This is a genomic window from Rothia sp. 110740021-2, assembly GCF_054263775.1.
In genome coordinates, this window is the sequence record NZ_JBSZFE010000001.1 from 1,153,432 (window position 1) to 1,211,102 (window position 57,671).

General features: G+C 60.1%; 39 protein-coding genes (2 of these 39 only partly in view). 13 read left to right on the forward strand and 26 right to left on the reverse strand.

Annotation, left to right across the window (positions count from 1 at the left end; genetic code table 11):
* The 3 genes in view from zwf to ACUXHH_RS04780 are tightly spaced (each overlapping or abutting the next) and all read left to right on the forward strand, a layout consistent with a single transcriptional unit that may run on beyond the window.
* Positions 1-914 carry the 3' portion of a glucose-6-phosphate dehydrogenase gene (gene zwf, locus ACUXHH_RS04770; RefSeq protein WP_279754898.1) on the forward strand. The gene continues 634 nt to the left of window position 1, outside the view, so only the last 914 of its 1,548 coding nucleotides appear in the window; its start codon lies beyond the left edge, outside the window; the stop codon is at positions 912-914.
* The gene (locus ACUXHH_RS04775; protein WP_279739799.1) at positions 911-1,897 is read left to right on the forward strand and encodes a glucose-6-phosphate dehydrogenase assembly protein OpcA; all 987 of its coding nucleotides are present in this window, start codon (positions 911-913) and stop codon (positions 1,895-1,897) included. Before zwf ends, ACUXHH_RS04775 begins: the two co-directional genes overlap by 4 nt.
* Entirely contained in the window at positions 1,890-2,981 is a 1,092-nt protein-coding gene (locus ACUXHH_RS04780; RefSeq protein ID WP_279754897.1) for a 6-phosphogluconolactonase, read from the forward strand. Before ACUXHH_RS04775 ends, ACUXHH_RS04780 begins: the two co-directional genes overlap by 8 nt.
* 108 nt (positions 2,982-3,089) lie before the next feature.
* Here ACUXHH_RS04780 and ACUXHH_RS04785 read toward each other — a convergent pair whose 3' ends face one another.
* The 10 genes from ACUXHH_RS04785 to leuS all read right to left on the reverse strand — a co-directional run bounded on the left by ACUXHH_RS04785 (position 3,090) and on the right by leuS (position 16,319).
* Positions 3,090-5,735 (reverse strand): hypothetical protein, encoded by a 2,646-nt coding sequence (locus ACUXHH_RS04785; RefSeq protein ID WP_458390923.1) that lies wholly within the window; start codon positions 5,733-5,735, stop codon positions 3,090-3,092.
* A 460-nt stretch (positions 5,736-6,195) separates the two neighbouring features.
* Complete coding sequence (locus tag ACUXHH_RS04790; RefSeq protein ID WP_314078706.1) at positions 6,196-6,633, reverse strand: hypothetical protein; 438 nt, start codon at positions 6,631-6,633, stop codon at positions 6,196-6,198.
* A gap of 186 nt (positions 6,634-6,819) precedes the next feature.
* Positions 6,820-7,077: a preprotein translocase subunit SecG gene (secG, locus tag ACUXHH_RS04795; protein ID WP_279740740.1), complete on the reverse strand. Its 258-nt coding sequence runs from the start codon at positions 7,075-7,077 to the stop codon at positions 6,820-6,822.
* A gap of 108 nt (positions 7,078-7,185) precedes the next feature.
* Complete coding sequence (locus ACUXHH_RS04800; protein WP_458390924.1) at positions 7,186-7,671, reverse strand: hypothetical protein; 486 nt, start codon at positions 7,669-7,671, stop codon at positions 7,186-7,188.
* Between the two features lie 205 nt (positions 7,672-7,876).
* Positions 7,877-8,653 (reverse strand): triose-phosphate isomerase, encoded by a 777-nt coding sequence (tpiA, locus tag ACUXHH_RS04805; RefSeq protein WP_458390925.1) that lies wholly within the window; start codon positions 8,651-8,653, stop codon positions 7,877-7,879.
* Between the two features lie 243 nt (positions 8,654-8,896).
* Positions 8,897-9,247 carry a hypothetical protein gene (locus tag ACUXHH_RS04810; protein ID WP_458390926.1) on the reverse strand — a complete coding sequence of 117 codons (351 nt, stop codon included), beginning with the start codon at positions 9,245-9,247 and terminating at the stop codon, positions 8,897-8,899.
* Between the two features lie 87 nt (positions 9,248-9,334).
* Positions 9,335-10,558, reverse strand: coding sequence for a phosphoglycerate kinase (locus ACUXHH_RS04815; protein ID WP_458390927.1), 1,224 nt, complete (start codon positions 10,556-10,558; stop codon positions 9,335-9,337).
* Positions 10,559-10,903: 345 nt separating this feature from the next.
* On the reverse strand, positions 10,904-11,908 hold the full coding sequence (gap, locus tag ACUXHH_RS04820) for a type I glyceraldehyde-3-phosphate dehydrogenase (RefSeq protein ID WP_279740731.1): 1,005 nt from the start codon (positions 11,906-11,908) through the stop codon (positions 10,904-10,906).
* A gap of 630 nt (positions 11,909-12,538) precedes the next feature.
* The gene (locus ACUXHH_RS04825; RefSeq protein ID WP_458390928.1) at positions 12,539-13,666 is read right to left on the reverse strand and encodes a DegV family protein; all 1,128 of its coding nucleotides are present in this window, start codon (positions 13,664-13,666) and stop codon (positions 12,539-12,541) included.
* Between the two features lie 211 nt (positions 13,667-13,877).
* Complete coding sequence (gene leuS, locus ACUXHH_RS04830) at positions 13,878-16,319, reverse strand: leucine--tRNA ligase (RefSeq protein ID WP_458391030.1); 2,442 nt, start codon at positions 16,317-16,319, stop codon at positions 13,878-13,880.
* A gap of 288 nt (positions 16,320-16,607) precedes the next feature.
* Between leuS and ACUXHH_RS04835 the strand changes: the two genes are divergently transcribed.
* On the forward strand, positions 16,608-17,663 hold the full coding sequence (locus tag ACUXHH_RS04835) for an alpha/beta fold hydrolase (protein ID WP_458390929.1): 1,056 nt from the start codon (positions 16,608-16,610) through the stop codon (positions 17,661-17,663).
* 23 nt (positions 17,664-17,686) lie between these two features.
* Positions 17,687-18,814, forward strand: coding sequence for a glycosyltransferase family 4 protein (locus ACUXHH_RS04840; RefSeq protein WP_279788563.1), 1,128 nt, complete (start codon positions 17,687-17,689; stop codon positions 18,812-18,814).
* Between the two features lie 762 nt (positions 18,815-19,576).
* Here the strand turns inward: ACUXHH_RS04840 and ACUXHH_RS04845 are convergent.
* The 5 genes from ACUXHH_RS04845 to ACUXHH_RS04865 all read right to left on the reverse strand — a co-directional run bounded on the left by ACUXHH_RS04845 (position 19,577) and on the right by ACUXHH_RS04865 (position 28,933).
* On the reverse strand, positions 19,577-22,099 hold the full coding sequence (locus tag ACUXHH_RS04845; RefSeq protein WP_458390930.1) for an aconitase: 2,523 nt from the start codon (positions 22,097-22,099) through the stop codon (positions 19,577-19,579).
* Positions 22,100-22,243: 144 nt separating this feature from the next.
* Positions 22,244-24,715, reverse strand: a complete 2,472-nt coding sequence (locus ACUXHH_RS04850; protein WP_458390931.1) for a primosomal protein N' family DNA-binding protein — start codon at positions 24,713-24,715, stop codon at positions 22,244-22,246.
* 33 nt (positions 24,716-24,748) lie between these two features.
* On the reverse strand, positions 24,749-25,954 hold the full coding sequence (metK, locus tag ACUXHH_RS04855) for a methionine adenosyltransferase (RefSeq protein WP_279740721.1): 1,206 nt from the start codon (positions 25,952-25,954) through the stop codon (positions 24,749-24,751).
* A 147-nt stretch (positions 25,955-26,101) separates the two neighbouring features.
* The gene (uvrC, locus tag ACUXHH_RS04860; protein ID WP_458390932.1) at positions 26,102-28,042 is read right to left on the reverse strand and encodes an excinuclease ABC subunit UvrC; all 1,941 of its coding nucleotides are present in this window, start codon (positions 28,040-28,042) and stop codon (positions 26,102-26,104) included.
* 210 nt (positions 28,043-28,252) lie between these two features.
* Complete coding sequence (locus ACUXHH_RS04865) at positions 28,253-28,933, reverse strand: lysophospholipid acyltransferase family protein (RefSeq protein ID WP_279740719.1); 681 nt, start codon at positions 28,931-28,933, stop codon at positions 28,253-28,255.
* Positions 28,934-29,417: 484 nt separating this feature from the next.
* Here ACUXHH_RS04865 and ACUXHH_RS04870 point away from each other — a divergent pair, with 484 nt between their 5' ends.
* The 4 genes from ACUXHH_RS04870 to ACUXHH_RS04885 all read left to right on the forward strand — a co-directional run bounded on the left by ACUXHH_RS04870 (position 29,418) and on the right by ACUXHH_RS04885 (position 34,702).
* Positions 29,418-31,835: a nitric-oxide reductase large subunit gene (locus ACUXHH_RS04870; RefSeq protein WP_279788571.1), complete on the forward strand. Its 2,418-nt coding sequence runs from the start codon at positions 29,418-29,420 to the stop codon at positions 31,833-31,835.
* Between the two features lie 2 nt (positions 31,836-31,837).
* Positions 31,838-32,680, forward strand: a complete 843-nt coding sequence (locus tag ACUXHH_RS04875; RefSeq protein WP_314078684.1) for a transposase — start codon at positions 31,838-31,840, stop codon at positions 32,678-32,680.
* Between the two features lie 284 nt (positions 32,681-32,964).
* Entirely contained in the window at positions 32,965-33,738 is a 774-nt protein-coding gene (locus tag ACUXHH_RS04880) for a slipin family protein (protein ID WP_303981856.1), read from the forward strand.
* 190 nt (positions 33,739-33,928) lie between these two features.
* Positions 33,929-34,702 (forward strand): YoaK family protein, encoded by a 774-nt coding sequence (locus ACUXHH_RS04885; RefSeq protein WP_458390933.1) that lies wholly within the window; start codon positions 33,929-33,931, stop codon positions 34,700-34,702.
* Positions 34,703-35,113: 411 nt separating this feature from the next.
* Here the strand turns inward: ACUXHH_RS04885 and ACUXHH_RS04890 are convergent, their stop codons facing one another.
* The 3 genes from ACUXHH_RS04890 to ACUXHH_RS04900 all read right to left on the reverse strand — a co-directional run bounded on the left by ACUXHH_RS04890 (position 35,114) and on the right by ACUXHH_RS04900 (position 40,861).
* Complete coding sequence (locus tag ACUXHH_RS04890; RefSeq protein WP_458390934.1) at positions 35,114-36,856, reverse strand: bifunctional hydroxymethylpyrimidine kinase/phosphomethylpyrimidine kinase; 1,743 nt, start codon at positions 36,854-36,856, stop codon at positions 35,114-35,116.
* A gap of 389 nt (positions 36,857-37,245) precedes the next feature.
* Entirely contained in the window at positions 37,246-38,994 is a 1,749-nt protein-coding gene (locus tag ACUXHH_RS04895) for an ABC transporter ATP-binding protein (RefSeq protein ID WP_458390935.1), read from the reverse strand.
* Between the two features lies 1 nt (position 38,995).
* Positions 38,996-40,861, reverse strand: a complete 1,866-nt coding sequence (locus ACUXHH_RS04900) for an ABC transporter transmembrane domain-containing protein (RefSeq protein ID WP_458390936.1) — start codon at positions 40,859-40,861, stop codon at positions 38,996-38,998.
* Between the two features lie 434 nt (positions 40,862-41,295).
* Here ACUXHH_RS04900 and ACUXHH_RS04905 point away from each other — a divergent pair, with 434 nt between their 5' ends.
* Positions 41,296-43,896 carry a DEAD/DEAH box helicase gene (locus ACUXHH_RS04905; RefSeq protein WP_458390937.1) on the forward strand — a complete coding sequence of 867 codons (2,601 nt, stop codon included), beginning with the start codon at positions 41,296-41,298 and terminating at the stop codon, positions 43,894-43,896.
* 81 nt (positions 43,897-43,977) lie between these two features.
* A complete protein-coding gene (locus ACUXHH_RS04910; RefSeq protein ID WP_399536945.1) occupies positions 43,978-45,429 on the forward strand; it encodes an alpha/beta fold hydrolase in 1,452 nt (483 codons plus the stop codon).
* Between the two features lie 95 nt (positions 45,430-45,524).
* Here ACUXHH_RS04910 and ACUXHH_RS04915 read toward each other — a convergent pair whose 3' ends face one another.
* A complete protein-coding gene (locus ACUXHH_RS04915) occupies positions 45,525-46,727 on the reverse strand; it encodes a TerC family protein (protein WP_279788580.1) in 1,203 nt (400 codons plus the stop codon).
* A 324-nt stretch (positions 46,728-47,051) separates the two neighbouring features.
* A complete protein-coding gene (locus ACUXHH_RS04920) occupies positions 47,052-47,654 on the reverse strand; it encodes an NAD(P)-dependent oxidoreductase (protein ID WP_458390938.1) in 603 nt (200 codons plus the stop codon).
* A gap of 190 nt (positions 47,655-47,844) precedes the next feature.
* Between ACUXHH_RS04920 and ACUXHH_RS04925 the strand changes: the two genes are divergently transcribed.
* Positions 47,845-48,288, forward strand: coding sequence for a winged helix-turn-helix transcriptional regulator (locus tag ACUXHH_RS04925; RefSeq protein ID WP_458390939.1), 444 nt, complete (start codon positions 47,845-47,847; stop codon positions 48,286-48,288).
* Between the two features lie 154 nt (positions 48,289-48,442).
* Here the strand turns inward: ACUXHH_RS04925 and ACUXHH_RS04930 are convergent, their stop codons facing one another.
* From ACUXHH_RS04930 to ACUXHH_RS04945, 4 genes are all read right to left on the reverse strand, one after another.
* Positions 48,443-48,973: a hypothetical protein gene (locus ACUXHH_RS04930; protein WP_279740702.1), complete on the reverse strand. Its 531-nt coding sequence runs from the start codon at positions 48,971-48,973 to the stop codon at positions 48,443-48,445.
* Positions 48,974-49,094: 121 nt separating this feature from the next.
* Entirely contained in the window at positions 49,095-51,263 is a 2,169-nt protein-coding gene (uvrB, locus tag ACUXHH_RS04935) for an excinuclease ABC subunit UvrB (protein ID WP_458390940.1), read from the reverse strand.
* Between the two features lie 290 nt (positions 51,264-51,553).
* Entirely contained in the window at positions 51,554-52,870 is a 1,317-nt protein-coding gene (locus tag ACUXHH_RS04940; protein ID WP_458390941.1) for a 2-oxoglutarate dehydrogenase, read from the reverse strand.
* Positions 52,871-53,065: 195 nt separating this feature from the next.
* The gene (locus ACUXHH_RS04945) at positions 53,066-53,752 is read right to left on the reverse strand and encodes an IMPACT family protein (protein ID WP_279755039.1); all 687 of its coding nucleotides are present in this window, start codon (positions 53,750-53,752) and stop codon (positions 53,066-53,068) included.
* 59 nt (positions 53,753-53,811) lie between these two features.
* Between ACUXHH_RS04945 and coaE the strand changes: the two genes are divergently transcribed.
* Entirely contained in the window at positions 53,812-54,447 is a 636-nt protein-coding gene (coaE, locus tag ACUXHH_RS04950) for a dephospho-CoA kinase (RefSeq protein WP_458390942.1), read from the forward strand.
* Between the two features lie 199 nt (positions 54,448-54,646).
* On the opposite strand, the gene rpsA is transcribed toward coaE, so the two are convergent.
* Together rpsA and polA are read right to left on the reverse strand one after the other, a co-directional pair.
* Entirely contained in the window at positions 54,647-56,101 is a 1,455-nt protein-coding gene (gene rpsA, locus ACUXHH_RS04955; protein ID WP_012903633.1) for a 30S ribosomal protein S1, read from the reverse strand.
* A gap of 548 nt (positions 56,102-56,649) precedes the next feature.
* Positions 56,650-57,671, reverse strand: the 3' end of a protein-coding gene (polA, locus tag ACUXHH_RS04960; protein WP_458390943.1) for a DNA polymerase I. Its footprint extends 1,978 nt past the window's final position; the window shows 1,022 of its 3,000 coding nt (coding positions 1,979-3,000); its start codon lies off the right edge, out of view; its stop codon occupies positions 56,650-56,652.

Consider the following 57,671-nt stretch of genomic DNA (forward strand, 5'->3'; position numbering starts at 1 on the left):
AAACCGTGCAGAACATCCTGGCAATGCGTTTCTCCAACCAGATGTTTGAACCGCTCTGGAACTCTAACTACGTTGACCACGTCCAGATCACCATGGCCGAAGACATCGGCATCGGCTCCCGCGCAGGCTACTACGACGGCGTGGGTGCAGCCCGCGACGTCATCCAGAACCATCTGTTGCAGCTGCTCGCCCTCACCGCTATGGAAGAGCCCCTCAGCCTCGATGCCAAGCACCTGCGCGCCGAAAAAGCTAAGGTCCTCGAAGCACTCCGCATTGACGATCTGCCGAACTCCTTCGCGCTCGGCCAGTATGCTGCAGGCTACCAGGGCGGAGAACACGTCAACGGCTTCTTCGATGAAAATGACATCCCTGCAGACTCCCGCACCGAAACTTTTGCGGCGCTGAAGGTCTCCATCGCAAACCGCCGTTGGGAAGGCACCCCCTTCTACCTGCGCGCCGGTAAGCGCCTGGGCCGCCGCGTCACCGAAATCGCGGTGGTCTTCAAGAAGTCCTCCGACCGTCTCTTCGGCGAAAGCGAAAACCTGCAGGCAGGCCAGAACGCCGTCGTTATTCGTGTGCAGCCCGATGAGGGTATGACCATCCGCTTCGCTGCGAAGGTCCCTGGCACCCAGATGGAAATCCGCGACGTCAACATGGACTTCGGCTACGGCCACTCCTTCACCGAAGAGTCCCCCGAAGCCTACGAACGCCTCATCCTGGACGTTCTACTCGGCGAACCACCGCTGTTCCCCCGCCACGAAGAAGTTGAACTCTCCTGGAAGATTCTCGACCCCTTCGAAGAGTATTGGGAAGAAAACCGCATTAAGCCTGAACCCTACGAGTCCGGTTCGTGGGGTCCGCGTTCAGCGCACGAAATGCTCGAACGCGACAACCGCGCTTGGAGGCGCCCGTGATCTCGCACCTGCACAACACCACCGTTTCTGCCATCAACAAGGAACTGAGCCAGTTGCGCGCCAACAACGGTAGCCTCAGCAGCGGACGAGTACTCACCCTCGTTGTCCTCGCGGAAAAGGGCCATTCCCGCGAAGCAATGCGCGCCGCAATTCGTGCCTCCCACGAACACCCGAGCCGCATTATCGTACACATCTCCCACGACCCGCTCGACCCCGACCAGTTGGATGCAGAAATCCACCTTGGCGGCGACACTGGCGCATCCGAGATGATTGTTCTGCGCGGTTGGGGTAGCGCATCCCGCCCGACTGAAGCACTGATTTCCGGTCTGCTACTGCCTGACTCCCCGATTGTGGTCTGGTGGCCGCACTCAGTTCCGGAGAACCCAGCACAGCACTCCATCGGTCGTATCGCTCAGCGTCGTATCACCGACTCTGCGCGCGCTGAGGATCCGAAGGAAGCTCTCAAGCACCTCGCCGAGGTGTACCGCGCCGGGGATACCGACCTGGCGTGGACCCGCCTCACCCTGTGGCGTACCCAGCTGGCTGCGCTCCTGGAGCAGATGCCTTCCTCCCCCGTACACCGCGTGGTTGTGTGGGGTTCGGACAAGTCCCCCTCCGTGGTTCTGCTCGGTACTTGGCTCGGTTGGAAGCTTGAAGCGCCCGTACACCTCGCGACCATCGGTGCGGCAAACCGCGGCCTGTACCGCGTCAGCATTGAGCGTGAAGACGGTTCCGTGACAATGTTCCGCCCCGGTATTTCCGTGGCGACTATTTCCACCCCGTACGCACCCGATCAGCAGATTGCGTTGCCGGTGCGTACCCTCGCCGAGTGCATCTCTGAGGAGCTGCGCCGCCTCGACCCGGACGACACCTACAGTGACGTGCTGAAGCAGGCGCTGCGCACCGTAACCCTCGTGGACGATACCTGCCAGCCTGAAGACATGCTGGATCTCGAAGAATACCCGGAGGTTTTCGATGCCTAAGATTCAGAACATGGGCGCATCCACCCCTACCCTGGTGACGCACCCGACCCGCGAGGCTCTCGCAGCAGACGCGGTGACCCGGATCCTCGACATCATTGAGCACGTGCTCTCTGAGCGCACCATCGCCCACATTTCGCTGACCGGCGGCACGATGGGTATCGCTACCTTGAAGGCGTGGGCTGAGAACGAGCGTGTGAAGAATATCGACTGGTCCCGCGTGCACTTCTGGTTCTCCGACGAGCGTTACGTGCCCGAGCGCAGCCCCGAACGTAATGACGGTCAGGCTATTGAGGTGCTGCTCGCTCCCCTGCTTTCGCACGGCCTGGTCGTAGACAATGTGCACCGCATGGGTCCGTCCGATATTTTCACCGGCCTTGAGGCTGCCGCCGAGCACTACGCCTTTGAGATGCGCGACTACGCCGGTTCCGCACCGGCTATGAGCGTGCAGATGCCTGAGGGCGCAACCGAACTGCCGCTGGCTGGCGGTCACGGTGGCGGTGCAGGTCACGAGCACGGCGGCTCTGGCAGCTGTGGTTGTGGTGGCGGCGGTTGTGGTTCTTCCGCACCCGAGCAGTCCATCGAAGAGACCACCTTGGAAGACTTCGACGCTGCCGCTGAGGCTTCTGAGCCCGCAGGTGGTTGCGGATGCGGCGGCGGAGGCTGCGGTGGTGGCCAGTGGCCCGCACCGGTCTTTGACATCACCCTGCTGGGCATGGGCCCGGATGGTCATATTGCTTCCCTGTTCCCGGGCCGTAAGCAGGTTCTGCTGGGTACCGGTCTGCCGGAGGATCCGGTTGAGGGCGGTAAGGCTGTGACCGTGATGGTTTCTGATTCGCCGAAGCCGCCGGCTGAGCGTGTGTCGGTGACCCTGCCGATTATCAATAATTCGCGTCACGTGTTCTTCCTCATCACCGGTGAGGATAAGCAGGATGCGACCAGCCGCCTTCTGGCTGGCGCGAAGCTGGACGCTGAGGATCTGAACGCGCAGCTACTGCTGGAAACCCCGGCGATGGGTGCGCGCGGTAAGAAGCAGACCCTGATTTTTGCGACCGAGGAGTCGTTGGCTCCTGAGAACCGCCCGTAAGGTTCTGGTTCTGAATTAGTTCTGGTTCGGTTCTGAACTGCACCAAACATAGAAAAGTGGAGCCCCGGATAGACACCTATCCGGGGCTCCACTTTTCGCTACGCCCGCCTACTTTTCAGTAGCGGCAGGATTCTGCGGCTGCTGTTCATGGGGCTGCTCCGCTTCGTTTTCGAAGCTCACGTACAGTGCCGCCAGTGACGGAACCGTCGCCTCCAGCACCTTCTGCGCCTCCTCAGCGGTCGGTGCGAGCTTCGCGCCGGTAAGTTGCAGATACTCGCGCACCGTCATGGGCTGCGCCCAGTCAAAGTGCTCACGCACGGCGGTGATATTTGCGCCTGACTGCAGCACGTTAATGCCATGGGCCAGACCGATATCCGTCACCTTCACGATAGCGTCGGTCTCCCCCGGGATATCGTACGGGTCGCAGTTCTGCAGATCTACAATGAACGGCAGCACGCCGCGGCTCTCAGCGCGCAGAGTGAACTTGGTGTGCACCTGACTCACCTCGTGCACCTCACCCACACCCACGGCGGGAACCACCATGAAGCCTGCCTGCAGGTCGTTCACCGCGTCTAGAGTGCGTACCTCCCCGAAGCCTGAGTATAGCTGCACCACCGGCACGAGGTAGCGCACCTCCGCCTTGAGCGCCTTACGAGCCTCAATATCGATGTACTCCCATGCGCCACCAGTACCGTCTGTAATGTCACCAGAGTGGTGCGCGTAAATGGCGTCCTGGCTGTTCTTCACGGTCTGCGACCAGTAGCTGATCTTGTCCATGTAGTTGCCTTCAGCATCAAACATCATCAGCGATAGATCAATGTCCACACCCTCATTCCAGAAGCAGAAGAGGCGAATCACGCCGGTAGACGGCAGGTGCACCGTCGAGGTGTTGTAGCGGCCCATACCGTCCAGGGAGGGGCGAGCGCTGCGGGTGTTCAGCGGCATGATCGTATCGCCCACCTCGTCAGGCAGGTAGATGCTGGTCTCGGCAAGGCGACCGGACAGGCCAATTTCGACCAGGCGCTCCAGCAGGTCCAGCACCACCGGGCTGTACTCGCGCGCCGGAATCATGGTAGCGATACCGGTCTTGGACAGGTTCATGCGCTGCGGGGCGGCAGGCTTAGCCTTCTGGTCAGAAGCCTCACGGCGCTCTCCGCGCTGGCTTGCGGCAGGTTCGGAGCCGACCGGAATGGAAAGCAGCGGGTTCTCCGGGCCGGAATGAGCGCCAAAGAACGAGCCCAATGGGTTCGGGATACCCGCATTCTGCATGAGGTTCTGAACCATCGCGATGCCCTCTGAGTTGCGGCGCGAGTAGTCAGCAAGCTCCCGGTCCTCCTGCCCCGCCACCGGGTTGACGGGGCGCTCCTTCGGCGGGTTTGCGAGCGCGTTACGTTGCAGGGTCACCAGGTTGCGGATCTGCACCAGGATAGGCGCAGATACGCGCGGCGCCACAGCGGCAAACGCGTCAAAGATGACCTGCTGGCCGGGGCTCGGCGCGGTATCAATGCCGTAGCGGGGTGTTTCAAAAGCGTCCAGGGCGCGCACCAGCTGGCGTGCAAACACACCGGGGCGGGTGGAGAGCAGACGTGCCACGTTCTGCGCATCCCGAGTTGCGTAGGCGCGGTCTACCAGCGACTCGAAGCTGTGCACCTCACCGCGGTACAGGTCGTCAGCCCAGTGGCTCAGCGCGGCCAGCGACGGGTAGTCGCCGGGGTGAACCGCCTTGACGAGGCGCTTGTACATTTCGGCGTTGGGTGCGCTGTCGTAGCGAGCGCCGACCGGGTCGGCATCAATAATGCGGTTGAGCAGGTGGGCGATGCGGGTGCGTTCGCTACGGCGCAGCTTCAGGCGCGGCGCGGTGCTCAGGCTCAAATCCCCCACCGTGCCGTTGAAACGCAGACGCGAGTATGCGGCGGCGAGGGCGAGCGCCTCCTTCATGGTGCGCAAATGCTCGGCATCTTCGGGATGCAGGCAGGCGGCGATGAACACGCGGTTTTCGCGGCTGGTGTTCTCCGGTCGGGTAGCCGGCAGCGCGTCATGCTGGGCGAGGAAACGGCGCAACGCCACAAGGTCGCGCTGGTCGGTCTGGTTGTACGCCTGCTGCTGACCGAGCAGCTGCTGGTAAAGGGCATCCGCCATGATCAGGGCATTTTGCACGCCGCTGACCATCTGCAGGGGTCGGCGGTTGCGTTCCATACTGGTGAAGTTGGAGCGACTCATCGGCTGCTGCCACTCGTAAGGCACGTAGTTCTCGGGCAGACCACCAAGGATGCGCTCGGTGCCGTCCGGGTTGTAGTACGGGTTGGAGAGGTAGTGCATGATCTGCTCGGTGTAGCGCTGCTCGTCGGTGAGCGTCAGGGCGCGCAGATCAAAGTCGCGGCGGAATACGCGGCCGGGGCGGTACCCGTATTCGTAGGACCAGATGGTCGCGAACAGGGCAAATTCGTTGGTGCTGGCGTTTAGCGCCTGGGCGAGGGACTCGTTGCTGAGGGTCAGACCGCAATTGCTCAGGAGGGATACTCGCCCCAGGTCGGTGTCGAATGCGCCGGAGTGGTGTAGCTCGTTAATGCTCGAGTAGTTCGAGCGGTAGTAGGGGCCATACAGGTCGGTGAAGACGTACACGCCGTAGCGGCGCATCAGGATGAGGCGCACGAGGGGGCTGAGGCCCTCGGGTGCTTCGCCGTGAAGGTATGCAGATTCGTTAAGGTAGGGTGATTCTTGCAGGTAGGGGGATGCGTCATAGGGATTGGTCACGGGTCGTCCTTTCCGTTGGTCTCACCCGACTGTCACCGTCGGTGGTGTATCTATGTTCTTATCGTAGCGGCGTGGGCACGAGTTGTCGCTGGGTTTGGTCATCGGGACCTGCGGTGTACATCTTCGCGGGGTGCAACGGACCGTTACGTATCGCGGAGTTTGGGCGGCGCTTATCCGGTGTTTGTGTATCGGTCGCTTGCTGATCTGTTGGCTGCTCACCTTTTGGCCGCGTGGGAACGGGGTTAAAAGAAAAATGGCGGGAAGCGAAGAATCCGATAAATATAAGAAAAGATATTTCAGAAAGTAGGACTCTTCATGATCCGCCATTACCTATAGAGTACTCCCGCCCCGCGACGGTGGTCAAGCCTTTTCGTCACCGAAGCATGCCCTGGGGTTTTTACCCGCCGGTGAGGCTTTAGCTAAGGGGCAAGTAGCCTCACCGGCAGGTCGGTTTTTCGGGCTAGGACTTGCCCAGTAGCGCGAGCACGGCGCGCAGGGGCGGGTTGACGTCTACGTTGGTGACGCCTACGGCGCTGTGACTGGCGTCAAGTGCGCTGGAGTCAACGTCAAGGCGCACGTACACTCCGCAGCAGGCGCTGAAGGATTCGAAGCGCAGGCCTTCGGCGGTGCTGGTGACGACCGGGTCTGCGGCGCGTAGGGCTCCGGTGAGGGAGCTGGGCGGCACGTAGAAGCGGGTGCGGGCGACCCTGGCGACGACCAGTAGTGCGGTGGCGTAGACGTCTGCTCGTTCGAGGAACCCGGAGAAGAAGTACGGGTGAGAGGCGGCACCTTCGAGGGTACTGCCGCCGCTGGTGGCGAGGCTGAGCGCGCGGGAGTCGGCGCCGTCGATGAGGGCTGACGGGGCGATGTACGTGTAATCGAGGGTGTAGGCGCTCATGGCTTCTTTGCCTTTCGTATGTGGTGTATACGTCCTATGATGCCGTAAAGACTCGCGCCCCGCTACCGCTTTCATGATTGCCGTTTGGTGCATAAAAAATCCCCGGCATTCTCGGTTGAGAAGTGCCGGGGAAAAGCTCTATTGGCTCACCCTCGATGGGGTGGGCGTGGGCTCTGACGAGGGCGACTAGACGACGATCTGGCCGTTGAAGCGCATTGCCAGGCCGTACAGGACCACTGCGATAACCCAGATGACGATCACGGTGACGGTCAGGCGGATCAGGTTCTTGGACGCCATACCGGAGGAGTTCAGGGAGTTGGTCATACCGCCGCCGAACATGTCGGAGAGGCCGCCGCCCTGACCGCGGTTGAGCAGCACAAGCATCACCGCGATCACGCTGGTGATGGCGATGATGACCATGAGTACGTTCATGATGACGACCATGGGTACCTTCCTTCGTTGTCTTCTGGTGGGGTGCCTGGACTGCGCGGGCGCAGACAGACGGGTTTAACTATACGCTACGGCCGCCATTCGGTCACGTTAAGCGGCTTTTTACGCGTCGCGGTTGCTACGGCGCTGGTATTCGCTGGGGGTCAGCTGCAGGGCTGCGGGGCGGTCGGTGAGCACACGCTGGGCAGTGAGTTCGTCGCCTTCAGTGTCGTAGGCGCGCACGTATCCGCTGTCGATGAGGTAGTAGGTGAACTGCTGTGCGGCTGCCCAGTAGGCGCCTCCTTCAGCGTAGAAGCCCTGGTCTACCCAGTCGCGCAGGGTGAGGGTCACGGGGATTTCCGGTGAGGAGGTGCGACTGTAGAGCTGGTCAAGGAATTGGTCGCGACGGCTCTCGAAGTACCGGTATTCGGGCGAGGGGTCCTGGTACTCTGCACCGCCTGCGTAGCCGATGTTGCCGCCGACATTGCCGGGTAGGCGCGGGGCGCTCACTTTGCGGTTGCGCAGATAGCTGTAGAGGATCATGCCGACGAGGGCTGCGACGACCAGGGAAAAACCAAAGCTGAACATGCCGTTAAGTGTACGGGGCAAACCGCAGGGTTGGCGTATTCTGGGTGGGTTTTGTGGTTAGGGGCGAACGCGCCCGGCTCTTACGCCTGAGTCATACACCAGCCTCCTACGCCCGCCCTTTGCCCCCCCGCCGCTAACTCGGTGGCGGGTAAATGGTTCAGCGCCCGGTCGGGTGGGTACCCGCCGGGCGCTGTAACGCTATGAGACGCTATGCTGCGTCGAAGTTTTATGCGTCGAAGCGTGCGATTGCTGCGAATTCGTCAGCCTGCAGGGATGCGCCGCCGACGAGTACGCCGTCCACGTCTTCCTTGCCCATGATGGAGGGTGCGGAGGAGGACTTGACGGAGCCGCCGTAGAGAACGCGTACCTTCTCTGCAACGTCTGCGGAGTAGAGCTTGGCGATTTCTGCGCGGATTGCTGCGGACATTTCCTGTGCGTCGTCTGCGGTTGCAACCTTGCCGGTGCCAATTGCCCAGACGGGCTCGTATGCGATGACGAGGGTTTCTGCCTGCTCTGCGGTCAGACCTGCGATGGAGCCGCGCAGCTGCTCGAGGGTGTACTCGACGTGGGTGCCTGCTTCGCGGATTTCAAGGGGCTCACCGACGCAGAGAACGGGGGTCAGGCCGTGCTTGTATGCTGTCTGGACCTTTGCTGCGCAGAGCTCGTCGCTTTCGTGGTGGTAGGTGCGGCGCTCGGAGTGGCCGACGAGTACGAAGGTTGCGCCGAGCTTGGAGAGGAATGCGCCGGAGATTTCGCCGGTGTATGCGCCGGAGTCGTGGACGGAGAGGTCCTGACCGCCGTAGAGGATGTCCAGCTTGTCGCCTTCGACGAGGGTCTGCACGGAGCGGATGTCGGTGAAGGGCGGGAAGACGGCTACTTCGGTTGCGGAGAAGTTGAAGTTTGCGTCGTCGAGGGTCCATGCGAGCTTCTGGACGAGGGTGACTGCCTCTGCGTGGTTGAGGTTCATCTTCCAGTTGCCTGCGATGAGGGGCTTACGCGACATAGTTCGCTCCTTAGCTCTCCCGCGCGGTATACCGTACGGGGTTGTTGTTCGGGATTTTCCTTTTCTATTTTAGAGGTTTGAGGGCATATTTTCACGGTTTTTGGCGCTTTTTATGCTCTCTGATGAGCATCCTCACCCTACGTTCACTGATTGTGTTGAACCCGGGTACGAAGTACCGGCAGGGTGGAGCTTAGGGGAATATACCCTGCCGATATTCTGCCGGTGGTGTTTGTCTACGGTGTGCTAGTAGCCGCCTCGGAGGCCGCCGCGGAAGAGATACGCCTCAATGCAGAAGAAGGCAATCGTCAGAACAATCACAAGAAGTCTTATGGCGAAGGAACGGCTCCAGGGCAGTTTTCGGGTAGCAATCTTCTCAACGATGAGCGCCGCAAGAGCACAGTAGGTGAAGCAGACGCACAGCAAAACAATAAACGAAATGATGAGAGTAGCCGTTGCTACCGAGGAAGATTCCCAATAGGCGTAGTACATCCAGCGGTAGGGAGCGTTTGTGATGAAGTAAGCAGTGAATCCACCGGTGGGGAGACAGATGAGCGAGTAGAGGCCCATACGCTTGGGCTCTGCGGGGGCAGACATCTAGAAACCCCCGCGGGAACGGTACCGAAGTACCGCCCGGCGGGGGTTCCTTACACTAAAACCGTGTACTAAATCTGTGCATCCAGATTAGGCGCCCAGTGCCTCCAGGCCGGGCAGGGTCTTACCCTCAATGTACTCGAGGGAAGCACCACCACCGGTGGAGATGTGGCCGAACTGCTCATCCTTGAAGCCCAGGTTACGGACTGCAGATGCGGAGTCGCCACCACCAATGATGGAGAATGCGTCAGACTCGACGATTGCCTTTGCTACAGCGCGGGTACCCTCAGCGAAGGGAGCAATCTCGAACACGCCAACGGGGCCGTTCCAGAAGATGGTCTTTGCCCCCTTAATCTTCTCAGCGAAAATCTCAGCGGTCTTGGGACCAATGTCCAGACCCTCAGCCTCTGCACCGAGCTTGCCGCCGGTCAGGTCCTCAACGGGACGGACCTCGGTGTTAGCGTCAGCGGAGAATGCGTCAGCCCAAACAACGTCCAGTGCGGTAATAATCTCGGTGCCCTTCTCGGGAGCTTCCTTCAGGTAACGCAGAACGTTCTCGACCTGGTCCTTCTCCAGCAACGACTGGCCGACCTCGTAGCCCTTTGCGTATGCGAAGGTGTAGCCCATGCCGCCACCAATGAGGATGGTGTCAGCCTTGCCGATCAGGTTGTCAATCACGGCGAGCTTATCAGAAACCTTAGCGCCACCCATGACCACAACGAAGGGACGCTCGGGGTCGTTCAGGGTCTTAGCCAGAACATCAACTTCCTTCTTCACCAGGTCACCCAGGTATGCGGGCAGACGCTTAGCAACGTCGTAGACGGAAGCGTGCTTGCGGTGAACTGCGCCGAATGCGTCGTTCACGTATGCGCCGTTCTCGCCGGTCAGCGCGACCAGTTCGTCAGCGAATTCGCCGCGCTCTGCGTCATCCTTGGAGGTTTCGCGAGCGTCGTAGCGGACGTTCTCAACGACCAGAACTTCGCCGTCAGCCAGGGCTGCTGCCTTAGCCTTTGCGTCCTCGCCTACCAGGTCGGTTGCAACCTTCACGGGCACGGATGCCAGCTCAGCCAGACGTGCAGCTGCCGGTGCGATGGAGTACTGGGGGTCGACCTTGCCCTTGGGACGGCCCAGGTGTGCGGTCACGATAACGCGTGCGCCAGCCTTGGCAAGCTTCTCAATGACGGGCAGGGATGCGCGGACACGGCCATCATCGGTGACAACGCCGTCCTTCAGGGGTACGTTCAGGTCGGAACGGACCAGAACGTGGCGGCCTGCGACGCCTTCTTCGAGCAGTTCGGACAGTGCCTTAGCCATAGGAATTCCTCCTGGATAGGTGGGTTTATATACCGTTTCCATCATACCGAATACTAGGGTGTTTAACAGCCTAAAAAATAGCTTTTATATGGTATTTTTCCGCAGAATATCGCGGATATTGACACTCTCTAAAACCTATTTTCTTACGGTATTTTTGACCCAAAAAGGGTGACAGAAAATAGCATGTTTATACGTTATTGAGGGTTTTATTCAAGACCTTTGCCAAAGAGCCTTGGTACAGCAAACCCCGACTCCCCCGCTTAATGCGGTGGTGCCGGGGTTCACTATGCGTTAGTCACGCGGGGTGACGCTTAGACTCGGTGAGCGTCGTAAGCCTATTGGGGCTTAGAGGGATGCCACAACCTTGTTGGTGAACATCACGAGGCGCGAAACGTAGCCGTACTCGTTGTCGTACCAAGCGATAACCTTCACCTGGTCGCCGATGACCTTGGTCAGCGGTGCGTCGAAGACGGTGGAGATGGACTCACCCTCGATGTCCTTGGAGACGATGGGGTCCTCGTTGTACTTGATGATGCCCTTCATGGGGCCCTCAGCTGCTGCCTTGATTGCTGCGTTGACTTCCTCAACGGTGACCTCACGGGAAGCGGTGAAGGTCAGGTCGGTGATGGAGCCGGTGATGGTGGGAACGCGGACTGCGAAGCCGTCCAGCTTACCCTTCAGCTCGGGCAGAACCAGGCCAACAGCTGCTGCTGCACCGGTGGAGGTGGGGACCATGTTCACGGCTGCTGCGCGTGCACGGCGCAGGTCGCTGTGGGGAGCGTCCTGCAAACGCTGGTCAGCGGTGTATGCGTGGATGGTGGTCATCAGACCCTGCTTGATGCCGAATGCATCATTCAGAACCTTAGCCATCGGAGCGAGGCAGTTGGTGGTGCAGGATGCGTTGGAGACGATGTGGTGGTTAGCTGCATCGTACTGGTCGTCGTTCACGCCCATGACGAAGGTGCCGTCGATGTTCTTACCGGGAGCGGAGAGGATAACCTTCTTAGCTCCAGCCTCGATGTGTGCCTTTGCCTTGGTGCCGTCGGTGAAGAAACCGGTGGACTCGAGGACTACGTCAACACCCAGGTCCTTCCAGGGGAGGTTCTGGGGGTCACGCTCAGCGAGGATCTTGATTTCCTTGCCGTCAACAACCAGTGCGCCTTCCTTGACCTCAACCTCTGCGTTGAAGCGACCCATGATGGAGTCGTACTTGAGCAGGTGTGCCAGGGTCTTAACATCGGTGAGGTCGTTGATTGCGACGATCTCGAAGCCGACGCCCTCGGTCTGAGCTGCGCGGAAGAAAGTTCGGCCGATGCGGCCGAAGCCGTTGATTGCTACGCGTACGGTCACTGGAGTATCTCCTTGTCAGTGCGTTGATGGCGGTGTACAAATCCGATGCCTTGTAGACTCTGGTTTAGTCGGATTCGTCCGTGCTCTATGTTGCCCGGTTCGTTCCGCCGTTGTTGGTAACAATCCTACCCTAGTTTGTGTGTGTTTTGGTGTGTTCTATCAATAAATTTTTGTGAGTTACACCATGAAAACCGGTAAAAACCCGTTGTTTTCTGTTGTTTTGCGTTGTGTTCACCCTTAGAAAATGTTGCGATACGGTCACGGCAACATAAACACACGCGAAACACACATTTGCTAAAAACCGCACCATATCAAGGCAAAATCTGAGGGTAAAAAATACCCTTTCACCTGCGAATGGGTTCCAATGACACCCGATACGCTCGCACACGGTGCAAATTATCACCCAAAAACAGACGACCCCAAAGTAAGACACACCACAGCCTTAAAAAGGGCTAAATACGCTCCCGATGTACAAATTGAGCATATTTCGTGTCGCATTTCGTGTCACCCTCGGCGCATCATACGAAAACACCGCACAAGAACACCGCACGAGCACACCGCACGAGCACACCCGTAGACACACAACACGGGGCCAGCATGGACACACCGAAAGGCGGCTAGCACACAATCCTAATAAACGACCAGCGCCACAGCACCCAAACCGGAATGAGCCGACAGCACCGGCGGTAGTGCGCTCACCAAAAACTCCGGCGCCGAAGAGTCAGCAGTATCATGAACGAGGGAGCTCTCCCCCAGCATCTGCTGAACCTGCTCGTACAGCTGTACCGCCTGCGCCGCATTACCCACATGATGCACCGCAACCACCTCACCGCGCGGGGTTGCTTTGAGAGAAAAACAGGCGGGAGAAGGATTCATCTCAGGTGCAGCCGCAGAGGTGAGCGCCGCCGCATGCCGTTGATCACGGCAGGTCTGCACGGTAACCTCCACCAGACGCTCCAGGGCGCGCGCCGCAGTACGAGGGCGCTCCACATACGTCAGCTTGGCCTCGGTAATCGTGCCAATGGGTTTGATTTGGAGCATCTGACCCACCATCGCCAATGCCGGGGAGACACGGCCGCCGCGGCGCAGAGCATCCAGGGTCGGGATATAGAAGTAGAGCGTGGACTGCTCGCAGATGGACTGAATATAGTCCACCAGCTGCGCCGCAGTCGGATAGTCGGGGTTCGGATAGTTAGGGGTCGAATAGCCAGGGCTCGGACACTCAACACTCGAGCCGGCAGATGCAGAGTTCAGCACCTCTAGGGCGCGCACCACCGCATGACCGTAGGCGCCTGCGACCGTGCGGGTATCCACCACGCTAACACCCTCGGAACCCAGGCGGCTCAGGCGGGCACCGGTGCGTGCCGCCTCCACCGTACCCGAGAGTTCACCGGACAGATGCACAGACACCACATGCGTAAAACCTCGCGACGCCAAATCATCATACACATCAGCAAACATGCCCGGCGCGGGCCCGGAGGTGCTCACCGTCTGACCCATCACGTGCGCAAGCATAATCGCCTCGTCCACCTCGGCGGCAGTCAAATCCTGCAGTTGACGATCCGGCTCACCGGGCGTACGAATAGTCACCGGCATCGGAACCAGCACAAAATTACCGCGAGCGCTCAGGCGCTGCACGAGCTTCGGGTCGAGGGAGGCGGCGCTATCGGTTACCACGGCAATGCGGGGGGCGTTATCCTGCTCGTGTACAGGATTTGCCCGCTCAGCATGTTCCTGCTGAGTATCCTTCTGGCTCATTGGTCTCTCTTCCCTGCTGGTTATATTCACGACACAACTATTGTGTCTGGCGTCTCATTGCAGACTTCTACCACCATAGCCCCGGTAGAGCAGAACGTCCAAGTGCAACGCACTAAAGGCCGCGTTAACGGCGCAAGCCCCGCCACGCCTCCGGGTTCATTCCATAGAACGAACTGAAGCCACAGCGGGGCTTGTACTTTATCTAAGAAGCTTAGATTACGATGTTCACAAGCTTAGGCGCACGCACAATCACCTTGCGGATCTCGGCGTCACCAATCGAACGCTGAACAGTAGCATCCGCCAGAGCCCGCTCCTGAAGCTCCTGCTCAGAAATATCCTTCGCAACCTCCAGGCGAGCCTTGACCTTGCCCTTAATCTGCACAATAGCGGTGACGGTGTCATCCACCAGCAGAGCCGGGTCAACCTCGGGGAAGCCCGCGGTCAGAACCGGGGTGTCGTAGCCGAGCACGTGCCACATGTCTTCAGAGGTGTAGGGTGCGTACAGAGACAGCAGAATAGCGATGGTCTCAGCAGCCTTACGGACCGCCGGGTCAGCCGCACCGGCCCCGGAGTCAATAGCCTTACGGGTTGCGTTCACAAGCTCCATGGTCTTTGCAACAACCACGTTGAACTTACCGTTCTCCAGCAGGCCCTGAACCTCGTGCACGGTGCGAGCAATCAGCTTCTGCAGCTCCAGGTCACCGGTGGTTGCGTCAACACCGGGTTCGCTGGTGACGTCCTGAGCCACACGCCATGCGCGGGCCAGGAACTTCTGCGAACCAGCCGGGGAAACATCCGCCCAGTCCACGTCATCCTCGGGCGGGGACGCGAAAATCATGGTGGTGCGGATAGCGTCCACACCGAACTTGTCGAGCTGCTCACCCAGGTTAACGCCGTTACCCAGCGACTTGGACATAGCCTTACCGCCGTTAAGCACCTGACCCTGGTTCATGAGCGCCTTAAACGGCTCATCGTGCTTGATCAGCCCCAGGTCGCGAACAACCTTGGTGAAGAAGCGTGCGTACAGCAGGTGCAGAATAGCGTGCTCTACACCGCCAACGTACATGTCGACGGCACCCCACTCGCTCATAGCCTGCGGGTCGAAGGGGCCCTCATCAAAGTTCGGGGAAACGTAACGTAGGAAGTACCAGGAGGAATCCACGAAGGTGTCCATGGTGTCTGAGTCACGGCGAGCTTTCTTGCCACACTCGGGGCAAGGCACAATCGCCCAGTCATCGGCAGCAGCAAGAGGGGACTGGCCCTTAGGAGCCAGCTGCTCACCGCGCAGGTTATCGGGCAGCAGCACCGGCAGCTGATCCTCAGGAACCAGAACCTCGCCACAATCCTCACAGTGGATTACGGGGATGGGGGTACCCCAGAAACGCTGGCGGGATAGCAGCCAGTCACGCAGACGGTAAATGACCTTACCCTCGCCGGTGCCGGCAGTCTCAACCAGCTCAATAGCCTTAGCGATCGCCTCACCCTTCGGCAGGCCGGTCAGCTCACCAGAGTTGATGAGCACGCCGTCACCAGCTGCGGCAACACCGCTGGTAGCCGGGTCCTCAGCACCCTCAACGTCCAGAACCTTCACGATGGGCAGGTCGAACTTCAGGGCGAACTCAAGGTCGCGCTGGTCGTGCGCGGGCACAGCCATAATCGCGCCGGTACCGTAGTCAGCGAGCACGTAGTCAGAAGCCCAGACGGGCAGCTTTGCGCCGGTCAGAGGGTTAATCGCGTAGCGGCCGGTGAACACGCCGGTCTTCTCGCGGTCAGAGGACTGGCGATCAATATCGCTCAGTGCCTTAATGTCTTCGCGGTACTGCTCCAAGGCAGCCTTCTGCTCGGGTGCCACAACCTGCTCGGCGAACGCCGCATCCGCAGCAACTACGATGAAGGTTGCGCCATACAGGGTGTCCGGGCGGGTAGTGAACACGGTGAAGGATTCAGCGGGCTGGTCCTCGGTCGCCTCAATCTCGAAGCGCACCTCAGCGCCCTCGGAGCGGCCAATCCAGTTGCGCTGCATGAGCAACACGCGGTCAGGCCACTTGCCCTCCAGCTGCTCCATATCGTCCAGCAACTGCTGTGCGTAATCAGTAATCTTGAAGTACCACTGGTTCAGCGACTTCTTCGTCACGGTAGTACCGCAACGCTCACACGCACCGTTCACAACCTGCTCGTTAGCGAGCACGGTCTGGTCCTTGGGGCACCAGTTGACCATGGAGTCCTTGCGGTACGCCAGGCCCTTCTTGTAGAACTGCTCGAACAGCCACTGAGTCCACTTGTAGTACTCGGGGTCCGAGGTGTGCAGGCGGCGGCTCCAGTCAGCGGCAATAGCGTAACGCTTAAAGGACTCAGCCTGAGTCTCAATGTTCTTGTACGTCCACTCCTTGGGGTGAGTGTCGTTCTTAATGGCTGCGTTCTCAGCGGGTAGGCCGAAGGAGTCCCAACCAATCGGGTGCAGAACATCGTAGCCGCACTGCTTGAAGTAGCGGGCGTTCATGTCACCAATAGCGAATGCCTCCGCGTGACCCATGTGAAGGTCACCGGAGGGGTACGGGAACATATCCAGCACATACTTGCGGCCCTTAGGGGCGTCACCGGTGGGCTGGAAAACCTTCGTTTCGTCCCAGTAGGGGCGCCACTTGGCTTCCATAGCGCGGAAGTCGTACGCATTTTCGTTGCGTTCGGTCTCTACCTGAGCAGACACAGCGATTCCTTAAATAAAGACAGATTGATAAAAACTTAACCCTCCAAGTGTAACGCGAAACCCGGACCGAGCCAGAGTTGAGACTGTCTCAACTACCAAATGGACGGCACCGCCCGCCCGAGAACCCGCGCAATCACCGATGCGGCAGGCGGGTTTCAGAGCCCTTTCAGGCTTCTCCCCTAGAATTAAGAACGGGACTTTGCCATCCCAGTACCCAACCCGCGAAAGGTACCCATGACCTCCACCGTTACCTCGGACTCACCCAACGCCTCAGTTCTTGAGGGCGTGCCCGGCCCGCTCATTCCAGGCACCCGCCACGACACCCTCATCGGTGACGGCGCTCAGGCGGTCATGACCCGCTACTGGCAGTACGGCAAGGGCATGAACGACGGCACCTTCCCCGGAGGTTCCTACCCTGTGCTGCTCGTACACGGCTTCCGCGGCGATCACCACGGCCTGGAAATCATCGCGAACTACCTGCTGAAGCTCATCCCGAACGTCAGCATCATCAGCCCCGATCTGCCCGGCTTTGGCCGCTCCGCAGATCTGACCGAAAGCACCCCGAACAAAAACAGCCAGAGCGCAGACACACAGGGCGAAGACAACATCAACGCGTACGTGGCGTGGCTAAACGACTTTGTGGAGCACACTAACCCCGCCCGCAAGGATGCACAGCCCCTGCCGCTGCACGTGGTCGGCCACTCCTTCGGCTCCATCGTCACCAGCGCCTTCGCCGCCGCACACCCGAACTCGCTCGCGCTACTCTCGCTCATCAACCCGATTAGCGAACCCGCCCTCGAAGGCAGCCAGCGCGTCGCCTCCCGCCTCGCCTCCCTCTACTACCGTGCCGGCGCGGCACTACCCGAAAAAATCGGCTACCCGCTACTGCGCTCGCAGCTGATTACCCGCGCCTCCAGTGAAGTTATGATGCGCACCAAAGACAAGGCAATGCGCCGCTTCATCAACGGCCAGCACGCCGCCTACTTCGGTTCCTTCGGTTCCCGCCGCGGAGTGCTCAGCGCCTACGAAGCGTCCATTACGCACACCGCAGCCGAATACGCCGCCGCAATCCGGGTACCGGTTCAGATGCTTGTCGCCGAAGACGACGACCTGGGTACCCCCGAAACAGCTCGCGCCATGTACGCGACGCTGACCTCCCGCGACCTGCCCGCCTCTTCGTCCGGCGCCCGCGAGCGCCTGGACATGATTCCCGAAGTCGGGCACCTCATCCACTACGAAACTCCTCGCCGCGCCGCGGAACTCATCGCCGATTTCGCCGCCGAACGCTAAGGGAACGAACAGAAGGAACCATCATGAAACTCATGGTTGACGCCCGATACACCCGTATCGGCTTCCACGACGGCATCAGCCGCTACACCGCCTCCCTGTTGGGCGCGCTCAAAACCCTCATCGACACCGGTGACGAAGCCGCCGCCGACCTCGACCTGACCATGATTATTAGCGACGAGCGTCAGCTGGAGATGCTACCGGATTTGCCGCACGTGAAAATCTGCTCGCCCACCGGCCCGCTCGAACCGACCGCCTCACTACAGTTGAACAAGTACGCCCCGGACGTGGTGTTCTCCCCCATGCAGACCATCGGCTCCGCCGGACGCAAATTCAAGCTGATCCTCACCCTGCACGATTTGATCTACTACTCGCACCCGACCCCGCCCGGGTTCCTGCCCGCACCGGTGCGCGTGGGCTGGAGACTCTTCCACAAGACCTACACCCCGCAGCGCTTCCTGCTCAACCACGGCGACGCGGTCGTGACGGTTTCTGAGTCGACCGCCGCGCTGATTCGTGAGCACGAGCTGACCACTAAGCCGCTATTCGTGGTGCCCAACGCCCCGCAGCCCGGCAGCGTGGTCTCCCGCCAGACCGCGCTGGAACGTGTCATCACCCGTGAAGAGCAGCCCGTCAAGCACCTGGTGTACATGGGTTCGTTCATGCCGTACAAGAACGTAGAAACTCTACTGTTGGCGATGCGCTCGCTACCGGATTACCGCCTGCACCTGCTGTCAAAGATGCCGCCGCAGCGTCTGGTGCAGCTCACCGACGAACGCCTCATCGGTGAGAACGTGGAGGTGCACAATGGCGTGAGCGATGAGGAGTACCAGCAGTTACTCCGCCAGGCGCACGCGCTGGTGACTGCCTCCCGCGAGGAAGGTTACGGCCTGCCCGTGGTTGAGGCGCAGGCTGCCGGCTGTCCCGCGGTGATTAGTGACATCCCGATTTTCCGTGAGATTGCGCCACACACCGTGTTCGCGCCGGTTGACGGTGCCCCGGAGGCACACGCCGCCGACTGGGTGAAGGCTATCCGCTCCCTGGAGGACCCCGCCGTTCGCGAGCGCGTCATCATTGACGGCCTGTCGGATGTACGCCGCTACTCCTGGCGCGACTCAGCACTCAAACTGCTGGAGGTCGTGCGCGGGCTCTAGGGCTTGCAAGGCTTACAGAACGCGGCGCTAGATTACGGCGCTAGACACAGTAATGCCGCCGCGCTCCCCCGAAACTCGGGAGGGTGCGGCGGCATTCTACATATTCAATTCCTGGGCACCGGGTAGCGTATGCGACGTACAGCGGCGGCGTGCAAGGGCGGCTCACAGCAACGATGTACAGTGGCGGTTCGCTACACACTTCCTCCGCGCCGACGCAGGGAACCCGCCCTCGCAGAGCTCGGGCACCCTGAGGGCGCATCCGGAAGGTGCAGCCTCACCGCATCACACCGAAGCAGAAATCCTTATACGTAAGCTCCGCGAGCCACTTCCTTCGCAGCCAGCTCATCCGCGTGACCATAAGTGTAGAAAATCTTCGCGTCATCCAGCTCAGCGAAGCGCGCCAAGTAGCGGTAGATAGCTCCTCGGTCATATCGGAAAGCAACACGGGGTTCGGGGGCATGACACCGTAATTGTGTACAGAAGCAGACCCTCCGCATGCAGGTTCATATGCGGAGGCGATCATAGTCTGAGTCACCAGCATTCATCTTTCGTTGGTGTACACGGTGTGAAGCATGCGCGAAGTTGAGTGATAGATACTGCCAAACCACCTCGACAAGCACCGAAATAGTATCCTCAGTGCTGAATATATTGCCGCAGATACGGAGACTACGCTAATTAGCAGCCCCTAGAGCTATTATCAACCGCTAAATGCACAAAGGTGTATAAAATGGCTGACATGCACCCGCACCGAGCAAGACTAATCTACACCCCATTAGCCTGTGCCGCACTAGTCTGGACTGCACAAGTTTGTGACGTACCCTTCTCCCCTACGCTCGCCACGGCTTCAAACTCCTCGTCATCGTCCTCATCACCATCAAGACCCAAAAGAGCCGTCACCATCGGCAGAGGGTTGAACTCACTCAGCTGACCCGTGCGGTCCACCTTACGCATCATGAATGCACGCTGCAAACGCCGCTGAGTCAACGGCGAAAGCACCAACACCAGTAGCGCCTCCACCACAAAAATGCCAACCAGAACCCACAGCAACAGATCCGAAGAGCCCGCCTCCTCACGCAGCTGCTGAGCATCCGCCACCAGACGAACAAAGCCCTCCGAATGCAGGCGCGAGGTATCATGTCCCGTCAACGCGGCCAGCATCAGCAGAAGCACCGCATACAGCCCGTAATGCATAGTACGCATCCACTTCTTCACACGCGCAAAACCGCGGTTCAGTTCCGTACCAATATCGGTGAAAGCCTCCGCCCTCTGCGCCTGCTCACCCGCCGGCATCATGTGCGGCACCAGGCGGTGCGAAAGCATCAACGGCACTGGCGAGCACGCATCAAAATACTGCATGTGACTATTCACCGACGGGCCTGGCAGGGTCACAAAGCTGACATCCACACCGGCGGACTGAGTAATATTCGACCTGCCGATACTGTCACCATGAGCAGAAATCTCGCACCGGTCAGTCACATCAAGATCCTGCAACATCGGCGCATAAGCGCGCACATACAGGTGGCAGACGCTACGCACCGACATCATGAGCACCAGGACCAGCGCGCACCAAAACGCCACGGAGGCGGCGGTCAGCTCAGGGACAGAACCCTCAACACGCAGCTGAGCCAGTAGTAGCATGAACACCGCGTACAGCATGAAAACACCGTGCACGAAGAGCAACGGAATCAACCACTTCACGTAGGCGCGCGTGCCGTAGGGGTTGACCAGGCGCGCATCCGCCAGACGCATATCAGCCGGACTCTTTGCGGAGGGAGTTTCGGGGGTGCTTTCCCGGGCGCACTTGCAGACAATACGCGCCCTACCCTTCAGGGTGCCCAGCACGCTCGCAACCAGCGGCGCCATGCTCAACACCAGGGGTACCAGCATTGCATAGTGCAACAGCGAACGGTACGGGCCAAACAGCAGGGACACCTCCACCAGCCAGGAAAACGCCGCGACCGCACTCACCCACAGCAGCATGGCGCGGTTACGGTAACCACCAGCTACGTCCAGGCGCCCCGGAATATCATTGCGGTCACTAGCGATAATGCTAATCGGCACCACGCCACTACCCAGGCCGTAGAAGAAACGAATCGGCTTCTTACCCGCCGCCGCACGACGACGCAGCAGCTCATAGCTCAAATATCCACCCTGCGAATGGGCAATAATACCCACCGCATCGCTACGGGAACTCAAATCGTCCAGCTGACGATCCAGACGCGCATAAATACGCTCCAAATCGTGTGAATCCGGGCTGGTCGCCGTCTGAATCAGCTGCGTCGGAATAGCCTTCACCAGGGCCCACAGCTCACGGGCACGACGAGCCAAAACCCAGCCCACAATACCCAAACCGAGCACCGCCGCAAGAGCCGTAAACGCACCCTGCACAGTGCCCAGGGACGCAACAAAAGCATCACGGAAGGTCATCACAGCCAACGCCGCCAGCACCAGCCACAGCGCCACATTCACAAACCGAGCCATAAAACGCAATAGGTGCCCGGCACGCTCACGCCAGGTCACGCCGGGGCGCTCATAGTAGAAGCAGAACATCAGAAACAGCGGCAAAACCGACACCAACCAGGGCAAATGCTCCTTCAACGGGCGGTAATGCTTGGGCCGCCAGAAGCCTTCCTGAAAAAGAAGGCTACGGCGAGTGACTGTGCGAACCGGGCGCGGCTTCGGCTGAGGCAGACGCGGAAGTTCAAGATTGGGCAGCTCGATATTGGGAAGCTCAATGTTCGGGAGCTCTACCTTGGGGAGCTCAATTTTTGGCAAATCAATCTTAGGGAGCTCAACCTTAGGAAAGTCAATGCCCCGAAAATCAATGCTAGAGAGATTAAAACCGGCACTCTCCGGGCTTTCTTCGACCGGGGCGGCGGGGTATTCTGTGCGCTCAATCGTCAACGAATACGTCAGCTCGCTATGGTGGCTCAGCGGGTTCACCTCAGCGGCAGGCGGGAGGGTATCGCCGTCAGGAATCACCTCAACACGAACCCGTGCAGAATCCTCCTCGGCGGGATTCTCTTCAGAGAGCGCAACAGAATCCGCACCCGTGTTCAGCGCCAACAGAGTCTGCACACTATGCGCTACCGGCTTGCCAAAATACGCGAGCGTCTCACCATGATTCTGGTAGCCAATACCGTGAATCAGCAGCACCGCCGCATCATGGTGCTTACCTTTGCGGTGCAGGGCACTCTTCGGATGTGCAGAAGCATACTCAGCCAGCCGACGATGCTCACCGGCAGGCAGCGCACTACCCTTCAGCAGATGAGGCATCTTCGGCATGCCTCTCACCTCCTCGCCTCTGCGCACAACGCGCCCGCAAACCCGCCTACTTAACACTCACAGCACACATATCGGTGCTGCCCGGTGCGTCTCTTTGGGGGCAAAAATCACCCCTCACTAGAACACTACAGCACGACTAGAAAATCACAGCACGTCCAGGCCGTCACATCGAATCTGAACCGGCCGCTCCCCCACGTTCTTCTTCAACGCCGCAATCGTTGCACGCGTAGCACGCAATTCGCGGGTCACCTGCTGGGCAATGCCGTACGAGAAGAACATCAGGGTACGCCAATCGCCCTGAACCGGCGCCTCCTCAGAATCTTCTTCAAGAGACTCCGACCAGGCAAAATACCCCTGATTCAGAGGAACCGGACCCACAATACGCAACTGCTCACGAACCCGCTCCTCCAGCGTAGAAGAGCCCAAGAACTCCTCAATGAAGGCGCGAACATCCGCTTCCGCACCGGTCACCGCAGCCGTACGAACCGCCGGAGGCAGGCCTGTCTGAGAGCGCTCCTCCAGCTCCCGGCGAGCAAACCACGCCGGGTCCCAACGCACCAGCGCCTGCTCCACCGGCGACGGCGAAGCAGTCGTCACCACCGTGCCCTCAAGAGCCACCGGACGAACCAACGCCGCCGCATTCAACCAGCGACGCAACGCCGCCTCCGGGGCACGCAACGAATCAAAACGAAGCATCTTATCGGCATCCAACAAAAGCGCCGCCGCATAGCCACCAAAAGCCACCGGCTCAGCACCCGGAGTCGCCACCACCAACGCAGGCTCAGGACCAACCGACGCCCGCACATGGTCACCCGCCGAAGAAATCACCGGAACATTCGGAAAGGCACGACCCAGCTCCTCAGCAGTACGAGTCGCACCCGCCGCCGAATAACGCCAATGCGTAAAACCGCACTCAGAACAACGCCACTGCTGCGCCAAATGACCGCACCACGAACACGACGGAACTGACGAACCCGAAGCCACCGACAAAGGCCCGCTACACTCGCCACAACGCGCCGGCATGCGGCAACGCTCGCACGAAAACGACGGAATATAACCGCTACGCGCCACCTGCACCAACACCGGGCCACGCGCCAACGCCCGACGAGCATGCTCAAACGCCAGGTGAGGAATACGCGCCATCGCCGCCAACGGGTCACGTGCCAACTCAAACTCCGACCCCGTCGAAAAAATACGCGGCGAATAATCACGCACCAGCGCACGCGGCGCACGTACATGAGACGCCCAGCGGGTACGCACCAAACGCGCCGCTTCACTACTCATGCTGAACCCGGCAAACAGCGCCGCAGTATTCTCAGCAGAAGCACGCAGAAGCAACACATCACGGGCATGACAATACGGGGCGCGCTGCTCCACCAGCGAGGAATCGCCGTCATCCCAGCACACCACCAGGCCCAGGTTCGCCACCGGCGCGTAAGCTGCCGCGCGGGTACCAATCACCACCGGAACCTGCCCCAAACGTGCCTTCACAAACCCGTGATAGCGAGTATGCGGAGTCGAATCAGAACTCAAACGCACAAACGCGTTAGCCGGTAGGCGTTCGGCGAGCGCGGCCTCCAGAAGATCCAGGTTCTTAGCGGTCGGAACCACAGCAATAGCGCCGCGACCACTCGTAGCAGCGGTTGCGAGTGCGGTCGCCAAAACATCCGCCCAGGTGTGCTCCAGGTGGCCGGGAAGAACCGTCATCACGGCGCGGGTCGCGGCACCGGCGGCAACATCCTCAATGAACTCCGCACCGTTCTCATAATCGGAGAAGACGGAGGCGGCATCGGGCACGTCCGGGTTCAGCGCCGGCGGGTCCAGTACGAAGGGCGCGGGTGCGCCGGGGGTGGCAAGCCAGGCGTACGTGTCAGTATGAGTGGAGGCAGTGGCGGAGGCGGCAGAAGGCTCGGGATCCGTGTGCTCAGATTCCGCAACCTCGAGAGCCGCGTTCTCGGGGGTGTTTTCCTGCGGCTTCTCCCCCACACTTTTGGGGTTGCTCTCGGAGATGTTTGCCGGGCTGCTCTCAGGGATATTGGAAGTACTTACCCGGGCAGAATCACCCAAATATGCCGACTCGTAACCCGGCAGAAGAGGCGCGTACTTCTTATCTAGAGCGGCAATACGCGGCGGCACCGCCAGACGCAAAACATTCGCCACCGTGGAGGCGTAACGGTCGGCAAGCGCCTCGGCAAGCGCAAAAATTTCGGGCGCAACAGACGGCACACGCGACAGCACCGACTTGAGCGGCAGCAGCGAGGTGCGCGTCCAATCGGTCGTGGCGGCGCGCTCCTCAATGTAACCGGTCAGCTCATGACCGTTGAACAGCACACGCACGCGGGCGCCGGGCACCGCATCCTCACTCAGCTCAGCGGGCACGCGGTAATCAAACGTGCGGTCCACCTGCGGCAGGGGGCTATCCACGCGCACACGCGCCACAGGGTTCTGCACACCGCTCGCCTCCATCTCAGCGGCAACATTCACCGGCTCCGGGGCAGCCGGAATCAGGGCATCACAAAGAGCAGGAAATCCCTGCAACAGGTCAAGCTGTTGCAGGGATTCCTGCTGGGCACCCAACGGTGCCGAAGAGTTCGATTCAGAACTGCTCTGAGTCACCCGAATCAGCGTGCTCCTCTACCCTGACAGATATTAGGAGGAGGACACTGCCGAACGCAGCGCATCCACGCGGTTCAGGCGCTCCCAGGTAAATTCCGGCTCGGTACGACCGAAGTGGCCGTGAGCTGCGGTCTTCTTGTAGATCGGGCGGCGCAGATCCAGTTCGTTAATGATTGCCAGCGGACGCAGGTCGAAGACCTCACGCACAGCCTTCTCAATCTTAATCGGGTCGACCTTCTCGGTGCCGAAGGTTTCAACGTACAGACCGACCGGCGCTGCCTGGCCGATAGCGTACGCAACCTGAACCTCGGCGCGGTCGGCAAGACCGGCGCCCACAATGTTCTTCGCAACCCAACGCATTGCGTACGCTGCGGAACGGTCCACCTTCGACGGGTCCTTACCGGAGAACGCGCCACCACCGTGACGAGCCGAACCGCCGTAGGTGTCCACAATAATCTTGCGGCCGGTCAGACCGGCGTCACCCACGGGACCACCCTGAACGAAACGGCCAGCGGGGTTCACAATGAACTTAGCGTTGGAGGAATCCAGCTCGACGCCGCCCAGAACCGGTGCAATCACGTGCTTCTCAATGTCTGCACGCAGGTCAGCCAGGTCGTAGCTTGCAGTGTGCTGGCTCGAAACAACCACGGTGTCCACGGAGACGGGTTTGTTGTTCGAATCGTAGCCGAGGGTCACCTGAGTCTTGCCGTCGGGGCGCAACTCGGTCAGCAGGCCGTCCTTACGGACCTTGGTCAGACGCTCAGAGAGGCGGTGCGCCAGCCAAATCGGGGCGGGCATCAGCACGTTGGTCTCGTTGGACGCGTAACCGAACATGATGCCCTGGTCGCCCGCGCCCTGGCGGTCGTACTCGTCAGCAGCGATGCCCTGACGAACCTCCAGGGACTCGTACACGCCGGCGTTGATGTCCGGGGACTGCTCACCAATGGACACGGACACGCCGCAGAACTCACCGTCGAAGCCGCGGGTAGAGGAATCGTAGCCGATACCCAGAATGGTCTCGCGCACGATGGAGGGGATTTCGACGTAGCTGGAGGTGGTCACCTCACCGGCAACATGCACCTGCCCGGTGGTTACCATGGTCTCCACAGCAACGTTCGCTACGGGGTCCTGGGCGATGATGCCGTCAAGGATGGCGTCAGAAATCTGGTCACAAATCTTATCGGGGTGGCCTTCAGTCACCGACTCGCTGGTGAATAGGCGCAGATGGTTAGTACTCACGGTTTCCACTCTACTGGTTGAGGGCGCGCGAAGATAGCGCGCTCGTAATGATGACGGTTTCCTTCAATTATGACACGTTTGTTAAGAGCTATTACGAGGCGGGTGCATAGTAGCCAGTCAGCTTCTCAACCGGCATTATCAGCGAAGCTAGCTCAACGCCGCCAAAATCTTCTGAGCCATCGCCGGACCAATACCCGGCACCGCCGTCAGCTCCTCGGCGCTCGCCTGCCTTATCTGAGCCACCGACCCGAAGTGCTTAATCAGCGCGGCACGCTTCACCTCGCCCAGACCGGGCACCTCGTCCAGGGCGGAGGCGACCATCGCCTTACCGCGCTTAGAACGGTGGAAGGTGATAGCGAAACGGTGCGCCTCATCGCGGATGCGCTGCACCAGGTACAGTGCCTGCGAAGTGCGCGGCAGGACGACCGGGTAGTCGTCGTCCGGTAGCCACAGTTCCTCCAGGCGCTTAGCGATGCCGGCAACGTACACATCCGTAATGCCTAGGTCGCTCAGCGCGGCGGAGGCGGCAGCCACCTGAGGCGGACCGCCGTCCACGAGCACCAGGTTCGGCGGGTAGGCGAACTTCGCAGGCTCGGGGGTGGAGGCATCAATCTCACCGGAGTGCACGGGCGCGGCTTCGCGTTCTGCCTGCTGCGCCAGGTGCCTCTTGAAACGGCGCGTAATGACGTCGTACATGCTGGCGGTATCGTTACGCGCGGCGTCGCCGGTAATACTGTAGGTGCGGTAGGCGTTCTTCGCGGGCATGCCATCCTCAAAGACGACCATGGAGGCGACCACGTTCGTACCCTGCACATGCGAAATGTCGTAGCACTCGATGCGTAGTAGCGGATCAGGCAATTCCAGCGCTTCCTGCAGCTCCACGAGGGAGGCGCTGCGAGTGGTCAAATCACCGGCACGGCGGCTCTTGTGCAGGGTCAGCGACTGGCGCGCATTCTCGGCAACCGTCTTCATGAGTTCTGCCTTGTCGCCGCGCTGCGGGACGCTAATTTCCACGGGGCCGCCGCGCACCTCCGCCAGCCAGAATGCCAGCTGCTCCTTATTCTCGGGCTCCACCGGCACCAGCACGGAACGCGGAATATCGTAGCTGTTCAGGCTCTTCTCGGCGTCCTTCTGGGAGGCGAGACTCGCCGCAATATCGCTGTACACCTGCGCAATCAGCTGTTCGATGAGCTGCGCGTCGGTGCTGTCGTTAACCTTCTCCACAATCCAGCCGCGCTGGCCGCGAATCCTGCCGCCACGCACAAAGAACACCTGAACGGACGCCTCCAGGTCGTCCTCAGCGTAGGCGAACAGGTCGGCATCCACGGTCGCGCCGAGCACCACGGCATTACGCTCAAACGCCTTAGTCAACGCGGCAATATCGTCACGAAGAATCGCGGCGCGCTCAAAGTCCATATCAGCTGCGGCGGCTTTCATCTCAGCAGTCAGCTGGGCGATATGCTTCTCAGCACCACCACCCATAAACCGGGTCAGCCCGCGCGCCAACTCGCGATGCTCCTCGGCGCTAATCTTGCCCACGCACGGCGCCGCACACTTATCGATATAGCCGAGCAGGCAGGGCCTGCCACTATTCTTCGCTCGGTTAAACACACCATTCGTGCAGGTACGCACCGGGAACACGCGCAGCAGCGCATCCAGGGTTTCACGAATCGCCCAAGCCTGCGAATACGGGCCAAAATAGCGCACACCCTTACGTCGCTCACCGCGAGTGACCATCGCGCGCGGGTACACGTCATTGACCGTAATTGCCAAGTAGGGGTATGACTTATCATCACGGAACGCAATATTGAACCGCGGCGAAAACTCCTTAATCCAGGTGTATTCAAGCTGCAGCGATTCCATCTCGCTCGCCACCACGGTCCACTCCACACTCGCCGCCGTATGCACCATCGCATAAGTCTTCGGGCTCAGTGTCTGTGGGGACGCAAAATAGCTGTTGAGGCGGTTGCGCAGGTTCTTTGCCTTACCCACGTAGATGACGCGGCCGTCGGTATCGCGGAAACGGTAAACGCCCGGGTCGGTGGGGATTTCGCCGGGGGCGGGGCGGTAGCTGGAAGGCTCTGCCATGGGTACTTTCTCCTAGCTCTACTGGGCTTTATGGTGGTTCTCTACGGGGTCGGTGCGAGGTCTCTGCGGTGGGGGTCTCTACGGGGCTGCCAGGGTCACCTCAGGCTCGCGCATACGACAAACCGCGCATCCTGCACCACTCTCCCCCAAAGCGCGGGGTCGGTGCGTGAATGCGCGGTTTAAGTCTACGCGGTATAGGCGGCGTGTGCCCTAACCTGCGTCACGTGCGGCTGAGGGCGAAACGTTATATTCGTGCTTTCGCGCCTGGCCGGACAGCTGAGCAATCTCATCCATGATCGTGTCGGTGGTGACGCGGCGCTGTTTGCCGGTCATCTTCTCGCCGATCTTCTCAAAGTAGAGCGGCTTGCCCACACGAATCGTGAAGCGGCGCGGGTAAATCATGTTCGACCCGGGCTTCTGCAGGCGGTCGGTACCGATCAGACCGACCGGTACCACGGGCGCGCCGGTCATGTGCGCCAGCCACGCCACACCAATCTTGCCGCGGTACAGGTAGCCGTCACGGGAGCGGGTGCCTTCTGGGTAAATGCCGAAGACCTTACCCTCCTGTAGCTTCTTCAGGGCAATATCGAGCGCCTTGAGCGATTCGGAACGGTCGGAGCGGTTCACGGGAATAATGTCCACGGCTTCGAAGAATGCCTTCATCATCTTGCCGCGCGGACCGGGGGTGTTCACGTACTCAGCCTTAGCTAGGAACGCTACGCGGCGCGGCATCATGGCGGAAATAATGATGGAGTCCAGGAAGGACAGATGGTTGGAGGCGACAATCACCGGGCCGGTGGCGGGGAAGTTTTCGAGTCCGGTCACGCGGGCGCGGAAGACGGTGCGCAGGATTCCGGTGATTGCTTTCTGGGTGGATCTGTAGAGAAGCACGTGAACTCTCCTGAGGTGCCGATAGATTGCGGGCTGTGGCGGCGGTCCGCCGTGGATGCGGGGTAAGTGACCCCTTCTGATGGTGCACCGTGTGGGTGCACAGAATCTGTACTGAAAAAATTTGTACTGTGTTTAGTAGTATCGGGTTTTATTATTCCACACCCGAGTGTAGGAACGTGAGGGGTGCCGCACCTCCCTTCCACATGCTGGGATGCGCCTCCCGCCAAGGATTCAACCTCAACGTAATATTTCAGGTTTTTCGTCGTGTGATTGCAGATTTTCCAGCAAGGTAGCCGCGTCACATTGCGACGAAGCGTCAGTAAAGTTTCTTAAATACGCATTTAATATGCAAAAATAGGAGCAGGGTGGGCTGTCGCACCTCCCTCAAGGACGATTCACCCTGAACATAGTGAGCCGCCCCTCCAGCGGATGTGCGTCGGAACCACTCCACCTACACAATCCACGCACACTGGAGACATACACTATGGCTACAAAACCCGTCTCGCGTGCGCAGGCAGCAAAGATTGCCCGCCGCTCAGACACGGTCGGTGCCTATGCCGGAAAAGGCTGGGTACAGGCTGTTGCGTTTGTGATGCTCCTGGGCTTCACCATCATGGCAGTCCTTGCAATGCGCACCTACGCACTCTCCATGCCGCTACCCGACAAAATCGTCGGTAACGACGGCAAAACCATCGCAACCCAAGAACAGATTCTGCACGGTCAGGAGCTGTTCCAGGGACGCGGCTTGCAGCAGTACGGATCCGTGCTCGGCCACGGCGCCTACCTCGGCCCCGACTACACTGCAGAATACCTGCGCCTGACCACCGATGCCGCCGTCAAGGAGTACCGCGAACAGGGCAAGCAGGACCCCCGCGAACTCGTCAAGAACGAATGGCGCAAGGAGAACAAGTACGACGAGCACACCAAGACCATCACCTGGTCCGCTGGTCAGACCAAGGGCTACCAGCTCATGCTCAAGCACTACCGCGAAACCCTCATGAAGGGTGACACCTCGCAGGGCCTGTTCCCCAACGCCATTAAGAACGAAGAAGAACTGCACGACATCGTCGCATTCTTCGGCTGGACCGCATGGGCATCGGCGGCAGACCGCCCCGACCAGCCCTACTCCTACACCAACAACTGGCCTTCCGAACCCAACGTGGACAACAAGCCCACCGCGGATCTGATGGTCTGGTCGGCACTCTCCCTGATTGCCCTCATCGGTGGTACCGGTCTCATGTTCGCCATCTACGGCCGCTGGTCCCGCGCTATCGGCTGGCACGCGGAAGAGGCACCCGTCCTCGACTTCCGTCAGCCCGACGAAGTTCGCCTAACCCCCTCGCAGAAGGCAGCCTGCCTGCTCTTCGCAACGATTCTGGTGCTCTTCCTACTGCAGGCTCTGGTGGGTGCACTCACCGAGCACTACCGTGAAGAACTCACCGGATTCTTCGGTATCGACATGGGTCAGCTGTTGCCCTACACGGTATCTCGAACCTGGCACCTTCAGCTCTCCCTCTTCTGGACCGCAGGCGCGTTCCTGGCAGGCGGTATCTTCATCGCCCCGCTGATTACCCGCCGCGAACCCAAGAAGCAGGGTCTGCTCACCTACGTTCTCATCGGCGCCGTGGTCTTCGTGGTCCTCGGCTCGCTGCTGAACGAATGGTTCTCGCAGAAGGGCCTGATCCCCAAGGACCTCACCGGCTTCTTCTCGCAGCAGTGGGAGTTCCTGGACCTGCCGCGATTCTTCCAGATTCTGCTCACCGCAGGTATGTTCATCTGGATCGTCATTGTCTGGCGTACCCTCTCCACTCGTCTGAAGGACTCGAAGAAGACCTCCCTGCCGTGGCTGTTCCTCTTCTCCGGCCTGGCCATCCCCATGTTCTACGCAGTCGGCCTGCTCGCAGGTCAGCGTACCCACGTGACCGTCGCCGAATTCTGGCGATTCTGGGTGGTTCACCTCTGGGTGGAGGACTTCCTCGAACTGTTCACCACCGTCATGGTGGCATACATCTTCGTGCTGCTCGGCGTAGTCCGCGAGCGCATCGCCATCTCCATCATCATGATGGACGCTGTGCTCTACTCCGTCGGTGGCGTGGTCGGTACCCTGCACCACACCTACTTCGTCGGTACCCCCTCCGAACAGATGGCATTTGGTGCGTTCTTCTCCGCAGCTGAGGTTATCCCGCTGACCTTCCTGACCGTTGAGGCATGGGGCTTCATGCAGCTGGGTGCTCGCCAGTACTCCAATCGCACCAAGCCTTTCCCGCACCGTTGGGCTGTCATGTTCCTAATTGCTGTGGGCTTCTGGAACTTCCTCGGCGCAGGTGTGTTCGGCTTCCTCATCAACCTGCCGATCGTGTCCTACTTCGAGATTGGTACGGCACTGACCGCAAACCACGCACACGCCTCCATGATGGGTGTGTACGGTATGCTAGCGATTGCCTTCGCGGTGTTCGGTCTGCGCTACCTGCTCCCGGAGAACAAGTGGCCGGAGAAGAGCCTGAAGTTCTCCTTCTGGACTCTGAATATTGGTCTGCTGTGGATGTCCTTCATCTCGCTGCTGCCGCTGGGTATTGCTCAGCTGTACAAGTCCGTGGGTGAGGGCTACTACGAGGCTCGTTCCTTCGCGTTCATTCACGACGGCGCCTCCGCCGTGATGGGTTGGATGCGTATGCCCGGCGACGTCATCTTCCTGGTTGGCATCATCCCGCTGATCAAGCTGGCACTGCTGGGTATCAAGGAGATTTTCTCCAAGAACGCTAAGGAAACCGTTCTGGAGCTGCCCGAGCCGCCGCTGTATGAAGAGGTTGAGGACGCTCGCATTGCAGAGTTCGCCGGTGCTCAGGCTGCCGAGGAGCTACCCGAGCAGACCAGCCCCTACCGTAGCGATCGTCGAGGCTAATCATGCCTGAGCAGATTGCTGGAGTTTCTTTCTTCGTGTGGCTGGCCTGCGTGTATGCGCTCGGTCTGGTCGCCGTGGGTTGGGGCTTCGATATTCTCGCTAAGCGCACCAGTCAGCGTTTCGTGGCGGCGCGAACTTTCGGGTTCACCTACCACGAAGAGAGCGACGCGTGGCTCTGCCCCGAAGACCAGTGGCTATGGGCGACCGCATTCGACTCGGATAACCGAGTGATGCGTTACCGCGCCAAGCCCAGCGTGTGCAACACCTGCCCTATCAAGGACACCTGCACCGTCTCGGCGAACGGCCGCGAGCTCACCCGCGAAGTGGACGAATGGCCCTACTCCGAGTCGGGCCGTTTCCACCGCGGACTGGCAGTGGCAGTGTCACTGCTAGGTGTGGTCACCCTCATTGGTGCCGCCATCGTCTGGCACTCCCCGCTGGAGCTTCTGGTGGAGGGTGCGGTCGTTGTGGTCTGCCTGTCGCTGACCTACCCGCTGGCTGTGAAGCTCATGCGTTCCCCCGCGAACTTCCAGAACGATCCGAAGCATATTCACGCATCCACCGCTGATGAATCAGTGAATGTGAAGATGGATCGTTTCGCGGCGAAGTGGGGTGGCGTGTCGAATGAGCGTAAGCGCCGCACCGAGCAGACCCGTAAGCAGATAATTGCGGATGCAACCCTGCCGGTTCGTACCTCCTTCCTCGACCCGGACCGCCCCGCATGGAGTGGTACCGGCACCTCCGTTCCGCGTCTGCATAAGACCACGAATGAGGTCATGCAGGAGCAGAACTTGGCTGAGGTTGAGGCTGCCGAAAAGCTGGCAGAGCAGATGGCGAAGAAGTAGCGCTGCACAAGTTTTTCCGTTCCGGCGGCTGACCGGTCGATTGGTCCCGTCTGTTAGCTTCGGCAGCCGCCCTGCGTGGAATTCTCTTTTATTCCTCTTTTGAGTTTTCCATGCGGGGTGCCGCTAAAGCACCGACCACCGCATGCCGCCGGGACGGAAAATTCCCCTCCCTAAACTCCGCCAAACACAGCCCGGTTACCGGGCACCCCTACTACCTGCACCGTACGAGGCGCGGGCAGGTGGGCACACATACCGTCCTCCCCCAATACATGTGAAGGAAAACCATGGATCCCGTCACTCTGGCAACTATCCTCATCCCAGTTGCCGTCATTGTTCTTTTTATTCTGATTCGTATGTTCCGCGTCATCCCCGAATACGAGCGCGGCATCTCTTTCCGCTTCGGTCACCTGCGCTCAGAGCTGAAGCCCGGCCTGAACGTCGTCTTCCCCTTCGTTGACTCCCTGCAGCGCGTTGATATGCGTGTCATCACCCTAACCATTCCCCCGCAGGAAGTTATCACCAAGGACAACGTCCCCGCCCGCGTGAACGCCGTGGTCCTCTTCCGCGTGACCAACGCCAAGAACGCCGTGCTCGAGGTCGAGAACTACCCGATCGCCACCAGCCAGATTGCGCAGACCACCCTGCGTTCCCTGCTCGGTCGCGTTGACCTGGACACCCTGCTCGCACACCGAGAGGACCTGAACGAGGACCTGCGCTCCATCATTGGTTCGCGCACCGAGCCGTGGGGTATTCAGGTGGAGCTCGTCGAAATCAAGGACGTTGAGATTCCCGAGGCTATGCAGCGCGCCATGGCACGCGAGGCTGAGGCTGAGCGTGAGCGCCGCGCAAAGATCATTTCGGCACGCGGTGAGCTGGAGGCTTCGAGCGAGCTGAAGGAAGCATCCGACATTCTGAGCCAGTCCCCCGCCTCCCTGCAGCTGCGTTACCTGCAGACCCTGCTGGAGCTGGGTGCCGACCAGAACTCGACCGTGGTCTTCCCGCTGCCCATGGACGTCATTGGCCCCCTCGTGGGTGCGCTCAAGGGCGAGAGCAAGTAGGCTACTCCCTCTGAGCTAAATACCGAATAGCGTGCAAGGCCCCGAGCAGATAGTTGCTCGGGGCTTTCGCTTTAACAGGGGTTACCCGGCGGGGTGCTTATCCTCTCCGGCGCCCTGCTGACTTATGCCGTAGCATGGAACCAGTGGCATTACTGCTACACACAGACCCACCCACCGTGAGGGAAGGCGCATGCTACACCACCTCCGCGAGATGCTACACCGCATCCCAGCACCTCGACGCTACGGGCGCGTCATGGCTCTACTCCTCGCCTCCCTGGGCGGCGCGGTTGACGTCTTCTCGCACATCCACTATGAAGCGCTCGTTGCCACGCAGACCGGTAACTTTATTCTGCTCATCGCCGACCTGCACCGTGACGCACCGCATGTGGTGCACCTGCGCTGGCTCTCCGTCATTCTCTTCAGCTTCGGGTACCTGGCAGGGCATTTTATTCACGACCTACTCGGTCAACGTGCCCGGATGAGGCACTGGCGCATCGGCACGCTCCTGCCGTTCCTTCTGGTCTGCTTCGCGGTACCCTTCATGGACAGAACTCTGAGCAATAGCTTTCAGGTGGGTGCGCTGGCGTTCACCGTCGGTCTGATGATTCACGCCCTCGCGGATACACGCATTGGCGAAAACCCCTTTTCGCTCTTCATGACCAGCGGCAATTGGCGCAAAATGCTCAGCGCCTGGTACGCCGCCGGTTCGCTGTACCTCACGCGGAAAACCCCCGAGGGAGTCACAAAAAATGAGGCGAAGGCGCAGCGCCGCACGGCCCTACTCAAAGCCATCGATTACTCTCTCGTAGTCATCTCTTTCATAACTGGCGTGATTCTCATGGCGCTTGTCACCCGATGGTTTGGCGTATTTTCCATCTGGTTGGCGGCACTGATTGCCGGCACTGCGTTCTGCTTCGGCTACCAGGCTGAAAAGAAAGAGGTTCGTGAGGACCAGAGCGCATAAGATTCACCCAATCTGCGGCTATAGAAGGCAGCAGAGCAGAAAACAGGACAGCAAAATATCCCGTGCAGATGAGTATCTGCACGGGATATTTCTATGCCGAATGTTCTTCGCGAAAGCTAGAAGGAAGGCGTTTGGCCCGCCGCGGGGGTTGGATGAGGTGGTTGCGACGGGCCAAACTTGTCGGTTACACGCCGTAGAGGTGCGGGCGCGGCAGGTACATCAGCCAGTTGGGTGAGGGCCGGAATCCTGCCGCTAACGGTTTTCACCGACGCCTTAAGCATAACCGCAAGGCACCCGAACCGGCGGCAGTTTGAGTGAAGCATCAATCACCCATCTCGCGCCATGCCGGGGCGGTATTCAGCCCAAAAATCGGTACCTAACGCACCGGCGAACCGAACCCCGCGCGAGCCTCTAACGCAGCGCCCGGTGAGCCTGGTCGAAGAACTCACGCTCATACACGCACGCCGACAGGTACGCCCGCGCCGCACGCACACGCTGAGCCGGTGAAGCCGCCTCAAACGCACGCTCCACCTCCACGAGGCTACGCGCCACATCCGCGGCGAACTCCTCGCCACCGTACATGCTCAACCACTCCGCGTACGGGTGGTCCGCGTGATTCTGCGAGGAGAGCACAGCGCCCACCTCTTCGTACAGCCAGTAGCAGGGCAGGATCGCCGCGGCACCGACCACGTAGTCATCACCGGCGGCGGAGGCACGCAGGAAATTTGTGTACCCCATCGTAATCGGTGAGGGTCCACCCAGACGCGCACGGTTCGCCAGCCAGCCCTCGTGCAGCTGCGATTCGGCGGCAATCGCCTCATGCGCACCGGCGGCCCAGTGCACCTGCGCCTCAGCGATGTCAGCACGCGCCGAGAGAGTCGCGAGCGCACGCGAATAATCACGCAGGTAGAGGGCGTCCTGGTCCAGGTAGAAGGCGAACAGGTCCTCGTCGAGGGTGCCTTCACCGAGGGCACGCACGAAGGGCAGGTCCAGGATCTGGTGCCAGGTTTCGCCACCGGCTGCCCAGAGGGCGGCGGTCCAGGGACCGGCGGGCTTTACGACGGCTTCACCGGCGGGCACGGGGCTGACCGGCAGCAGACGCTCCGGGCTGGTGCCGTCTAGGGCATTGCCCTCAGAGTCGGTGGTGGCGAGCAAGTGATGCCACGGGTAGGCGGAGGCGGCAGCCTCCAGACGGCGGGCACGCGCGGCGTGGTCCACCGGGCCGTGACCCTCACCGGAACCGACCTGCAAACCGGCGCCTGCGGCAATGGCCTCGTGGAGCCAGCGGGTGCTCCACTGCAGGGCGCGGTGGGTGTCTTCGCGGGTCAGAGTGTTCTTCTGGTCTGCGGTAGGTTCTGCGGCCTCCGCGTGCTGCAGCAGTTCCACGCCCAGGCGGGTTGCCAGCGAGGAGGACAGGGAGCATCCGGTGCCGTGCGTATTGCGGCTGTCCAAGCGCGGGGTGCGCACGTGCGCGCAGGTGCCGTCCGGGAAGACCGCGGTGTTACCGGCGTCCTGACCGCACAAGTGGCCACCCTTCACAATCACGGTGGTTCCGGTCGCCGCCGCGAGGTTCGCCGCCTGCTCGTGCGCCTCATCAAAGGTCTGGGCGGGCTCCTTCTGGCAGAGCACGGCAAGCTCCGGAATGTTCGGGGTAATCACGTCCACGAGCGGCACCAGGTCGCGCAGCGCCTGCTCCGCTTCCGCCTGCAGCAGACGGTCACCGCTGGAGGCAATCATGACCGGGTCGAGCACAACCACGGGCACGGGGTGCTCACTCAGCCAGGTGCGGACGGTGCGAATCGTGTCTGCGTCGCCAAGCATACCGATTTTCACGGCGTCAACCGTGACGTCATCAAAAACAGCGGCAAGCTGCGCGGTCAAAAACTCCAGGGGCGGGGTAAATACCTCGCGGACCCCGCAGGTGTTCTGGGCGACCAGCGAGGTGGTCACGCACATGCCGTAACCGCCGGATGCGGTAATGGACTTGAGGTCCGCCTGAATGCCCGCACCGCCGGAGGGGTCGGTGCCCGCAATCGAGAGGACCCTCGGCACGCGAGCTGTCTGGGGTGCCCGGGGGTTTCCGGGGGCGCTCGCGCCGGGTACAGGGTTAGAGGTGGATGCGCACGCGGGCGCGCTAGGCTGCTCTGCCATCATCGATAATCCCTTCGCTAGTTCGAACTAGAGCAGGTTCAATGGGTGATTCTCTCAGCCTTGAGTGTTTGTACGCTGTTTCGCGCGCCCGCTGTTCCGTGCCCCCGCTGTTTTGGTTGCCCGTCTTTGGGCGGGTCAGCGGGTTGGGAGCAGGCGTCTCAAGGCACCCCATATCGCTCTGCCAGGTTATCACAACGATTCTCAGTAACTGAAAGTTTTGCGGGTGACAAGTGAATCTCTCCGAAATTTTCGTTTGACGGATCCCCTCGGTGCGCTCTACCCCCTCATCTCAGCACCCACCACCGCCTCCCCAAACACCCCGTTAAACGAGTAGTGCCCGGCACCGCTTCACACGGTGCCGGGCACTATCTGTCGGGAATATATGCTGCCGGTTAGGTCAGGGCGAAAATCTCTGCCGGGGAGCCCTCCGCAATGATCCTGCCCTCGTGCAACAGGACCGCACGGTCAGCCTGTGAGGCGATACGCGCATCGTGCGAAATGATTAGCACCGCACGGTTCGCCAGCACGGCACTCAGGGACTCAGTTGCGTCCGCGAGCTCCAGCTGGGTGGTGGACTCATCCAGAATCACGGCGTGCGGGTCAGCAAGCACGATGCGTGCCAGTGCCAGCTGTTGAATCTGGTCGCGGGTCAGAGGCGAATCCGCGCCGCTGACGACGGTGTCCATGCCCTGCGGCAGGTCGCGCCACCAGCGGGCACCGATAGCGTCCAGTACCTCGCGCATCTGCTCGACGGTTGCATCCGGCACGACCACCGTAAAGTTATCGGCGAGAGTACCGAAGAAGACGTGTGCTTCCTGGGTGCAGACCAGCAGACGCGGGCGGCCGTCGGTGGCGGCATCGGTCGGGAAGTCGCCGTGACCCACCGGGCGCCCCATCACGTTAATGGTGCCGTCCAAGGCGGTCAGCGAACCACCAATCAGACGAGCCAGGGTGGTCTTGCCCGAACCAGATCGGCCCACCAAGGCGAGCGCTTCGCCGCGGCGAATCTTCAGGTTGATGCCTTCCAGAACGAGAGCGTCCGGCGAGTAGCCGTACGAGACGTGGGAGCAGTCAACGGCATACTCCGGGTTTTTCACGGCTTCATCAGACACGCCGGCGAACGCTTCGGCGCGGTGCTGTGCACGCTCCTCACGCTGCTTCTTCGCCAAGGAGACCACGCCGAACACACGACCCATGTTCACGAGCATGATGCGCAGGTTGCTAACGTGGTGGTTCAGCATGTCGGCGAGGGTTCGCAGGCTGAAAACCATGACCGAGGCGGTCGCTACGGCACCCCAGCTTGCCCAGCCGAGAGCCACGCAGGCGGCGCCCCAGAGCATGCACAGAACCGTGGGGATCCAAGCGTTGATAGCGTCCACGGTGAAGTACAGCTGGCGGATGCGCACCATGCCCAGCTGCGCGGCGAACTGGCGCTTGTTCTCGCCGGCGAAGGCGTCTTCGCGGGCGGTGTGAACGCCCAGCTCACGGATCGTGGATGTGCCGCGAATATTCTCGGTCAGCACGCTGTTGAGGTCGCTCACGCGCTCCTGGGTGGCCTGGTTGCGTGCCGCCATGAGCGGTAGCATCTTCGACATAATGAGCGCCAGACCGGCAATCATGGGCAGCATGATCAGACCCATTGCTGGGCTCACAAACGCCAGAGAGATCGTGGAAACCAGGAAGTACAGAATCACGTAGATTGCACCGAGAAGGTCTGTGCTGACAGCGTTTGCTGCCGAGGACAGGTCGTCGGTCACGCGGGTGAGCAGGTCGCCGCTACCGGCTTCTTCCACGGTGCGTGCGTCCAGATCGAGGGTGCCGTCGAGGGTGTCCTGGTTGGCGTCACGGGTGACGAGTGCACCTAGTCGGGCCGCACTGTACGAGGAGACCATGAGGGTTATCGCCTGCACGATGAACGCCGCCAGGATAATCAGAATCGGCTGCCACGGGTAGCTGGAGAACTTACCCGCCACCACGTCGTCCACAGTGGCACCAATCTGCAGGGGCACCACCGCACCCATGAGGGTGCTGACCATGTAGATGACGAAGGTGTAGAGGGCCCGCCCCTTATGCACTGCGAGGTAGTTCCACATGCGGCGTGCCACATAAGCGGGGGTTTCGATGGGGAGCTGCTTTGCCATGCTAGTTCACCTCCTGATTCTGAGTGGTTTCCGGGTAGCCGTCGCGTTCCATGCGGCGGGTCGTCTCCGCGGTCGTGGAGACAACGTAGACCTGCTCCAAATCCTGTAGCAGGCCGGGATAACCGACGGGCAGGCGGTCGCTACCGATTTGGGTTTCCATCGCATCGTAGATGTAGCGCTGGCTGGGTTCGTCCACGGAGTTCAGCGGCTCAGTCAGGATGAGCACCTGCGCATCCTGTGCGAGCGCACGGGCTAGTGCCAGACGCTGACGCTGACCACCGGAGAGGTTCGCGCCTTCACTGGTGATGCGGGCGGCGAAGTAGTCTTCGGGGTTGCGTCCGCCCAGTCGGTAGGCGATTTCGCGGGCGTCGGTAATCTTCAGCAGCTCCTGGTCCTTTGCCTGTGCCAGCTCCTCGTCGGGGTTCGGCACGGTGCCCAGGCGCAGGTGCTCCTGCAGGGTTCCGGCGAAAATCATGGGGTTCGGCTCGCTCAGCAGCACGCGGCGGCCGGTAGCGTCCTTGAGGTCCTCTCCCCCACGTCGCAGGGTGCGGGCAAGCGCCTCGGCGTAGTCTTGCGCGGTGAGGTTGTAGTCGCGCGGGTTGACGTACACGATGCGCGGGTTGCTAGCGCCGGTGGGAGCGACGGGTACGGACACCTCAAAGGTGCTCGCCTCGACTGCCTGTACGGCGCGTGCCAGCTGCGCCATTTCTTCATCGGTGCGCGGGCTCTTCAGCACGCCCTGGCGTACGCCCGCGTGACCTTCGAGGCGGGCGACCTTGGCGAGCGCAATCTTGGCGTATCGCCATGCGGTGAGGAAGTTCTGGGTAATCCAGATGGGGCCGCCCATCATCGCGATAATGGAGGCGACGGTCACCAGGGACGCAGCGGGCGTGTCGGAGACCCAGCGGCCGTTTTCGACGTGGCCGGTGAGGGCGAAGCCGATGCCGAGCAGGGTGACGGCACCGCCGAGCAGTGCGCGGATGAGGTACATCCAGCGGTGCGTCTTTTCGTAGCGCATGTAGCTGTCGAAGACTTCGTCGGTGCCGCGGTGGTAGCGTTCACGTATCTGTTCTTCGGCGCCGAGGCCGGCGATGGTGCGCAGACCGGTGGCGATGTCGGAGGCGCGTGAGGAGGCTTCGCCGTCCTTTTCGCGGTATTCGCCAATCTTGGATTCGAGGAAGGTCGAGTACCAGGCGATGACGACGACCACAATGAGCGTGCCGATAAGGGTGACGACCGCGGTGACGGGGTTGATGAGCCAGAGCTGCACGGCACCGAGGGTCGCGATGATCATGGCGTTAACGAATAGCGGCAGTGAGAAGTAGACGTCCGTAATGCGGCGTACATCTTTGTTCATGACCGTGACCGCTTCGCCGGAGTCTACGCCGGCGCGGGTTTTGCCCATGAGCCGGTTGATGTAGATGCGCCAATCGCGGCCGAGTTCTGCACTGAGGGTCATGGAGGTACCCCAGCCGAAGAACTCGTTAATCACGATGAAGGTGATGGATGCGACAACTACCCAGAACATGGGCCAGGCGTTGGTGGCTTTTCCTGCGATGTACTGGTTGATGAATTGACCTACCATGACGGGGATCAGGATTGCGCCGATACCTGCGGTAGCTTCACCCACGATGGGGATTGCCCAGCGGTGCCAGGGGTATTTGTGTCCGGGCGCGGTGACACGCAGGGCGAGGCGCTTTTTGAGGGCTTCCTCTTCGGCCTTGCGCAGTTCGCTGCCGGTTATTTCCTGTGCAGATTTTTTCTGAGCGGCTTTTTCCTGCGTAGTTTTGTTATGCATGGATTCTTCACGCGTAGATTCTTCACGCGCAACGTTTTCTTGTGCCTTGTCATCATTGCATTCAGTCATTCAACGTTTCTCCTTTCTCTTACCCTATTCCTTTATCAATGTGGCACGCAACACTAAGAGTGTATTAGGTGGGGTGTGTCGTTATTTTATGCAACGTATTTTGGGGCGTGTATCAACCGCACGGTATGAGCCGGCGTCAATCGGAGGACTTGAACCTAGGTGGCAATTTATACGACATGGAGGTCTGTGTTTTCGACCTTCTAAGCACCAAGTTTTTGCACCACTGCACTTTTAGTGCTTTGTTCTACACTACACGAATTTTGGGAATTCCCGCTTTAGCGCGGCACCGCACCTCCGGAACGCTCCGCAAAGGAACCGCAACCACCCTGCAAAGATGCAGCGCACACCCCGCCAACACTCCGCGAGTACCCGTTTGTTCCCTCGTAACGATAACGCCCCCGCGCCCGTCCTATTCCCGATAGACTGGAATTCTCATGAGTATTTTGAATTTTCTTTCTCCCTCGCTGGGCGAGAACCCCGGCAACTACAATCGACGCAATTTTCATGGCAACCCCCTCACCGCCGAAGAAATCTATGAATCCTTCACCGAGTGGATTTCGACCCGCGGCATGACCATGTACCCCGCGCAGGACGAGGCTGTTCTGAGCATTGCCGCCGGACATAACGTGGTGCTGGCAACCCCGACCGGTTCGGGTAAGTCCACTGTGGCTGTTGCCGCGCATTTTACGGGCCTGGCAACCGGTCAGCGCTCCTACTATACCGCCCCCATTAAGGCGCTGGTGTCTGAGAAGTTCTTTGATCTGATCAATATTTTTGGTGCCGAGAACGTGGGCATGATTACCGGCGACTCCGCCATTAATACGGAGGCGCCCATTATCTGCTGCACCGCGGAGATTCTCGCCAATATTGCCCTGCGCGAGGGTAAGGATGCGGACCTCTGCCAGGTCATTATGGACGAGTTCCATTTCTACTCTGACCCGCAGCGCGGCTGGGCGTGGCAGCTTCCCCTGCTGGAGCTTCCGCAGGCGCAGTTCCTGCTGATGAGCGCGACCCTGGGCGATACGACTCGCTTTCAGGAGGAGATGACGGCGCTGACCGGTCGTGCGAGTGACCTGGTGGCGCATTCTGAGCGTCCTATTCCGTTGCATTTCTACTACTCCGCCACCCCGGTTCAGGAGACGGTGCAGGAGCTCGTGCAGACCAAGCAGACTCCGGTCTATATTGTGCATTTCTCGCAGAAGGCGGCGCTGGAGCAGGCGAATGCGCTGCTGTCAGTGGCTATTGCCTCGAAGGAAGATAAGGAACGCATCGCGGAGCTGATTGCGAAGTTCCGTTTCGGTCCGGGCTTTGGTAAGGCACTGAATAAGCTGGTGCGTGCCGGTATCGGTATTCACCACGCGGGTATGCTACCCAAGTACCGCCGCCTGGTGGAGCAACTGGCTCAAGAGGGTCTGCTCAAGGTGATTTGCGGTACCGACACCCTGGGTGTGGGTATTAACGTTCCCATCCGTACCGTGCTGATTACGGCGCTGTCGAAGTTTGATGGTGCCCGCAGCCGTCGTCTGCGCGCCCGCGAGTTCCACCAGATTGCTGGACGCGCCGGCCGCGCCGGTTTTGATACCGCCGGCACCGTGGTGGTTCAGGCACCCGAGCACGATATTGAGAATGCTCGCCTGCTGGCTAAGGCTCAGGCGAAGTTCGGTGACGACACTAAGCGCATTAACCAGTCACTGTCCTCCAAGCGTAAGAAGGCACCGGAAGGCTTCGTTGGCTGGTCCGAGAAGACTTTTGACCAGCTGGTAGAAGCCGCCCCGGAGCCGCTAACCTCTTCCTTCGACATCACCCACTCGATGCTGCTGAACCTGATGCACCGCCCGGAGAACCCGGTCGTTGCCGCGTACCGCATCATCCAGCAGAACCACGAGAGCCCTGCGCGCCGCCGCGAGCTGCTGCGCAAGGCAATCGGTATCTACAAGGAGCTGCTGACCGGCGGCGTGATTGAGCGAACCAACACCCCGGACGAGCACGGCTCCTACCTGCGCCTGACCGAGGATTTGCAGGATAACTTTGCCCTGAACCAGCCGCTGTCCGCTTTTGCGGTCGCCGCACTGGAACTGCTCGACCCCGAATCCCCCAGCTACGCGCTGGACGCGCTCTCCCTCATCGAGGCGACCCTGGAATCGCCGAACCAGGTGCTGTACGCGCAGGAACGCAAGGCAAAGAACGAGCTGTCGGCACAGCTGAAGGCGGACGGTGTGGACTACACCGAACGCATGAACGAGCTGGACAAGGTCACCTACCCGCAGCCTCTGGCGGAGCTCATTGAGCAGGCGTACACGACCTACAAGCAGTCCGCACCGTGGGTGGCTCGTTTTGAGCCGCGGCCCAAATCGATTGTGCGTGACATGTACGAACGCGCGATGGGCTTCAATGACTTCGTGCAGTACTACTCGCTGGAACGTGCCGAGGGCGTGTTTCTGCGCTACCTCTCTGACGCGTACAAGGCGCTACGCCACACCATCCCTGATTCTGCCGTAACCGACGAGCTCGACGACATTATCGCGTGGCTCGGCGAGCTCGTGCGCCAGACCGACTCCTCCCTGGTGGATGAGTGGGAGAAGCTAGCTGCCGGCGAAGACACCGCCACCATTGCCGCCGAGCACGCCTCCATCGAGGAGGAAGAGCCTCCCGCCGTGACGAAGAACCTGCGCGCCTTCCGTGTGATGGTGCGCAATGCCCTGTTCCGCAGAGTGGAGCTCTTCGCTGAGGAGCGTGACCGCGCCCTGGGCGCCCTGGACGAGTGGTGCGGCTGGGATGCCGACCGCTGGGCGGACACTATGGACGACTACTTCGACGTCTACGACGACATCTACACGGACGCCGATGCGCGCTCGCCTCGCCTGGTCAGCATGGATGAGGACACCGCCGCGCATCCGGGCGTGTGGAAGGTTCAGCAGAGCTTCGCCGATCCCGAAGACAACTTTGACTTCGGTATTCGTGCCGAGGTTGATTTGGTTGCCTCCGATGAGGCTGGGTACCCGGTATTGAAGATTCTGAGCGTGGGCGAGTTCTAAGACTCCGAATGAAACTCCGTCCGAGGCTCAGCCACGATGTTGCCCGTAGTGGGCTAGAATACAGAGTATCTATCTATTTGAATGAAAGAAGGTTCACCGTTGACCGTTTCTTCGCTTCCCAAGGTTGAGTACCGCAAGGGTTCGGTCGTCAAGCACGACGGCTACGAGATTACCGACCACTGGTTCCAGGTTCCCCTGACCCACGGTCTGATTTTCTCCAAGGGCAAGGATGCCGCTCTCTCCTCCCGTTTCGCGGACCAGACCATCACCGTGTTCGCCCGCGAGGTCGTGAGCACCAACGAGACTCTGACCGTTTCGGCTGATAAGCGTCCTTACATTGTGTACCTGCAGGGCGGCCCCGGTTTCGGTTCGCCGAAGACCGGCTCCATTGGCGGCTGGATTGCTGAGCTGGCGAAGACTCACCGCGTGATTCTTCTGGATCAGCGCGGTACCGGCATGTCTTCCCCGCTGTCTGCTCGCAACATCACCGCTGTGGGTGACGCGCAGGTTCAGGCTGAGTACACGGAGCTGTTCCGTGCGGATTCCATCATTGCTGACGCTGAGGCTGTCCGCGAGGTGCTGCTCGCTAACCGTGCAGACAAGCGCTGGTCCACCATTGGTCAGTCTTTCGGTGGCTTCCTGACTCTGTCCTACCTGTCGTTCGCACCTCAGTCGCTGCGTGACTGCCGCATCACTGCGGGTCTGGCACCGATTCGTACCTCCGTGGATAACGTCTACCAGCACACCTTCGACCGAATGAAGGAACGTGTTGAGGAGTACTACAGCTGGTTCCCGGAGGATGCTGAGCTCGCCACCCGCATCGCTGAGCACCTACGCACCCACAAGGAGTACCTGCCCACTGGTGAGCGTCTGACCGATCACCGCTTCCAGATGGCTGGCCACTTCCTGGGTGGCCGCTGGCGTGAGCGCGGTCTGCACTACTTCCTGGAGACCGCTTTCGCTGAGGGTAACGACCACCTCTCCGATCAGTTCCTGACCGCTATGGGTGCCGAGGTGACCTTCCAGGCGAACCCGCTGTACGCCCTGATGCACGAGACCATTTACGCTGACGGCCCCGCTGACGGCGTTCTGCCCGGCATCCCCGGCTACGAGCTGTCCCCCTCCCCCGCACCGACCAACTGGTCTGCTGCTCGCGTGGCGGCGTCCCGCCCCGAGTTCGCACCGGATGCGGATCGTCTGCTCTTCACCGGCGAGCACATCTTCCCCTGGTACTACGAGGAGGATCCCTCGCTGCGTCCGCTGGCTGAGGTTGCTAACCTGCTGGCTGAGAAGAAGGACTGGGGTCGCCTGTACGACCACGCACAGCTGCACAAGAATGAGGTTCCTGTGGTAGCTGCGGCGTACAACCCGGACGTGTACGTGGACTTTGAGCACTCCATGGAGACCGCTCGTTGGGTCGGTAACACTCAGGTGTGGACCTCGAAGACCCACCACCACGACGGTTTCGGTTCTGACTCGCTGACCATTCTGGGTCACCTTAAGAACATGCTGGCTGAGGTGCACAACCAGTAAAACTTTCAAGATAGCGAGAGCCCCTCACCCCGGTTGATCCGGTGTGAGGGGCTCTCGTGTAAGCGCTTAGCCTGGTGAGGCTACAGGCTCAGTAACTACTTGGAGGAAGAGTGCGCATCCTGTGCGGTGCGGGCACGCATCACGAGGGCGTGGTACTCGTCTTCCTTCTCGATCAGCTCTTCACGCAGCTTGGCGGGAATGGCGTTGAGCTTCTCGGTTTCCTGTTGCCAGCGGACGGTGATGTCTGCACGCTCGGCGGCGGGTGCATCCTCGGGCAGTGCCAGGTACTTCTCGGAGAGCGCCTGAACACGCTGGATGGTCTGCAGTGCGCGGCCCTTGGGACTGAGCAGCGAAGCAAGCACGGTAATGATTAGAACGCCCACAATGACCATCAGCGACATTTCGGTGCTGATTTCGACCACGTGCACGGGCTCGCCGTGGTTAATGAACGGCAGGTTGTTCTCGTGCATTGCGTGCAGGATGAGCTTCGCACCAATGAACGCGAGGATGGTCGCCAGGCCGTAGGAGAGGTAGATGAGGCGGTCCAGCAGACCGTCAATAAGGAAGTACAGCTGGCGCAGACCCATAAGTGAGAATGCGGTCGCAGTAAACACAATGTAGACCGACTGGGTGAGGCCGAAGATCGCGGGGATCGAGTCGAGTGCGAAGAGCAGGTCGGAACCGGCGATAGCGACCATGACGAGCATCATGGGGGTCATGACACGCTTGCCGTTTTCGATGGTGAAGAGCTTGTCGCCGTCGAAGTGGTCGCTGGTCTTCAGGTACTTCTTGGCGAGGCGGACCATAATGTTGTCTGCTTCGTCGTCACCGTCGCCGTCGGTGATTTCATCCTTGAGCAGGTTACCTGCGGTCATGAGCAGGATCAGGCCGAAGATGTAAAACACCCAGGCGAAGGAGTTGATGATTGCTGCGCCGGCAAAGATGAAGGAGCCACGCGCCAGGATCGCAAAGACGATACCGAAGAGCAGGACCTTCTGCTGATTCTCACGGGTGACACGGAAGGTGCCCATAATGATCATGAAGACGAAGAGGTTATCGACCGAGAGAGCTTCTTCGGTGATGTAGCCTGCGTAGAATTCGGTAGCTGCGGAGGGGCCGTTCGTCACGAAAATGTACAGACCAAACAGCAGCGCGATGCTGATGTAAATACTCGACCAGATGGCCGCTTCCTTGACGGTGGGTTCGTGCGCCTTACGGACGTGGAACACGAAGTCGAAGGCCAATAGACCCGCGATGATGAGAATAGTAACCAACCATTGCAACCCGGTAACTTCCATGGGGAGCCTTTCTTGTGGTGTGCGTACAGGACCACAAGTCTCTCCCGCCGACCTGAATGGAGGTCGGCTCGATTCACCGGTTAGACGCCTTCGGCTAACGTGCTGACGATGAGTCGATTGGTGGGATACTCCCTTGCTCGGTGAACGATTATACAGCAGGTTGGGGTTTTTACGCAGGAGCCCCTCCGGGAGAACTTTCAGGAGCGAGATGTACCGAAACGCCGCATCCGGCAGGGGTGACCTGACGGATGCGGCGTTTCGGGTGATGAATAAGCACTGCCTAGTTGGGGGTCTAGCTGGCGACGCTATGAGTTGGCGCTGTTACTAGTTGGCAACGGTGAAGCGGCGGCCCGCGTGCTTAGGCTCTTCTACCTCATCAATCAGGGCGACAGCAAAATCCTCGGCGCTAACGAACTCGCCTGCGGGGGTGTCCAGTGTGGTGTTGTACTTGCCGGTGCGCTCACCCGGTGCGATTTCAAACGCCGGGGAGAGCATGGTCCAGTTCAGGCCCTCGGATGCGCGGTAATCGTCGAGAATCTGCGCGAACGCCTTCGCCTCGGGCTTGTACTCTTCCGGGAAGCCTTCGCTATCAACGAAACGGTTGCCGTTGCCGTCCTCAAGGGAGCCAGCACCACCGACGACCAGCAGTCGACCGGTAGGTGCTGCCGCGATTAGCGCACGGTGTGCGTCGATGACCGGCTGCGCGGAGGTGCCGCGACCGCCCGGAACGGCGACGATGGTGACGTCGTGATTGTTGACGATGTCGACCAGTGCCGCGGTATCTGTAAGGTCGATGCTGCGGGCGGTGGTGCCTTCGGGTGCCTTGCCGGAGCGGGTGTATGCATCGACCTGGTGGCCGCGGGAGATTGCTTCTGCTGCGGTGCGTGCGCCGACCATGCCGGTTGCGCCGATGATTGCGATGTTCATGAGGGGTTCTTTTCGGGTAGGTCTTCTGTAGTTTTTCTTGCGGTGTTCCGCGTAATGGTTTTATAGTATCTATTAGAAACCAGGTACCTCAAGGTAACTATTGGAGATGCGTAGAAAATATTTAAAAATATTTTTCGCCCCCCTCTCCACCCCTAAAACAGCCCCTTGGCAGATTGAAAAGACAGCAGCTATGACCACCCCGCTCATCTCCCCCACACACGAAACTGCAGTAAGCACCTGCACCCAGCAGGACGACCTGCGCGCCAATATTCTCACCAGCGCCTGCCCCTCCCGCACCGTGATGCGCCACCTCACCGACCGGTGGACCCCGCTCATTGTTGCGGTGCTCTCCGAACAGCCCGTCGCCCGCTTCGGCGAACTCAAGGTAAGTATTCAGGGTGTCTCCCCCAAGGTCCTCACCCAGACCCTGCGCTCCATGGAACGTGACGGCCTGGTAGAACGTCGGGTCACCGCATCCATTCCGCCGCGCGTGGACTACGAACTGACCGCGCTCGGTATGACCCTCATTGAGCCGATGTCCGCCCTGCGCCACTGGGCGCAGGACAATATGCAGGCGGTACTCGAAGCCCGCAAGCGCTACGACGCCACCGCACTAGAGAACGGCGACGTGTAAAAGGCGCAACGTAAAAAAGTACAGCATAGAGCGGCATAGTATATAAAAACGCAGTGTAGAGAGGCACCGCACAGCTCAATACCGTACAGCAACCCCATATCAAAGTAACCCTCCCCGTGAACTATTACGGGGAAGGCTACTTCTATATTTCATTCTATGAGGAGACCATGTTGAAGGTCGGCGGGGTGAAAGCAATCGCGTTTACCTGCTTGTTGGTATCCACTGTGCCGTTCTCATGAATCATCGGGACGGTAATAACCACCTCAAACTGGTACATGCCTTCCATGAGCTTATCGCCACACAGCGCAAAACGCGCAGAGATGTCCGTCGCTTGATCATTCATGCTCGATGCAAACGGAATGACCTGCCCCCGAACGGTCTGAGTCTTGCCGTTGCGGGTCATGACGGCCGCCTTACCGGTCGGGTCAGTGGTGAAGATCTGACGGTCAATGATTTCACCATGGGTAAAGTCTGGCCCCTGAACCGCCTTGCAATCATCAGCCGAAACAGCGAATACGGGCACCGCCGTGGAGTCAGCAATAGCGGGCACAGCCCAGAGTGCGCCGCGGGTGAGGTTGCGGCGGGTAACAAAACGAGCTCCCGTAGTGTGTGCGTCTGGAGATTGATTCACAGTAGTCGCAGATTTTTCTTCGTCGTTCAGAAACATCAAGGTGTTATTTGACACGTAAAATACCTTGATAGTCTACATCATGTATCTGCACCCAGTGGAAGTTCATGAACGATAAGTTACCTCATGGCGAAAAACCCAAGTCGGGACCCTAAACACCGGGCTTAGAACACCGGGTTTAGGCGTGACCCGCCTCCTTCATCAGGCGCAACTCCTTCTTCAAATCGGCAAGCTCATCACGCAGACGTGCCGCCAACTCAAATTGCAAGTTCTCCGCCGCCACGCGCATCTGCTCGCTCATCTGCTCAATCAAATCCAGCAGGTCCTCGGCAGGTGCCGCCGCCAGGCCGTCGGCACGAACACGCGCCTCCGCACGGGCGAGAAGCTCCTCCGACTCCAGGGTGCTCGTGGCAATCTTCGACGAGGTCGCAGAACCGGTCTTCGCACCCGCACTCACCGTCCGGGCACCCTTCTTACCGCTCTTCCGCAACTGCAGAAGCTCGCGGGTATCCTCTTCCTCGCGGGCGAGAATATCCGTAATATCGGCAATCTTCTTCCGCAGAGGCTGCGGGTCAATACCGTGCTCACGGTTGTACGCCTGCTGAATCTCGCGGCGGCGGTTCGTCTCATCAATCGCCACGCGCATCGAATCCGTAATCTTATCCGCGTACATGTGCACCTGACCGGACACATTACGCGCCGCACGACCAATGGTCTGAATCAGCGACGTGGTCGAACGCAGGAAGCCTTCCTTATCGGCATCCAGAATCGCAACCAGAGACACCTCAGGCAGGTCCAGACCCTCACGCAGCAGGTTAATACCAACCAGCACATCAAAGGTACCCAGGCGCAGCTCACGCAGAAGCTCCACACGGCGCAACGTATCAACGTCAGAATGCAGATACTGCACCTTCACGCCGTGCTGCAGTAGGTACTCCGTCAAATCCTCTGCCATGCGCTTGGTGAGGGTCGTAACCAGCACACGCTCATCACGTTCAACGCGCACGCGAATCTCCTCAAGCAAATCATCAATCTGCCCCTTGGTCGGCTTGACCACAATCTCCGGGTCAATCAGGCCCGTCGGCCGAATAATCTGCTCCACATAACCATCAGCCTGCGACAGCTCATACTTGCCGGGGGTTGCCGAAAGGTAAATCGTCTGACCGATGCGCTCCAGGAACTCCTCCCATTTCAGCGGGCGGTTATCCATCGCCGACGGCAGACGGAAACCGTGCTCCACCAGCGTGCGCTTACGGGACATATCACCCTCATACATGGCACCGATCTGCGGGACCGTCACGTGCGATTCGTCAATAATTAGTAGGAAATCATCCGGGAAATAATCCAACAGACAGTTCGGGGCGCTGCCGGGGGCACGACCGTCAATATGGCGCGAGTAGTTCTCAATGCCATTGCAGAAGCCCATCTGCTCCATCATTTCCAGGTCGTAGGTGGTGCGCATGCGCAGACGCTGCGCCTCCAGCAGCTTGCCCTGGGATTCGAGGGTCTGCAGGCGCTCGCGCAGCTCATCCTCAATGGAGGTAATAGCCTTCGCCATACGCTCAGCACCGGCGACGTAGTGGCTTGCGGGGAAGACATACATTTCTTCTTCCTCGCGAATTACCTCGCCGGTCAGCGGGTGCAGGGTGTAAATCGCCTCAATCTCATCACCGAAGAACTCAATGCGGATTGCGTTCTCCTCGTACATGGGGATGATTTCGACGGTATCGCCGCGCACACGGAACGTGCCGCGGTGAAAGTCCATGTCGTTACGCGCGTACTGCATCGCCACGAACTGACGCAGCAGCTCATCGCGGTCAATCTCCTCACCGCGACGCAGAGTCACCATCTGCTCAATGTACTCCTCGGGCGTGCCCAGACCATAAATGCAGGACACGGTCGCAACCACCACCACGTCGCGGCGAGTCAGCAGGGAGTTCGTCGCCGAGTGACGCAGACGCTCCACTTCCTCATTGATGGAGGAGTCCTTCTCAATGAACGTATCGGTCTGCGGCACGTACGCCTCAGGCTGGTAGTAGTCGTAGTACGAGACGAAATACTCCACCGCATTATTCGGCAGCAGCTCGCGCAGTTCATTCGCCAGCTGCGCCGCCAGAGTTTTATTCTGCACGAGCACCAGAGTCGGACGCTGCACCGCCTCAATCAGCCAGGCTGCGGTCGCGGACTTACCGGTACCGGTAGCGCCCATCAGCACAATGTCCTTCTCACCGTTCTGCACACGCTCGGTGAGCTCGGCGATAGCCTTCGGCTGATCACCGGCAGGCTGGAAGGGGCTGACTACTTCAAAGGGGGCAACAACACGGTTAATTTCAGGTGCGTAACTCATGTATCCATCCTAGGGGAAAGCCGCCCGATGTGCCCTCGGATTGGTCGCCCTTTTCTACTGGCGCAATAGTCCAGACACGACAGGTAACAAGCCATCACCATGAAAGTGCCCAAGTTCATAAAAGAGGTAGCGCAAAAGATAAGGGGTATTCGACTAGTTCATATGCGCTACCGGGCAGGAACCGAGCGGAAGCATTCTCCCGCACGATAACGGTGCTTTTAGGAACAGCGCTCACAGCATGATTCCGGGCGGTATTTTATTGGTTTGCAGCCGTGGGGGTTGCCACAGCGTTAGTGCACCTCCACAGTTGCTCCGGCAAGGCTCATCAGCGCCCGGTTCGTCAGTGGAAGGTACCCATTCAGGGCGCTCAAAATCAGCTGCATGGTGCGCTCTTCATCCTCCACGCTCAGTCCACGCAGAATACCCACACCCGGCACGCAGATGCGCTGCTTATACAGATCAATCACAGCGCACACGGTGCGGTTCGGCACACCCAATACCGGCAGCATGCCGCGGTGATTGACGGTGCGCAGGCCCTTACCGACCACAGCGGCAGTGCGAATATCCGGACGAGCGCTGCCCTCAAACCGGGAGGCGCCTGCACCGTTCGCAAAAGCGGCAGGGGCGGGAATACTATTCGGCGCCGCACTCTTCTCGTTCAGCACAGACAGCAGCGGCTCCCCCACGGCAGCGGTGACCGCCACGTAGCGTACCTGCCGGTCCATGGCGTTCAGGAAGTCCAGTTCCGCGTATTCCTCCACGCGGTAGTTCTCAACCAGACCGGCTTCACCCGACCCAGTTTCTTCCACGGTTCGGGTGATGACTTCTTCATCGTAGAAGCTTGCTACGCACACCTGCGGGGTACCTCGCTCAATGCGGGCGCGGCACCGATAGTCGTCATCGAGCAGCCAGAGGGACAGTTCGTAGCCGTCGGGTACATCGCGCACACCGGTCGCAAGCAGAACTTCGCTGCCGTTCAGGGGGAATGGCTCCCAGCCTGCCGGTTCAAAAGCATTGAGCGCACCGTCCAGGGCGGGATTGCAGGACCCGAGGCTCGGCGCTTGCTCAGCCGGGGTGAATGCCTCGGTGGAGGGCATAGCGATGGTGAGCCCGCGCATCCTGCCGGCAAGGCATAGTTCAATCGCCATGAGCAGGTGGCCCGCACCTTCACGGCTCAGTGCGGGGCTCTGAACCAGGTGCGCCACACCGGAGTTATCCAGGCTGAGGTGTTCGCCAACTCCGCGAGCGGCGTTAGAGTAGCGGTTGTGCAGGCGCACCAGCTCGTCAATGGGCAGGGCACGGCCCACGATGCCGAACGCCTGGGCGATAGCCTGAACATGTTCAGGGAAGACGCGGCAGAGCCTGCCAAGCTGGCGGGCAAATTCTGCCGGACGCTGCGTGAGCACACCCAACAGGGTGCCGAGGTTCTGCTGGTGGTAGGCGTTGAGCAGCTGGGCGACGGTGGCGGGTTCAAGCTGCTCGACGGTGCCCCTCGTGGGGAGGCGCGCGCCCTGACGGTTGAGGGTTGCGGTGCCGCCGCGGCTACCCGCGGACTGCTCTGATGAGTTTTTGCCTGCTTGTTCTCGGTAGGTTCCCGACTGCGTCACGTTTTCACGACCTCAGATATTGGATAAGCCTTTTGGCACTCCTTCTACCCTAGCAACAAAAACAGGCAAATACTAGGGTTAGAGTAACCATTAACTAAGGTTGAGCTATCTTTTAGATTTTGAGAGCTTTCCGCAAACGCTTTAGCCCGGAAATCTAGGAGGAAATCTGGGAACGGAAATCTAGGGGCCAGTAACCTAGACCGGCAAATCCACCCACTGCGTATCGCCCCAGGTCACGCTAGCCGCGCCGGAACTCAAGCTCACCACCAGTTCCTCGGCACGCGCCAGCTCCTCCGGGCGGTCAAACACGCCCAGGGAAATCATGGCGCCCTCCGCGCTGTACTCGGTACCCAGCACATTCAGACCGGCGGCACGGATCTCGTTCTCCAGGCGGCCAGCATCCGCATGCGAACTGGGCACCTTACCCACGCGCAGACGCTCACGCGAATCGAATAATGCGCCATCCAGGGTCTGCACCACAGAATCAGTGTAGGCACGCACCAGACCACCGGCACCGAGCTTAATGCCACCGAAATAGCGCACGACCACCGCAACCACATCCGACAGGTCGGTAGTGCCATCCTCGCGGGTCTGACGCGCCAGTAGCGCCTGCATCATCGGCACACCGGCGGTACCGGCGGGCTCACCGTCATCGGAAGAACGCTGAATATCGCGGTCAGCACCAATAATAAACGCCGAACACACGTGGCGGGCGTCGTGGTAGGTCTTCCGCACTGACTCAATGTAGGCGCGCGCCTCCTCAACGGTGCTCACCCGCTTGATGTGACCAATAAATTCGCTACGCTTAATTTCGAGGAGGCTCTCATAGGGCTCATCGCCGCGCGGCACAAGGTATCGGTTGGCGCGAGTTTCTTCCTGCATGTGTCCTCCTCTGATCAGTACCTATCTATTGTGGCACAGCCCGTCAGGAGCACCGTCTCATGCCCCAGCCTTCTTTCCCCGCATCCGTTGCCCTGCGCCGTTACGCCCTCACCGGCGGTATCGGCAGCGGCAAAAGCACCATCGCTTCCCTTTTCGTTGAGCAGGGCGCATTCCTGGTAGATGCGGACGCCATCTCCCGCTCCCTCATGGAGCCCGGCGAGGCGGTGCTCGCCCGCACGGTCGCAGAGTTCGGTGAACATCTGCTCGATGGGGACGGCCGCCTCAACCGCCCCGCCCTGGCGCGTATCGTGTTCAATGATGAGCAGGCGCGCCTACGTCTGAACGCAATTGTGCATCCCGCTATTCGTGAGCGTGCCACGCAGCTGGTGGAGCAGGCGCAGTCCGAACCCGGTTTTAGTGGCGTGGTACTTGAGGACATTCCCCTGCTCGTGGAGACCGGCGACCCATCCGCCTTTGAGGGTGTGGTCGTGGTGCGCACTCCCCTAGCGACTCGCCTGCAACGCCTCGTATCTTCGCGCGGTATGAGTGAGGAGGATGCGCGCGCCCGCATCGCCGCACAGGCAACCGACGAGCAGCGTGAGGCGGTTGCAACCTGGATTATTGATAATGGCGGCTCGCTGGAGGAGACCGCCAAGCAGGTGCACGCCGTGTGGGCGCAAATGATTGCCGCCTAAAAGCCACCTAAAAATCTTCCCCGGCAACACCGGGCACACGCCCTCCGGCTCCCAACGCGCCCAGCTCCAAAACCCCAATAACGCAAAGAACCCCCTCACCTCCCAAACGGGAGATGAGGGGGTTCCTCTGCTCTAGGCACCCCACGCCGGGGTTACCTATCGGCTATTATGCCTGATGAGTGCTCACCTGAGCGGCAGATTAGTTGCCGGTCAGCTTCTTGCGGAGCTCAGCCAGTGCCTCATCCGATGCGAGGGTACCTGCGGAAGCGGGCTCCTCGGAGGAATAAGAGGTCGGTGCGGGCTCAGCTGCTGCGGGAGCTGCTGCTGCAGCCTCTGCGTCAGCCTCGAGAGCCTTAGCAACCTGAACCTTGTGAGCCTCAAAGCGAGCCTGTGCCTCTGCGTACTGTGCTTCCCAAGCCTCGCGCTGTGCGTCGAAGCCTTCCAGCCACTCGTTAGCCTCGGGGTCGAAGCCCTCGGGGTACTTGTAGTTGCCAGCCTCGTCGTACTCTGCAGCCATGCCGTACAGAGCGGGGTCAAACTCGGTAGCGTTGGGGTCAACGCCCTCGTTTGCCTGCTTGAGGGACAGGGAGATGCGGCGGCGGTCCATGTCAATGTCGATGATCTTAACGAAGACCTCTTCACCAACGGAGACGACCTGCTCAGCCAAGTCAACATGGCGGGTTGCCAGCTCGGAGATGTGGACGAGGCCCTCGATGCCGTCCTCAACGCGCACGAATGCACCGAAGGGAACGAGCTTGGTGACCTTGCCGGGAACAATCTGACCCAGAGCGTGGGTGCGAGCAAATGCCTGCCACGGATCTTCCTGGGTTGCTTTGAGGGACAGGGACACGCGCTCGCGGTCCAGGTCCACCTCGAGAACCTCGACGGTAACGGGCTGGCCAACCTCGACAACCTCGGACGGGTGGTCGATGTGCTTCCAGGACAGCTCGGAAACGTGAACCAGACCGTCCACGCCACCCAGGTCCACGAATGCACCGAAGTTGACGATGGAGGAGACAACGCCCTCGCGGACCTGACCCTTCTCCAGCTCGTTGAGGAAGGAGGAGCGAACAGCGGACTGAGTCTCTTCCAGGTATGCACGGCGGGACAGAACAACGTTGTTGCGGTTCTTGTCCAGCTCGATGATCTTAGCTTCGATCTGCTGACCGATGTAAGGTGCGAGGTCGCGAACGCGGCGCATCTCAACGAGGGATGCGGGCAGGAAGCCACGCAGACCGATGTCGAGGATAAGGCCACCCTTGACAACCTCGATAACGGTACCGGTAACGACGCCGTCGTTTTCCTTGACCTTCTCGATGTCGCCCCATGCACGCTCGTACTGTGCGCGCTTCTTGGAGAGGATCAGGCGACCTTCCTTGTCCTCCTTGGTGAGGACGAGTGCCTCAACCTCGGAGCCGAGCTCGACAACCTCAGAGGGGTCGATGTCGTGCTTGATGGACAGCTCGCGGGAGGGGATGACACCTTCGGTCTTGTAACCGATGTCGAGCAGAACCTCATCGTGGTCGATCTTAACGACCTGGCCGGAGACGAGATCGCCGTCGTTGAAGACCTTAATGGTCTGCTCGACAGCCTCGAGGAATGCCTGCTCGTCGCCGATGTCGTTGATTGCGACCTGAGGGATGTTGGTGCTCATGTAGTGAGGGCTCCAATTGGATTTCTAATAGGTCGACGCTGCCGGTTCGCCGTTCAACACCCCCGGGTGGGGGGCGCTAACCGGCTCACTGTTTCACCCCGGCGCGCACGGCATAGGACCGCTAGCACCTTTGAATGGGGTGAGGAAACGTCGAGCTGACGGATACTTACATTGTGTACCACCCACCGGAAGCAAATGCTCTAAGTAGGGTGTACGAGTAGTCTGCGCCCATTTTCTCAAGGAGAAAAAGAGCATAGAAAACCCGTACGTTGGTACACGCGATTAATAGTGTACGGGAATCCCAGGCGTGTCGTCAATGGTTACGCGCCCGGGATTCCCGTACTTATTTGCGGTTTTAGAGTTGCAGTTTGCGGAGGGGGTGCGGAGGGGACAACGTTCGTCCTCGTTCCTCTCAACCTGGGAAGGGCGGTGCCCCTGTAGGAACGAGGACGAATACCGCTTTCCGTGCGGAGCAAAGCTGAGCACCGCCTTTCCAAGTGGCCCCCAGGATGAGCACTATTTTCCAAGCGGGAACTGAGGAGCTGAGCCTAGTGGCCCGCCTCCTGCCAGGACTTGCCCCAGCCGACCTGCACATCCAGAGGAACACGCAGGGATGCGGCACCGCTCATCTCCTCGACTAGCACGCGTTCGGCAGCTTCACGCTCACCGGTAGCGACCTCAAGGATAATTTCGTCGTGCACCTGCAGCAGCATCCGGGTCTTGAGGCCCTCTTCGGGCAGGCGGCGGTGAATATTGATCATGGCGATCTTGATGATGTCCGCGGCGGTGCCCTGAATCGGTGCGTTGAGGGCGGCGCGTTCGGCGGCTTCACGGCGTACACGGTTAGGTGAGTCCAGGTCGGGCAGCACGCGGCGGCGGCCGAAAATGGTTTCGGTGTAGCCGTCCTGGTGTGCTTGTTTGAGTACGCCACGCAGGAAGCGTCCAACGCGTCCGAAGCGTTTGAAGTAGTTGGTACGCAGTTCACCTGCCTCATCGGAGCTGATGTTCAGCTGCTTGGCGAGGCCGAAGCGGGACAGGCCGTATGCCAGGCCGTAGGACATTGCCTTGACCTTGGAGCGCTGCTCGGGGGTGACTTCTTCGGGGGCTACGCCGAAGACTTCGGAGCCAACGTAACGGTGCAGGTCCTCCCCCGCTTCGTAGGCTGCAATAAGCTTCTCATCGGCGGCGAGGTGCACCATGATGCGCATTTCGATCTGCGAGTAGTCGGCGGTGAGCAGACCCTCGTACTCCACGCCGTCAACGGGTGCAGGCGCGACGATGAAGGCGCCACGGATGCGGCGGCCTTCCTCAGTGCGGATCGGGATGTTCTGCAGGTTCGGCGCGGTTGAGGAGAGTCGACCGGTGGAGGCGGCACCCTGCTGGAAGGTGGTGTGCACGCGTCCGTCGTCGGCGGCTGCTTTCTGCAGGCCTTCGACGGTCTGGACGAGTTTGATGTTGTCGCGGTAGGCATCGAGCGCACCGAGGAATGCGGCACCGTCGGACTCCGGGGAGATTTTGGAGAGCAGTTCGGTGACGGATTCGGCGTCAGTGGAGTAGCCAGACTTGATTT

Excerpts from the sequence above, each read along its gene's own strand:
- ACUXHH_RS04790 (WP_314078706.1), bottom strand. The coding sequence starts at position 6,633 with ATGAGCGCCTACACCCTCGATTACACGTACATCGCCCCGTCAGCCCTC.
- ACUXHH_RS04890 (WP_458390934.1), bottom strand. The coding sequence starts at position 36,856 with ATGATGGCAGAGCAGCCTAGCGCGCCCGCGTGCGCATCCACCTCTAAC.
- tpiA (WP_458390925.1), bottom strand. The coding sequence starts at position 8,653 with ATGTCGCGTAAGCCCCTCATCGCAGGCAACTGGAAGATGAACCTCAAC.
- ACUXHH_RS04945 (WP_279755039.1), bottom strand. The coding sequence starts at position 53,752 with ATGCAGGAAGAAACTCGCGCCAACCGATACCTTGTGCCGCGCGGCGAT.
- ACUXHH_RS04900 (WP_458390936.1), bottom strand. The coding sequence starts at position 40,861 with ATGACTGAATGCAATGATGACAAGGCACAAGAAAACGTTGCGCGTGAA.
- ACUXHH_RS04845 (WP_458390930.1), bottom strand. The coding sequence starts at position 22,099 with ATGCCGAAGATGCCTCATCTGCTGAAGGGTAGTGCGCTGCCTGCCGGT.
- ACUXHH_RS04815 (WP_458390927.1), bottom strand. The coding sequence starts at position 10,558 with ATGGCTAAGGCACTGTCCGAACTGCTCGAAGAAGGCGTCGCAGGCCGC.
- ACUXHH_RS04920 (WP_458390938.1), bottom strand. The coding sequence starts at position 47,654 with ATGAACATCGCAATCATCGGCGCAACCGGCATGGTCGGCGCACGCACC.
- ACUXHH_RS04875 (WP_314078684.1), top strand. The coding sequence starts at position 31,838 with ATGCCTGAGCAGATTGCTGGAGTTTCTTTCTTCGTGTGGCTGGCCTGC.
- rpsA (WP_012903633.1), bottom strand. The coding sequence starts at position 56,101 with ATGAGCACCAACATCCCTCAGGTCGCAATCAACGACATCGGCGACGAG.
- ACUXHH_RS04925 (WP_458390939.1), top strand. The coding sequence starts at position 47,845 with ATGACCACCCCGCTCATCTCCCCCACACACGAAACTGCAGTAAGCACC.
- uvrC (WP_458390932.1), bottom strand. The coding sequence starts at position 28,042 with ATGGCAGAGCCTTCCAGCTACCGCCCCGCCCCCGGCGAAATCCCCACC.
- ACUXHH_RS04835 (WP_458390929.1), top strand. The coding sequence starts at position 16,608 with ATGACCTCCACCGTTACCTCGGACTCACCCAACGCCTCAGTTCTTGAG.
- ACUXHH_RS04880 (WP_303981856.1), top strand. The coding sequence starts at position 32,965 with ATGGATCCCGTCACTCTGGCAACTATCCTCATCCCAGTTGCCGTCATT.
- ACUXHH_RS04895 (WP_458390935.1), bottom strand. The coding sequence starts at position 38,994 with ATGGCAAAGCAGCTCCCCATCGAAACCCCCGCTTATGTGGCACGCCGC.
- secG (WP_279740740.1), bottom strand. The coding sequence starts at position 7,077 with ATGGTCGTCATCATGAACGTACTCATGGTCATCATCGCCATCACCAGC.
- ACUXHH_RS04910 (WP_399536945.1), top strand. The coding sequence starts at position 43,978 with ATGAAAGAAGGTTCACCGTTGACCGTTTCTTCGCTTCCCAAGGTTGAG.
- leuS (WP_458391030.1), bottom strand. The coding sequence starts at position 16,319 with ATGGAAGCCAAGTGGCGCCCCTACTGGGACGAAACGAAGGTTTTCCAG.
- ACUXHH_RS04840 (WP_279788563.1), top strand. The coding sequence starts at position 17,687 with ATGAAACTCATGGTTGACGCCCGATACACCCGTATCGGCTTCCACGAC.
- ACUXHH_RS04825 (WP_458390928.1), bottom strand. The coding sequence starts at position 13,666 with ATGAGCCAGAAGGATACTCAGCAGGAACATGCTGAGCGGGCAAATCCT.
- ACUXHH_RS04870 (WP_279788571.1), top strand. The coding sequence starts at position 29,418 with ATGGCTACAAAACCCGTCTCGCGTGCGCAGGCAGCAAAGATTGCCCGC.
- coaE (WP_458390942.1), top strand. The coding sequence starts at position 53,812 with ATGCCCCAGCCTTCTTTCCCCGCATCCGTTGCCCTGCGCCGTTACGCC.
- ACUXHH_RS04780 (WP_279754897.1), top strand. The coding sequence starts at position 1,890 with ATGCCTAAGATTCAGAACATGGGCGCATCCACCCCTACCCTGGTGACG.
- uvrB (WP_458390940.1), bottom strand. The coding sequence starts at position 51,263 with ATGAGTTACGCACCTGAAATTAACCGTGTTGTTGCCCCCTTTGAAGTA.
- ACUXHH_RS04905 (WP_458390937.1), top strand. The coding sequence starts at position 41,296 with ATGAGTATTTTGAATTTTCTTTCTCCCTCGCTGGGCGAGAACCCCGGC.
- ACUXHH_RS04810 (WP_458390926.1), bottom strand. The coding sequence starts at position 9,247 with ATGTCTGCCCCCGCAGAGCCCAAGCGTATGGGCCTCTACTCGCTCATC.
- ACUXHH_RS04885 (WP_458390933.1), top strand. The coding sequence starts at position 33,929 with ATGCTACACCACCTCCGCGAGATGCTACACCGCATCCCAGCACCTCGA.
- ACUXHH_RS04915 (WP_279788580.1), bottom strand. The coding sequence starts at position 46,727 with ATGGAAGTTACCGGGTTGCAATGGTTGGTTACTATTCTCATCATCGCG.